General features: G+C 69.5%; 57 protein-coding genes (1 of these 57 only partly in view). 28 read left to right on the top strand and 29 right to left on the bottom strand.

What is annotated here, in order from left to right; genetic code table 11:
- The 5 genes from Pmi06nite_RS39495 to pstS form a co-directional block, all read right to left on the bottom strand.
- Positions 1-27, bottom strand: partial view of a response regulator transcription factor gene (locus Pmi06nite_RS39495; RefSeq protein WP_203958365.1) — the 5' end (the start) only. Its footprint begins 636 nt before the window's first position; 27 of the gene's 663 nt are visible here — the first part of the coding sequence; it begins with the start codon at positions 25-27; its stop codon lies off the left edge, out of view.
- A gap of 61 nt (positions 28-88) precedes the next feature.
- A complete protein-coding gene (pstB, locus tag Pmi06nite_RS39490; RefSeq protein WP_203958364.1) occupies positions 89-865 on the bottom strand; it encodes a phosphate ABC transporter ATP-binding protein PstB in 777 nt (258 codons plus the stop codon).
- A gap of 3 nt (positions 866-868) precedes the next feature.
- Positions 869-1,747 (bottom strand): phosphate ABC transporter permease PstA, encoded by an 879-nt coding sequence (gene pstA, locus Pmi06nite_RS39485; RefSeq protein WP_203958375.1) that lies wholly within the window; start codon positions 1,745-1,747, stop codon positions 869-871.
- Between the two features lie 2 nt (positions 1,748-1,749).
- A complete protein-coding gene (pstC, locus tag Pmi06nite_RS39480; protein ID WP_203958363.1) occupies positions 1,750-2,730 on the bottom strand; it encodes a phosphate ABC transporter permease subunit PstC in 981 nt (326 codons plus the stop codon).
- A 5-nt stretch (positions 2,731-2,735) separates the two neighbouring features.
- On the bottom strand, positions 2,736-3,839 hold the full coding sequence (gene pstS, locus Pmi06nite_RS39475) for a phosphate ABC transporter substrate-binding protein PstS (protein WP_203958362.1): 1,104 nt from the start codon (positions 3,837-3,839) through the stop codon (positions 2,736-2,738).
- A 209-nt stretch (positions 3,840-4,048) separates the two neighbouring features.
- Between pstS and Pmi06nite_RS39470 the strand changes: the two genes are divergently transcribed.
- Entirely contained in the window at positions 4,049-4,459 is a 411-nt protein-coding gene (locus Pmi06nite_RS39470; RefSeq protein ID WP_373317362.1) for a low molecular weight protein-tyrosine-phosphatase, read from the top strand.
- Entirely contained in the window at positions 4,446-5,267 is an 822-nt protein-coding gene (locus Pmi06nite_RS39465; RefSeq protein ID WP_203958360.1) for a fructosamine kinase family protein, read from the top strand. Before Pmi06nite_RS39470 ends, Pmi06nite_RS39465 begins: the two co-directional genes overlap by 14 nt.
- A gap of 3 nt (positions 5,268-5,270) precedes the next feature.
- Here the strand turns inward: Pmi06nite_RS39465 and hisN are convergent, their stop codons facing one another.
- Complete coding sequence (gene hisN, locus Pmi06nite_RS39460; RefSeq protein ID WP_373317363.1) at positions 5,271-6,053, bottom strand: histidinol-phosphatase; 783 nt, start codon at positions 6,051-6,053, stop codon at positions 5,271-5,273.
- Positions 6,054-6,136: 83 nt separating this feature from the next.
- Between hisN and Pmi06nite_RS39455 the strand changes: the two genes are divergently transcribed.
- Positions 6,137-6,574, top strand: a complete 438-nt coding sequence (locus Pmi06nite_RS39455; protein WP_203958358.1) for a DUF4442 domain-containing protein — start codon at positions 6,137-6,139, stop codon at positions 6,572-6,574.
- Here the strand turns inward: Pmi06nite_RS39455 and rsgA are convergent, their stop codons facing one another.
- Both rsgA and aroA read right to left on the bottom strand, forming a co-directional pair.
- On the bottom strand, positions 6,575-7,600 hold the full coding sequence (gene rsgA / locus Pmi06nite_RS39450) for a ribosome small subunit-dependent GTPase A (protein ID WP_239114516.1): 1,026 nt from the start codon (positions 7,598-7,600) through the stop codon (positions 6,575-6,577). It abuts the gene before it with no gap.
- A 106-nt stretch (positions 7,601-7,706) separates the two neighbouring features.
- Entirely contained in the window at positions 7,707-9,011 is a 1,305-nt protein-coding gene (aroA, locus tag Pmi06nite_RS39445) for a 3-phosphoshikimate 1-carboxyvinyltransferase (RefSeq protein ID WP_203958357.1), read from the bottom strand.
- Between the two features lie 74 nt (positions 9,012-9,085).
- Here aroA and Pmi06nite_RS39440 point away from each other — a divergent pair, with 74 nt between their 5' ends.
- Both Pmi06nite_RS39440 and Pmi06nite_RS39435 read left to right on the top strand, forming a co-directional pair.
- Positions 9,086-9,856 carry an SOS response-associated peptidase gene (locus tag Pmi06nite_RS39440; protein WP_203958356.1) on the top strand — a complete coding sequence of 257 codons (771 nt, stop codon included), beginning with the start codon at positions 9,086-9,088 and terminating at the stop codon, positions 9,854-9,856.
- A 137-nt stretch (positions 9,857-9,993) separates the two neighbouring features.
- Complete coding sequence (locus Pmi06nite_RS39435) at positions 9,994-10,326, top strand: TraR/DksA family transcriptional regulator (protein ID WP_203958355.1); 333 nt, start codon at positions 9,994-9,996, stop codon at positions 10,324-10,326.
- Between the two features lie 25 nt (positions 10,327-10,351).
- On the opposite strand, the gene Pmi06nite_RS39430 is transcribed toward Pmi06nite_RS39435, so the two are convergent.
- The gene (locus Pmi06nite_RS39430) at positions 10,352-11,128 is read right to left on the bottom strand and encodes a class I SAM-dependent methyltransferase (RefSeq protein ID WP_203958354.1); all 777 of its coding nucleotides are present in this window, start codon (positions 11,126-11,128) and stop codon (positions 10,352-10,354) included.
- Positions 11,129-11,254: 126 nt separating this feature from the next.
- Between Pmi06nite_RS39430 and Pmi06nite_RS39425 the strand changes: the two genes are divergently transcribed.
- From Pmi06nite_RS39425 to Pmi06nite_RS39395, 7 genes are all read left to right on the top strand, one after another.
- A complete protein-coding gene (locus tag Pmi06nite_RS39425) occupies positions 11,255-11,983 on the top strand; it encodes a sigma-70 family RNA polymerase sigma factor (RefSeq protein ID WP_373317361.1) in 729 nt (242 codons plus the stop codon).
- A complete protein-coding gene (gene rsrA, locus Pmi06nite_RS39420) occupies positions 11,980-12,246 on the top strand; it encodes a mycothiol system anti-sigma-R factor (protein ID WP_203958353.1) in 267 nt (88 codons plus the stop codon). Before Pmi06nite_RS39425 ends, rsrA begins: the two co-directional genes overlap by 4 nt.
- Before the next feature lie 33 nt (positions 12,247-12,279).
- Complete coding sequence (locus Pmi06nite_RS39415; RefSeq protein WP_203958352.1) at positions 12,280-13,191, top strand: NAD-dependent epimerase/dehydratase family protein; 912 nt, start codon at positions 12,280-12,282, stop codon at positions 13,189-13,191.
- Between the two features lie 331 nt (positions 13,192-13,522).
- Complete coding sequence (locus Pmi06nite_RS39410; protein ID WP_203958351.1) at positions 13,523-14,875, top strand: HD-GYP domain-containing protein; 1,353 nt, start codon at positions 13,523-13,525, stop codon at positions 14,873-14,875.
- An 11-nt stretch (positions 14,876-14,886) separates the two neighbouring features.
- Positions 14,887-16,146, top strand: a complete 1,260-nt coding sequence (locus Pmi06nite_RS39405; RefSeq protein ID WP_203958372.1) for an HD-GYP domain-containing protein — start codon at positions 14,887-14,889, stop codon at positions 16,144-16,146.
- A 134-nt stretch (positions 16,147-16,280) separates the two neighbouring features.
- Positions 16,281-17,633, top strand: a complete 1,353-nt coding sequence (locus Pmi06nite_RS39400) for an acetyl-CoA carboxylase biotin carboxylase subunit (RefSeq protein ID WP_203958350.1) — start codon at positions 16,281-16,283, stop codon at positions 17,631-17,633.
- A 25-nt stretch (positions 17,634-17,658) separates the two neighbouring features.
- Complete coding sequence (locus Pmi06nite_RS39395) at positions 17,659-17,871, top strand: biotin/lipoyl-binding carrier protein (protein WP_203958349.1); 213 nt, start codon at positions 17,659-17,661, stop codon at positions 17,869-17,871.
- Between the two features lie 8 nt (positions 17,872-17,879).
- On the opposite strand, the gene Pmi06nite_RS39390 is transcribed toward Pmi06nite_RS39395, so the two are convergent.
- Complete coding sequence (locus Pmi06nite_RS39390; RefSeq protein WP_239114515.1) at positions 17,880-18,257, bottom strand: thioesterase family protein; 378 nt, start codon at positions 18,255-18,257, stop codon at positions 17,880-17,882.
- A gap of 38 nt (positions 18,258-18,295) precedes the next feature.
- Here Pmi06nite_RS39390 and bsaP point away from each other — a divergent pair, with 38 nt between their 5' ends.
- Positions 18,296-18,478 (top strand): biotin synthase auxiliary protein BsaP, encoded by a 183-nt coding sequence (gene bsaP / locus Pmi06nite_RS39385; protein WP_373317360.1) that lies wholly within the window; start codon positions 18,296-18,298, stop codon positions 18,476-18,478.
- Between the two features lie 57 nt (positions 18,479-18,535).
- Here bsaP and Pmi06nite_RS39380 read toward each other — a convergent pair whose 3' ends face one another.
- From Pmi06nite_RS39380 to Pmi06nite_RS39360, 5 genes are all read right to left on the bottom strand, one after another.
- Positions 18,536-20,182: an acetolactate synthase gene (locus Pmi06nite_RS39380; RefSeq protein ID WP_203958347.1), complete on the bottom strand. Its 1,647-nt coding sequence runs from the start codon at positions 20,180-20,182 to the stop codon at positions 18,536-18,538.
- Between the two features lie 88 nt (positions 20,183-20,270).
- Positions 20,271-21,311 (bottom strand): biotin synthase BioB, encoded by a 1,041-nt coding sequence (bioB, locus tag Pmi06nite_RS39375; protein ID WP_239114514.1) that lies wholly within the window; start codon positions 21,309-21,311, stop codon positions 20,271-20,273.
- Complete coding sequence (gene bioD / locus Pmi06nite_RS39370) at positions 21,308-22,030, bottom strand: dethiobiotin synthase (RefSeq protein ID WP_203958346.1); 723 nt, start codon at positions 22,028-22,030, stop codon at positions 21,308-21,310. The genes bioB and bioD overlap by 4 nt, the downstream gene beginning before the upstream one ends.
- A gap of 16 nt (positions 22,031-22,046) precedes the next feature.
- A complete protein-coding gene (locus Pmi06nite_RS39365; protein WP_203958345.1) occupies positions 22,047-22,775 on the bottom strand; it encodes a GntR family transcriptional regulator in 729 nt (242 codons plus the stop codon).
- Positions 22,772-23,923, bottom strand: a complete 1,152-nt coding sequence (locus tag Pmi06nite_RS39360) for an 8-amino-7-oxononanoate synthase (protein ID WP_203958344.1) — start codon at positions 23,921-23,923, stop codon at positions 22,772-22,774. The genes Pmi06nite_RS39365 and Pmi06nite_RS39360 overlap by 4 nt, the downstream gene beginning before the upstream one ends.
- 68 nt (positions 23,924-23,991) lie before the next feature.
- Between Pmi06nite_RS39360 and Pmi06nite_RS39355 the strand changes: the two genes are divergently transcribed.
- Positions 23,992-25,482, top strand: coding sequence for a PAS domain-containing sensor histidine kinase (locus Pmi06nite_RS39355; RefSeq protein ID WP_203958343.1), 1,491 nt, complete (start codon positions 23,992-23,994; stop codon positions 25,480-25,482).
- 11 nt (positions 25,483-25,493) lie between these two features.
- Here Pmi06nite_RS39355 and Pmi06nite_RS39350 read toward each other — a convergent pair whose 3' ends face one another.
- Positions 25,494-25,748, bottom strand: a complete 255-nt coding sequence (locus Pmi06nite_RS39350; protein WP_203887961.1) for a WhiB family transcriptional regulator — start codon at positions 25,746-25,748, stop codon at positions 25,494-25,496.
- Between the two features lie 285 nt (positions 25,749-26,033).
- Entirely contained in the window at positions 26,034-27,026 is a 993-nt protein-coding gene (locus Pmi06nite_RS39345) for a diacylglycerol/lipid kinase family protein (RefSeq protein ID WP_203958342.1), read from the bottom strand.
- A 108-nt stretch (positions 27,027-27,134) separates the two neighbouring features.
- On the opposite strand from Pmi06nite_RS39345, the gene Pmi06nite_RS39340 reads away from it, so the two are divergent.
- Complete coding sequence (locus Pmi06nite_RS39340; RefSeq protein WP_239114513.1) at positions 27,135-27,560, top strand: hypothetical protein; 426 nt, start codon at positions 27,135-27,137, stop codon at positions 27,558-27,560.
- Positions 27,561-27,570: 10 nt separating this feature from the next.
- On the opposite strand, the gene Pmi06nite_RS39335 is transcribed toward Pmi06nite_RS39340, so the two are convergent.
- The 3 genes from Pmi06nite_RS39335 to sodN form a co-directional block, all read right to left on the bottom strand.
- Positions 27,571-28,350 carry an RNA polymerase sigma factor SigF gene (locus Pmi06nite_RS39335; protein ID WP_203949026.1) on the bottom strand — a complete coding sequence of 260 codons (780 nt, stop codon included), beginning with the start codon at positions 28,348-28,350 and terminating at the stop codon, positions 27,571-27,573.
- A gap of 17 nt (positions 28,351-28,367) precedes the next feature.
- Positions 28,368-28,793, bottom strand: coding sequence for an ATP-binding protein (locus tag Pmi06nite_RS39330; protein WP_203958341.1), 426 nt, complete (start codon positions 28,791-28,793; stop codon positions 28,368-28,370).
- A 225-nt stretch (positions 28,794-29,018) separates the two neighbouring features.
- Positions 29,019-29,423: a superoxide dismutase, Ni gene (gene sodN, locus Pmi06nite_RS39325; RefSeq protein WP_203958340.1), complete on the bottom strand. Its 405-nt coding sequence runs from the start codon at positions 29,421-29,423 to the stop codon at positions 29,019-29,021.
- Between the two features lie 80 nt (positions 29,424-29,503).
- Here sodN and Pmi06nite_RS39320 point away from each other — a divergent pair, with 80 nt between their 5' ends.
- Positions 29,504-29,815: a S24 family peptidase gene (locus Pmi06nite_RS39320; protein ID WP_203958339.1), complete on the top strand. Its 312-nt coding sequence runs from the start codon at positions 29,504-29,506 to the stop codon at positions 29,813-29,815.
- Here the strand turns inward: Pmi06nite_RS39320 and Pmi06nite_RS39315 are convergent.
- Positions 29,773-30,315 carry a CGNR zinc finger domain-containing protein gene (locus tag Pmi06nite_RS39315; RefSeq protein ID WP_203958338.1) on the bottom strand — a complete coding sequence of 181 codons (543 nt, stop codon included), beginning with the start codon at positions 30,313-30,315 and terminating at the stop codon, positions 29,773-29,775. The genes Pmi06nite_RS39320 and Pmi06nite_RS39315 overlap by 43 nt on opposite strands.
- A gap of 290 nt (positions 30,316-30,605) precedes the next feature.
- Between Pmi06nite_RS39315 and Pmi06nite_RS39310 the strand changes: the two genes are divergently transcribed.
- From Pmi06nite_RS39310 to Pmi06nite_RS39295, 4 genes are all read left to right on the top strand, one after another.
- Entirely contained in the window at positions 30,606-31,769 is a 1,164-nt protein-coding gene (locus Pmi06nite_RS39310) for an NAD(P)-dependent malic enzyme (protein WP_308442565.1), read from the top strand.
- A gap of 334 nt (positions 31,770-32,103) precedes the next feature.
- Positions 32,104-33,456: an NsdA family TPR-like regulatory protein gene (locus Pmi06nite_RS39305; protein WP_203958336.1), complete on the top strand. Its 1,353-nt coding sequence runs from the start codon at positions 32,104-32,106 to the stop codon at positions 33,454-33,456.
- 155 nt (positions 33,457-33,611) lie between these two features.
- Complete coding sequence (locus tag Pmi06nite_RS39300) at positions 33,612-34,319, top strand: SSI family serine proteinase inhibitor (protein WP_203958335.1); 708 nt, start codon at positions 33,612-33,614, stop codon at positions 34,317-34,319.
- A 56-nt stretch (positions 34,320-34,375) separates the two neighbouring features.
- Positions 34,376-35,338 (top strand): zinc-binding dehydrogenase, encoded by a 963-nt coding sequence (locus Pmi06nite_RS39295; protein WP_203958334.1) that lies wholly within the window; start codon positions 34,376-34,378, stop codon positions 35,336-35,338.
- A gap of 204 nt (positions 35,339-35,542) precedes the next feature.
- Here the strand turns inward: Pmi06nite_RS39295 and Pmi06nite_RS39290 are convergent, their stop codons facing one another.
- The 5 genes from Pmi06nite_RS39290 to Pmi06nite_RS39270 form a co-directional block, all read right to left on the bottom strand.
- Positions 35,543-36,334 carry a PadR family transcriptional regulator gene (locus tag Pmi06nite_RS39290; protein ID WP_203958333.1) on the bottom strand — a complete coding sequence of 264 codons (792 nt, stop codon included), beginning with the start codon at positions 36,332-36,334 and terminating at the stop codon, positions 35,543-35,545.
- Positions 36,331-37,152 (bottom strand): DUF4097 family beta strand repeat-containing protein, encoded by an 822-nt coding sequence (locus tag Pmi06nite_RS39285; RefSeq protein ID WP_203958332.1) that lies wholly within the window; start codon positions 37,150-37,152, stop codon positions 36,331-36,333. The genes Pmi06nite_RS39290 and Pmi06nite_RS39285 overlap by 4 nt, the downstream gene beginning before the upstream one ends.
- Before the next feature lie 128 nt (positions 37,153-37,280).
- Positions 37,281-37,454 (bottom strand): DUF6104 family protein, encoded by a 174-nt coding sequence (locus Pmi06nite_RS39280; protein WP_203887975.1) that lies wholly within the window; start codon positions 37,452-37,454, stop codon positions 37,281-37,283.
- A 73-nt stretch (positions 37,455-37,527) separates the two neighbouring features.
- Positions 37,528-41,229: a multifunctional oxoglutarate decarboxylase/oxoglutarate dehydrogenase thiamine pyrophosphate-binding subunit/dihydrolipoyllysine-residue succinyltransferase subunit gene (locus Pmi06nite_RS39275; RefSeq protein ID WP_203958331.1), complete on the bottom strand. Its 3,702-nt coding sequence runs from the start codon at positions 41,227-41,229 to the stop codon at positions 37,528-37,530.
- A 312-nt stretch (positions 41,230-41,541) separates the two neighbouring features.
- Positions 41,542-42,183 (bottom strand): B3/B4 domain-containing protein, encoded by a 642-nt coding sequence (locus tag Pmi06nite_RS39270; protein WP_239114512.1) that lies wholly within the window; start codon positions 42,181-42,183, stop codon positions 41,542-41,544.
- A gap of 87 nt (positions 42,184-42,270) precedes the next feature.
- Here Pmi06nite_RS39270 and Pmi06nite_RS39265 point away from each other — a divergent pair, with 87 nt between their 5' ends.
- The 6 genes from Pmi06nite_RS39265 to Pmi06nite_RS39240 all read left to right on the top strand — a co-directional run bounded on the left by Pmi06nite_RS39265 (position 42,271) and on the right by Pmi06nite_RS39240 (position 48,548).
- Complete coding sequence (locus tag Pmi06nite_RS39265; RefSeq protein ID WP_203958329.1) at positions 42,271-42,831, top strand: winged helix-turn-helix domain-containing protein; 561 nt, start codon at positions 42,271-42,273, stop codon at positions 42,829-42,831.
- 354 nt (positions 42,832-43,185) lie between these two features.
- Positions 43,186-44,472 (top strand): MFS transporter, encoded by a 1,287-nt coding sequence (locus Pmi06nite_RS39260; protein ID WP_203958328.1) that lies wholly within the window; start codon positions 43,186-43,188, stop codon positions 44,470-44,472.
- A gap of 53 nt (positions 44,473-44,525) precedes the next feature.
- A complete protein-coding gene (locus tag Pmi06nite_RS39255) occupies positions 44,526-45,602 on the top strand; it encodes an MBL fold metallo-hydrolase (RefSeq protein ID WP_203958327.1) in 1,077 nt (358 codons plus the stop codon).
- 187 nt (positions 45,603-45,789) lie between these two features.
- A complete protein-coding gene (locus Pmi06nite_RS39250) occupies positions 45,790-47,166 on the top strand; it encodes an LLM class flavin-dependent oxidoreductase (RefSeq protein ID WP_275409654.1) in 1,377 nt (458 codons plus the stop codon).
- Between the two features lie 52 nt (positions 47,167-47,218).
- Entirely contained in the window at positions 47,219-47,827 is a 609-nt protein-coding gene (locus Pmi06nite_RS39245; protein ID WP_203958326.1) for an NADPH-dependent FMN reductase, read from the top strand.
- A 73-nt stretch (positions 47,828-47,900) separates the two neighbouring features.
- Positions 47,901-48,548 carry a flavin reductase family protein gene (locus tag Pmi06nite_RS39240; RefSeq protein ID WP_308442564.1) on the top strand — a complete coding sequence of 216 codons (648 nt, stop codon included), beginning with the start codon at positions 47,901-47,903 and terminating at the stop codon, positions 48,546-48,548.
- 41 nt (positions 48,549-48,589) lie between these two features.
- Here the strand turns inward: Pmi06nite_RS39240 and Pmi06nite_RS39235 are convergent, their stop codons facing one another.
- On the bottom strand, positions 48,590-49,648 hold the full coding sequence (locus Pmi06nite_RS39235) for an NAD(P)H-dependent amine dehydrogenase family protein (protein ID WP_203958325.1): 1,059 nt from the start codon (positions 49,646-49,648) through the stop codon (positions 48,590-48,592).
- 211 nt (positions 49,649-49,859) lie between these two features.
- Here Pmi06nite_RS39235 and Pmi06nite_RS39230 point away from each other — a divergent pair, with 211 nt between their 5' ends.
- On the top strand, positions 49,860-50,756 hold the full coding sequence (locus tag Pmi06nite_RS39230) for an SDR family oxidoreductase (RefSeq protein WP_203958324.1): 897 nt from the start codon (positions 49,860-49,862) through the stop codon (positions 50,754-50,756).
- Positions 50,757-50,929: 173 nt separating this feature from the next.
- Here the strand turns inward: Pmi06nite_RS39230 and Pmi06nite_RS39225 are convergent, their stop codons facing one another.
- Positions 50,930-53,296 (bottom strand): glycoside hydrolase family 65 protein, encoded by a 2,367-nt coding sequence (locus tag Pmi06nite_RS39225; protein WP_203958323.1) that lies wholly within the window; start codon positions 53,294-53,296, stop codon positions 50,930-50,932.
- Positions 53,293-54,036: an HAD family hydrolase gene (locus Pmi06nite_RS39220; protein ID WP_203958322.1), complete on the bottom strand. Its 744-nt coding sequence runs from the start codon at positions 54,034-54,036 to the stop codon at positions 53,293-53,295. The genes Pmi06nite_RS39225 and Pmi06nite_RS39220 overlap by 4 nt, the downstream gene beginning before the upstream one ends.
- A 192-nt stretch (positions 54,037-54,228) precedes the next feature.
- Here Pmi06nite_RS39220 and Pmi06nite_RS39215 point away from each other — a divergent pair, with 192 nt between their 5' ends.
- Entirely contained in the window at positions 54,229-55,416 is a 1,188-nt protein-coding gene (locus Pmi06nite_RS39215; RefSeq protein ID WP_239095493.1) for an ROK family transcriptional regulator, read from the top strand.
- Positions 55,417-55,569: the final 153 nt, after the last annotated feature.

Genomic DNA, 55,569 nt, shown 5'->3' with positions numbered 1-55,569 from the left:
CGCGTCCGGATCGGCAACCAGAAGCATGGGTGCCGACCGAGTGTCCCCCTCCACTACGGGTGCCGCCACCCGAGTCCTCCAATGCGGTTCAGCCGAAACGTCCGGTGATGTAGTCCTCGGTCGCCTTCTGCGTCGGATTCGTGAAGATCCTGGAGGTCTCGTCCATCTCGACGAGCTTGCCTGGCTGCCCCTGGGCCGCAAGGTTGAAGAAGGCGGTCCGGTCGCTGACGCGAGCCGCCTGCTGCATGTTGTGCGTCACGATGACGATCGTGAACTCCTGCTTGAGCTCGGAGATCAGATCCTCGATCGCGAGGGTCGAGATGGGGTCCAGCGCCGAGCAGGGCTCGTCCATGAGCAGGACCTGCGGCTGTACGGCGATCGCCCGCGCGATGCACAGACGCTGCTGCTGTCCGCCCGACAGGCCCGCACCGGGCTTGTTCAGCCGGTTCTTGACCTCGTTCCACAGGTTGGCGCCCTTGAGAGAGTTCTCGACGATGCCGTCCAGCTGGGACTTGGAGAAGCGGCCGTTCAGCTTCAGGCCCGCGGCCACGTTGTCGAAGATCGACATCGTGGGGAACGGGTTGGGGCGCTGGAACACCATGCCGATGGTCCGACGCACCGAAACGGGGTCGACGCTCGCGCCGTAGAGGTCCTGGTCCTCAAGCCGGACCTTCCCCTCGACACGGGCGCCGGGGATGACCTCGTGCATGCGGTTCAGGGTCCGCAGGAACGTCGACTTGCCGCAACCGGAGGGGCCGATGAACGCCGTGACGGAACGCGGCTCGATGGTCATCGTGATGCCTTCGATCGCCTTATGCGACCCGTAGTAGGCATCGAGATCAGAGACCTCGATCTGCTTTGCCATCTCTTATCCCCTCTTAGCAGGCGAACGCCACCACGAGATGAGGCGCGCGACCAGGTTGAGCAGCATGACGATCAGGATCAGGGTGAGCGCCCCGGTCCAGGCGCGGTCGATCGCGATGTCCTGGGGGAGGCTCGACTGACCGAAGACGTACAGCGGAAGGCCCATCTGCGGCCCGTTGAACGGGTCTTCGTTGATGGAGTCGGTGAAGAACACCGTGAGCAGCAGCGGCGCGGTCTCGCCCGCGACACGGGCGACGGCCAGCATCACACCCGTGACGATTCCGGTGAAAGCCGTCGGCAGCACGACCTTGACGATCGTGCGCCACTTGGGCACACCGAGGGCGTAGGACGCCTCACGCAGCTCGTTCGGAACGAGCCGCAGCATCTCCTCCGTCGATCTGACCACCACAGGCATCATCAGGATCGACAACGACAGCGCGCCGGCGAAGCCCGAGAACGGCATGCCCAGCACGAGGATCCAGAACGCCAGGACGAACAGGCCGGCGACGATGGACGGGACACCGGTCATGATGTCCACGAAGAAGCTGATGAACCGCGAAAGCCTGCGGCCGTTGCCGTACTCCACCAGGTAGACCGCGGTGAGCAGGCCGATCGGCACCGCGATCAGCGAGGCGAGCAGGACCTGCTCGAGCGTTCCGATGATCGCGTGGTAGGCGCCGCCGCCGGCGTCCCGAGCACCGATGTTGCGCATCGAATGCGTGAGGAACTCCAGGTCGAAGCGCTTGAGGCCGTTCTTGACGACGAGCCACAGGACCGAAACGAGCGGCACGATGGCGATGGCGAAAGCCAGGTAGACCAGGGCGCGGACGGCCTGGTCCTTGGCCCGCCTCCCGAAGGAGAGGGGCTGGATTCCGGTTTGCACGGTCACGCGGCGGCCCTCGCGTATTCCTTACGGCGGGCGATGATGAGACGGGCGGCGGTGTTCACCACGAGGGTGATGACGAACAGCACCAGACCGGAGGCGATGAGCGCGCCGCGGCCGATCGGAGTGGCCTCGCCGAAGCCGTTGGCGATGTTGGCGGCGATGCTGTTGCCGTTCGGGCTGAGGATGCGGAACGAGATGGTGAAGGTCGCCGGGAAGATCAGGGCGACGGCGATCGTCTCGCCCATGGCCCGCCCGAGCCCGAGCAGCGCGGCCGTGATGACGCCGGGGCGTCCGAACGGCAGGACCGCCATCCGGATCATCTCCCAGCGGGTGGCGCCGAGAGCGAGGGCGGCCTCTTCCTGGAGCTTCGGCGCCTGCAGGAACACTTCACGCGAGATCGCGGCGATGATCGGAAGGATCATGATCGCGAGCACGAGCGACGCGGTCAGCATGCTCTTGCCCACCACCGAGTCTCCGCCGAACAGCGGGATCCACGCGAGGTAGTCGTTCAGGAACTTGGAGGGGCCGAGCATGAAGGGGACGAGGAAGGTGACGCCCCACAGGCCGTAGACGACGCTGGGGACGGCGGCCAGGAGGTCCACCACGTAGCCGAGGATCGAGGCCAGGCGACGGGGTGCGTAGTGGGAGATGAACAGGGCGACGCCCACGGCCACCGGAGTGGAGATGATGAGCGCGAGGAACGAGCTGACGACGGTGCCGAAGGCCAGTGCGCCGATTCCGAAGACGGGCTTGGTGGCGTTCGGGTTCCAGGTCAGTTCGGTCAGGAAGTGCGACGTGTTCGCCTGAAGGGCAGGGATCGCCTTCACGACGAGGAAGACCGCGATCGCCGCCATGATCGCCAGCAGGATGACACCTGAGCCGACCGAGAGGAAGCGGAACGGGCCGTCGCCGCGGCTGCGCCGGAAGGCGGACCGGCTAACAGCCGGCCCGCCTTCGGTCTTGGGAAGAGACGTGGCCATCAGGGCTAGGAGATCGCCTCGACGGCGGTCCGGACCTTGCTGATGAGGCTGGCCGGCAGCGGGGCGTAGCCCAGGCCGGTCAGGGACTGCTGGCCGGCGTCGCTGGCCGTGTAGGTCAGGAACGACTTGACCAGCGGGAGGTCGGTGGCCGACAGGCCCTTCTCGCAGGTGATCTCGTAGGTCACCAGGACGATCGGGTAGGCGCCCGCGGCGCTGGTGGCGTAGTCGATCTTGAGCTTGAGGTCGTTGCCGGTGCCCGCGACCTGGGCGGCCTCGACGGTCTTGCCCGCGCTCTCCGGGGTGAGCTCGACGAACTCGCCGGAGCCGTTGGCGACCTTGGCCTTCTGGAGGCTCGAGTTCTCAGCGAAGGAGAGCTCGACGTAGCTGATCGCGCCCTCGGTGCTCTTCACCGAAGCGGCGATCTGGTCCGAGCCCTTGGCGCCCTGGCCCTTGGCCTCGGCCGGCCATGCCTTGCCCGGCTCGTACGGCCAGTCGGCGGTCGCCTTGAGGAACTTGGTGAAGTTGTCGCTCGTGCCCGACTCGTCCGAGCGGTGGAACGCCTGGATGGCGGTCGAGGGCAGCGTGGCGGTGGGGTTGTCGGCCTTGATGGCCGGGTCGTCCCACTTGGTGATCTTGCTGTTGAAGATGCCGCCGATGGTCTTCGGCGACAGCTGCAGGCCGTCCACACCGGGGACGTTGTAGACGACGGCGACGGGGCCGATCACCATGGGCAGGTTGATCGCCTTGCCGGTCTTGCAACGGGCGTCGGCCTGCGCCGGCTCGCCCTTCTCGTCGTTGAGCGCCGAGTCGGAGCCGGCGAACGCGACGGTGCCCTGGATGAAGGACTGGACACCCGCGCCGGAGCCGGCCGGGTTGTAGTTGACACTCACACCGGTGTTGGCCGACTGGAAGCCCTTCTTCCACTCGTCCATCGCGTTGGCCTGAGCCGAGGAGCCTGCGGCGTTGATCGTGCCAGAGAGGCTGCTGCCAGCCGCCGACGTGGCGGTGGTGGGGGCGCCAGTGTCGCCGCTGTTGTCATCGGTGCCGCACGCGGCGAGCGAAAACACGCCGATAATGGCGGCCGCGGCAAGTCGGCCTGCATACTTCACGGTGATTCCTCCCGCTTGAATTCTCATCGTTGAGGACAGTAGGGAGCGAAGGTGACCGGATCCCTTGGTAAAGGTGAACGAGTAGTGAACGCGCCGGGTCTCTTGTGGTGATCGATGGAAATAACGAGCAGGTCACGACGGGTATGGGAGACCATTGGTTCATGAAGCGCATATGTCTGGTATGCATGGGAAACATCTGCCGGTCACCGATGGCCGAGATCGTTTTGAGACGCACGCTCGAGGACAGGGGCCTTGACGTGCTCGTGGACAGCGCGGGCACCGGTGGGTGGCACGCGGGTGAGCCCATGGACGAGCGCGCCCTCGCGACGCTCGCCGAGCACGGATACGACGGCGAGGCCCATCGTGCCCGTCAGTTCGACCGGGCCTGGTTCGCCGAACGCGACCTGGTCCTCGTGATGGACGCGGAGAACCTGCGGGCCGTGCGGCGGATCGCCCCGCCCGGAGCCGACGTGCGGCTGTTCCGCTCGTTCGACCCGACCGCGCCCGAGGGGGCCGAGGTGCCCGACCCCTACTACGGCGGGCAGCAGGGCTTCACCGACGTGCTCGTCATGGTCGAGGCCGCGTCCGAGGGGCTGGCGAAGTACCTTGAAGATCACTAGGGATCTCGGCACGAGTCACGCCTGGACCCTCCACGAAGGCGTCGCGGGCGAAGGGCGGCGGGTCTTCGTCAAGAGAGGCGCCGACTTCACCGCTGAGGCCGCCGGGCTGCGCTGGCTCGCCGAGCCGGAGGCCGTGGCCGTGCCGGAGGTGGTCGAGGCGGACCACGACACCCTCGTGCTGGAGTGGATCGAGACAACCCAGGCGACGGCGGACGCGGCCGAACGGTTCGGCCGCGAACTGGCCGCGCTCCACGCCGCGGGGGCCGAGGCCTTCGGCGCCCCGTGGCCCGGGTCCATCGCCGAGTTGCCCATGGACAACGGGCCGGCTGCCGACTGGCCCTCCTTCTACACCTCCCAGCGGGTCCTCCCGTTCGTACGGCGGGCCCGCGACGCCGGGCGGCTGTCGGCGGCGGACGTCGACCTGGTCGAGGAGGCGTGCGACCGGGTGGAAGAGGTGTCCGGCCCGGCTGAGACGCCCGCCCGCATCCACGGCGACCTCTGGAACGGGAACCTGCTGTGGTCCGCCCCGCCGGACGCGGAAGGAGCGGGCCCCGGGCGCGTCGCGCTGGTCGACCCGGCGGCCCACGGAGGTCACAGGGAGACCGACCTCGCCATGCTCGCGCTCTTCGGCGCTCCGCACCTCGCCGTGATTCTGGGCGCCTACCGGGAGGTCGCCCCGCCGGCGGACGGCTGGCGGGAGCGGGTGCCGCTGCACCAGCTTCACCCGCTCGCCGTCCACGTCTGCCTGTACGGCGACGCCTACCGGGGGAGCCTGCTCACGGCCGCCTCCGAGGTCCTCGCCATGTGATGCTCAGGGGCGCGAGAGGCGTTTGAGCACCTCGCCGTGCAGCAGTCCGTTCGTGCAGACCATGCTGCCGGTGTCGAGGGGCATGGTGCCGTCGAGGGCGGTGCAGGTGCCGCCCGCCTCCTCGACGATCACGGTGAGCGCCGCCATGTCCCAGGGGGAGAGCTCGGGCTCGGCGGAGATGTCCACGGAGCCTTCCGCGACCATCATGTGCGACCAGAAGTCGCCGTAGCCGCGGCTGCGCCAGACCTGCCGGGTGAGATCGAGGAACCCGTCGAGCCGGTCGTCCTTCTCCCATTCCTCCAGGTCGGAGAAGGCGAAGGAGGCGTCGCCGAGGCGGCCGACCTCCGACACCCGGCAACGGGTCGCCTTGGTCAGGCTGCGCCCGGACCACGAGCCGCCGTCCTTGGCGGCCCACCAGCGCCGGCCGAGAGCCGGGGCCGAGACGACGCCGACGACGACCTTGCCCTCCTCCATCAGCGCGATGAGGGTGGCCCACACGGGGACGCCGCGGACGTAGTTCTTCGTGCCGTCGATGGGGTCGATGACCCACGAGCGCATGCCGTATCCGGTCCGGCCGAACTCCTCGCCCACGACCGCGTCGCGTGGCCTGGCCCGCCGCAGCGTGCCGCGGATGGCCTCCTCGACGGCCCTGTCGGCGTCGCTGACCGGGGTGAGGTCGGGCTTGGTGTCGACCTTCAGATCCACGGCCTTGAAGCGGCGCATCGTGATGTCATCGGCGGCGTCCGCCATCACATGCGCGAGTCGCAGGTCGTCGCTGTATCCCATCACAGGCCCCAAGTTATCGTGCCGGAGGCCGCTTACATCAGGCCCGGATCGCTCCAAAACATACTCATCGGTAACATCCGATCATGGACATCGCCGCATTCCTCCTCGACAGCGTTCCGTTCGCGCGCCTGCTCGGCATCACCTTCGACTCGGTCGGAACCGGCACCGCCGTGGCGCGCCTGCCCGACCGTGAGGACCTGCACAACCACGTGGGCGGCCCGCACGCCGGCGCCCTGTTCTCGCTCGCTGAGTCGGCGTCGGGGGCCGCCATGTTGTCGGCGTTCGGCGACCAGCTCTCCCGTGCCGTGCCGCTGGCCACGGTGGCCGCGGTCCGCTATCTCAAGCTGGCCAAGGGCGAGGTGACGGCGTCGGCGGCCCTACGGGCCGACCGCGAAGAGGTCGTCGCCCTGCTCGACGCGGGAGAGCGTCCGGAGTTCGACGTGACGGTCGACATCCATGACGCGGCGGGGACCCTCGTATCCGAGGTGACCGTCTCCTGGACGCTGCGCCCCAACCGCTGATCAGTCGTCGTCGGACCCCTCGCGGCTGGTCAGCAGACGCCTGAGCGACTCCAGCCGCGCGGGGTCGCAGTGGCCCTCCGCGACGAACCGATCCAGCGCGCAGTCGTCCCCGAGGTGGTTGCACCCCTTCGGGCAGTCGACCGCGGCCTCGTTCAGGTCGGGGAAGGCGGCCAGCACGGTCTCCACGGAGACATGGGCGAGACCGAAGCTGCGGACCCCGGGCGTGTCGATGATCCAGCCGCCTTCGGGCAGCTCCAGCGCGACCGCCGACGTGGAGGTGTGCCGTCCCCTGCCGGTCACCGCGTTGACGTGGGACACCGCGCGCCGCGCCTGCGGCACCAACGCGTTGACCAGCGTCGACTTCCCCACCCCCGAGTGCCCGACGAGCACGCTGATCCGGTCGGTCACCCGCTCGCGCAGCTCGTCGAGCGGGCTGCCCTTCTCGACCACCACGTACGGCACGCCGAGCGGCTCGTAGTGGGAGACCAGCTGGTCGGGCGGGGCGAGGTCGGACTTGGTGAGGCACAACAGCGGATCGATGTCCGCGTCGAAGGCGGCGACGAGCATCCGGTCGATCATCCGGGGGCGCGGCGGCGGGTCGGCCAGGGCCGTGACGATGACGAGCTGGTCGGCGTTGGCGACGATCGGCCGCTCGATGTCGTCGGTGTCGTCGGCGCTGCGCCGCAACATCGAGTCGCGCTCCTCCACGCGCACGATCCGCGCCAGCGTGTCGGGCCGGCCCGTCACGTCGCCCACGATCGCGACGCGGTCACCGACGACGATGCCCTTGCGGCCGAGTTCCCTGGCCTTCATCGCGACGACGAGGGTCCTTTCCGCCTTGCCCGCCCGGCGGGCCGCCCCCTTCGCGGGACGCGTGGCCCGTGCGTCGCCGTTGATCCGGGGGATGCCGGGCCCGACGAGGCAGGTGTAACGGCCGCGGTCGACGGCCACGACGAAACCCTCGACGGCCTGGTCATGGGCAGGGCGGACCCGCGTCCGGGGCCGGGATCCCTTGCCCGGTCTCACCCTGACGTCGTCCTCGTCGTACTGCCGTTTTCTCAGTGCCCGCGCCCCGATCGTCTCGCGCAGACGTGAGCATCGCTCACGGCGCCGCTCATCGGACGAGGTCCTCTCATCGCGGGCCGTCCAGCATGGCGGCCCACATGTCCGGGAACTCCGGAAGGGTCTTCCCCGTGGTCGCGATGTTCTCCACCTGGACGCCGGGCACGGCCAGCCCGATCACGGCGCCGGCCGTCGCCATCCGGTGGTCGTCGTAGGAGTGGAAGACCCCGCCGGACAGCGGCCTGGGGTGGATCTCCAGCCCGTCGTCGGTCTCGCGGGCGTCGCCCCCGAGGCGGTTGATCTCCGTGGCGAGCGCGGTGATGCGGTCGGTCTCGTGCCCGCGGATGTGGGCCACGCCGCTGATGCGGGACGGTCCGCCGGCGAGGGCGGCCAGCGCGGCGATGGTCGGCGTCAGCTCGCTCACGTCGTGCAGGTCGGCCTCGATGCCCCGCACCTGCCCGGAACCCGTCACCTGGAGGCCCTCGGGGACCCTGGTCACCGTCGCGCCCATCCGCTCGAGCAGGTGGCGGAGCTGGTCGCCGCCCTGCGTGGTCTCCTCCGGCCAGCCGGGGACGACGACCGTGCCGCCGGTGACGAGCGCCCCGGCGAGGAACGGCGCCGCGTTGGACAGGTCGGGCTCGACGTCGACGTCCCGCGCCCTGATCGGGCCCGGCTCCACCCGCCACACGTCGGCTCGGGAGTCGTCCACCTCCACACCGGCCTGCCGGAGCATGTGGACGGTCATCTCGATGTGGGGCATCGACGGGACCGGGGGCCCGCTGTGCCGTACGGTCACGCCCTTGTCGAAGCGGGCGCCCGCCAGGAGCAGGCCCGACACCATCTGGGAGGAGACCGAGGCGTCGAGGACCACCTCCCCGCCGGAGATCGGCCCGCGGACGGTGAACGGCAGGGCGTCGTTGTCGACGGACGCGCCCAGCGCGCGGAGGGCCCCCAGGATCGGGCCCATGGGCCGCTTGCGCGCGGCCGGGTCGCCGTCGAAGAGCACCGGGCCGTCGGCGAGCGCGGCCACCGCGGGCACGAACCGCATGACCGTCCCGGCCAGGCCCACGTCGATCGACACGCCGCCTCTGACCGGCCTCGGGGTGATCGCCCAGTCCACGCTCGAGGCGCTCTCCTCGGAGGAGGTCATCTCCGCGCCCAGCGACCGCAGGGCGGCCACCATCAGATCGGCGTCGCGGCTGCGCAGGGCCAGCCGTACGAGACTGGGGGCGTCGGCCAGCGCGGCGAGCAGCAACGCACGGTTGGTCACCGACTTGGACCCGGGCAGGCGGACGGTCGCGCTGACCGGCCCGGTCGCGACCGGGGCCGCCCAGAGCGCCTCAGGGCCCTTGGATGCGGAGTGCGGTGTGGCCATGCCAGAAGCCTATCGTCGCGCCCCCCTGAGCCCGTACGGCGCGCGCGTGCGGGAGAAATGGCAATCTGGAGGGCATGTGCGGGAGATACGCGTCGGCGCGCAAGAAGCATGACCTTCTCGAGGAGTTCGAGGTCGAGCTGGACGGCGCGCCCGACCAGGAGCTTGGGCCCGACTACAACGTGGCCCCCACCAAGGAGGTCTACGCGGTCATGAGCCGCGTCCCCAGAGTCGAGGGCGAGACGCTGTCGGGCCGGCCGGTGCGGCAGTTGCGCGTCGTCCGCTGGGGGCTGGTCCCGAGCTGGGCGAAGGACCCGTCGATCGGCTCGAGGATGATCAACGCGCGGATCGAGACCGTGGGAGACAAGCCCGCATTCCGCAAGGCGTTCGCGTCGAGACGGTGCCTCCTGCCCGCGGACGGCTATTTCGAGTGGATGCCGACGGAGGACAAGAAGAAGCAGCCCTATTTCATCCATCCCGCGGACGGCGGCGTGCTCGCGATGGCGGGGCTGTACGAGTTCTGGAAGGACCCGGGGCGGGCGGACGACGATCCGCTGAAATGGCTGTGCACGTGCACGGTGATCACCACGTCGGCCGAGGACGAACTGGGCCGCATCCACGACCGCATGCCGATGATGGTCGAGCGTGACCGCTGGGCGGAATGGCTCGACCCCCGGCTGCCGGACCCGGCGAAACTGCTGGTTCCCGCCAGTCCCGACAGGCTCGAGGCGTATCCGGTCTCCACCGATGTGAACAACGTGCGCAACAACGGCCCGGCGTTGGTCCAGCGGGCGGAGCCGATCGGCAAGGAATCGGGAAACGACGACGATGCCGGGGCGCTTTTCTAGAAATCCATTGGTGTAAGTCGGACGCCGAATGGGCATCCGGTAACGAAAGCGGTTCACCACGCCGTAATAAATGCCGACCTGTCGGGAGACCGGGGCTCCTCGGCGGGTGTTCCCCACGCTCCCGGAGGTGCGGATTCGTGGATGTCGCGACCGCGCGTATGCGCTTGGAAGTCATGCTCGAAGAGCTCGATCGTTCGATCAGGGTGTTGAAGGGCGACCCCGTGGCCGTGCCGGAACGATCGGCCGCCGACGCGGGGGCCGATCTCACCGACGCCGACCATACGAGAGCCATGCTGGACGTCGCGTCGCGGCAGCGCAAGGAGGTCCAGGACGCCCTGGTCCGGCTCGACCAGGGCGGTTACGGGCGGTGCGTGGACTGTGCCTCTCCCGTCCCCGAGGGCAGGCTGGAGGCGCGGCCTGAGGCGGCCCGCTGCGTCCAGTGCCAGTCGAAGCGGGAGCGCCGCCGCTAGCTCAGGGGCTGTTAGGCCATCGCCATTAGCTCACGGCCGCCGGCTCAGGGGTCGCGCCTGCCGGGAGCGGCTTGCGCGCGCTGGCCACCAGGTGGATGCCGACGGTGTCGTCGTCGTCCGGCTGGCTCGCGAGCTCGGTGCGGACCAGCCACGCGAGCGACCGGCCGCCCGAGCCGAGCACGCGGTCGACCATGGAGGGGGACAGGACCGTCCTCGGGCGGATCCACTCCACCTCGAGGCCGGCCCCGGTGACCAGTTCGCGGACCTGCGCGCTCGTGAAGCATCGGGTGATGCTCCCGTCGGGCCAGGGGATGAGCATGACCTCGCCGGTCTGGCACAGATGGGCCCAGTAGTTCTGCTCGGCGAGGATCGCCATGCCGAGCACGAGCGAGTCGACGCACAGCAGGACGCGGCCGCCGGGCTTCAGCACACGGGCCATGTCGTCGATCACCGACTCGGCCATGAGGTCGACCGACAACATGCGCTCCTCGGCGATCACCGCGTCGACGCAGCCGTCGGGGAGGAACGAGAGATCGTCGGCGCGGACCTTCTGGGTGAGGTCGGAGGCGTCTCTCAGCCACGGCTCGACCGGCCTGCGGAAGTCCATCACCTCGATGACCCGGTGGCCGGCGCGGGCGGCCTGGGCCGGCCAGCGGCCCCGGCCTCCGGAGAGGTCGACCAGCAGGGACGGTCTGCCGGGTAGCCACTGACGCAACTGCTCGGCGACGACCGCGTGATAAAAGGTCCAATACGGCCCGAGCGTGCCCGAGCCATTGAGTTCGTTGGCCGGAATAGGCAGCACGAGCAGCTCCTGGACGTCGAATTTCCGGGCTACCAGCCGGTACGTATGTATTTCCCCTTGCGGAGGCGTTCATCACCTCAAACCGCACCGGGAACAGACTCTACGCCCGACCTGTTACAGGTGGGCATGAACACGTTGGTGCTGCCGGAAGCCCCCGGCAGGGGCGCCGCTACCAGGCCGGTATTCTCGGCTGGGTACGGTGTTCTGAAGGGGGTGGGTCCGGTCTCCAAGACAGTTGAGGAGACTCTGGGGCAGCGCAGTGAGCGGTTCGAGCGCGACGTCATGCCGTATCTCGACCAGCTCTACTCCGCCGCGCTCCGGATGACCCGTAACCCAGCGGATGCGGAAGACCTCCTGCAGGAGACCTTCGCCAAGGCTTTCGCTTCCTTCCACCAGTTCCAAGAGGGCACGAACCTCAAGGCCTGGCTCTACCGCATCCTGACCAACACCTTCATCAACAGCTATCGCAAGAAGCAGCGCGAGCCCAAGCAGTCCGGCACCGAGGAGATCGAGGACTGGCAGCTCGCCCGGGCCGAGTCGCACACCTCCAGCGGGCTCAAGTCCGCCGAGATCGAGGCGCTCGAGCACCTGCCCGACAGCGACGTGAAGGACGCACTGGCGGCTCTTCCCGAGGAGTTCCGCATCGCGGTCTATCTGGCCGACGTCGAGGGCTTCCCGTACAAGGAGATCGCCGACATCATGGGCACGCCGATCGGCACCGTGATGTCCCGCCTGCATCGCGGCCGCCGCCAGCTGCGGACGCTGCTGCAGGACTACGCACGTGACCGCGGGCTCGCGCGGTCGGACTCCCGCAGCGGGGGCGACGACGACTCTGTTGGCCAGGAGGGGCGATGAGCTGCGGGAACCACCACGAGACCCCGTGTACTGACGTTCTCGACCGGATCTACAGCTACCTCGACGGAGAGCTGGACGAGCACGGTTGCGCCGACATCAGGCAGCACCTCGACGAGTGCCACTCGTGCCTCGAAGAGTACGGCCTGGAGAAGGTCGTCAAGCAGCTCGTCGCCAAGCACTGCGGCTGCGATCCCGTGCCCGACGACCTGCGGGCCAAGGTGATGGGGCGGATCGAACAGGTGCGCGCCCAGCTTCCCGATTAGGATCTCCCCCCGGAGATTCGGGAGGGCGGCGGCATGCGGGTACTGGTCACGGGCGGAGCCGGGTTCATCGGGTCCAATCTGGTCGATCGGCTGGTGCGGGACGGGCACGAGGTGACGGTGCTGGACGATCTGTCGTCCGGCGGCAACCGGAACCCCGAGGCGCGCCTGCACGTGATGGACGTGCGCGACCCCGCCATAGGTCCGGTGATCGAGGGCCTGCGGCCGGAGGTCGTCTGCCATCTGGCCGCGCAGATCAGCGTCAGGAGGAGCGTCGCCGACCCCGCCCTCGACGCCCGGCTGAACGTCGAGGGCACGGTCAACGTGCTCGAGGCGGCGCGGCGCGCGGGCACGCGCAAGGTCGTCTACGCCTCCTCGGTGGCCGTGTACGGCAGGCCCCGGGTCATCCCCGTCCCGGCGGACGCCGCCACCGATCCGCGTTCGCCGTACGCCGCGTCGAAACTCAGCGGCGAGATCTACCTGTCCGCCTACCGCGGGCTGCACGGCCTGGAGTACACCACGTTGGTGCTGTCCAACGTGTACGGCCCCCGCCAGTCGCCGGAAGGCGAGGCGGGCGTCGTCTCGATCTTCACGGACGCCCTGTTGTCGGGCAGGCGCACGGTCGTGTACGGCGACGGCTCCCAGACGCGCGACTACGTCTTCGTCGACGACGTGGTGGACGGCTTCGCCCGTGCGTGCGGGCCTGAGGGGAACGGCCGCCGGTTCAATCTCGGGACGGGCGTGCAGACGACCGACCGGCGCCTGCACACGCTCGTCGCCGCCGCGGCCGGCGCCCCCGACGAGCCCGCGTTCGAGCCGCCCCGGCTGGGCGATCTGCCTGCCATGGCCGTCGACCCGGCCCCCGCCTTCGAAGGGCTCGGATGGCGGCCGGCGCACGATCTCGCCGCCGGGCTCAAGGCGACCGTCGCCTGGGCCACGAGCACGTGATCGATGTGGGTTGATTCCCACGCGATAAATCCGGATAATTCAACACAGCGTGATGGCTTGATTACGTTTTGGCCGCGAAGCCCCGACATCCCCGATCGCCGGTGTCGCGTTCTGTAGCCTGAGTGGCGAATCGATGTGGAGGCGGCACCATGCTTGGGAAGACCATCGTCCGGCTATTGGCGGCAATGACGCTGCTGACCCCAGTGGTCGTGCTCGTCGGCACTATCGGCACCGTTGCGGGGACCCCGGGGATCTCCTGGACGTAGCTCCTGCCTGTGGATCCACTTCCTGCTCGTCTGATCCATAGGCTTCTCTCACCCGAGGTGGCGTCATGCGGGAACTACCGTGGCCTGCCAGGATCTATTTCGTCGCGATCATCGGGGCCGCGGTCTACCTGCTCGCGCACTGCATTCTCGCGCCTGAGTGGACGGCGGACATCCACTGGCCGACCCTCCTCGTGCTCGGGCTGCTGTTCCTGGTCTGCGAGTCCGTTCCGACGTTGCTCAACGTGCCGCAGGCCGCCGTCTCCGTCAGTTACTCCGCCGCCCTGGCGGCCGTGGTCCTCGTCGGGGCTGAAGGCGCGGCGCTCGTCGGCCTGATGGCCGTGCTGAGCGTGCGCCCCGGCCTCGCCGTCGTCAAGCGTCTGTTCAACGGCGCGCAATTCGTGATCTGCGGATACGCGGCCGGCCGGGCGTTCGAGCTCGCGGGCGGCGTGCCGGGCCTGCCGGAGATCACCGACTTCCCCGGCATCCTCGTCCCGTACGGCGCGGCCACCGCGGCCTTCGTCGCGATCAACGTCGCGCTGACCGCGATGATCCTGCTGCTGGTGGGGGGACTGGGCAGGCACCAGGTCGCGTTGCGCGGCATGGTCCAGTTCCTCGGGTCCTACGTGGGATACGCCACCTTCGGCCTGCTGATCGCCGGGCTGTGGGCCACGGTGGAGTCGATCTCGACCGTGCTCGTCCTGCTGCCCCTGTTCGTCGCCCGCTGGGCGCTCGGCCACTACCACGCCGAACAGCGCTCCTATGACGCGACGATCGCGGCCCTGTGCCAGGCGGTGGAGACCAAGGACTACTACACCCGGGGCCACTGCACCCGTGTCTCGGCCGCCTCCGGCATGATCGCCGAGGAGATCGGGATGGGGGCCGAGCGCCTTCAGGCCATCCGCTACGCCGGGATGTTGCACGACGTGGGCAAGCTGGGCGTGCCGACGAAGGTCCTGCAGAAGGACGGAGACCTCACCGAGGAGGAGTACGCCGCCATCCAGCTTCATCCCATGCGCGGCCTGGAGATCGTGCGTGGGATCGACTTCCTGGACGAGGCGTTCGCCGGAATCATGCACCATCACGAGCGGGTCGACGGGAAGGGCTACCCGATGGGCCTGGCCGGGGCGGAGATCCCGGAGTTCGCCCGGATCATCGCGGTGGCGGACGCGTTCGACTCGATGACCTCCGACCGGGCCTACCGCAAGGCGAAGCCGATCGACGTCGCGGTGGGTGAGCTGCTCAAGAACGCGGGCACGCAGTTCGACCCGATCATGGTCAGCACGTTCATCAAGGCGCTGAGCAGGGACGGCTGGCATCCGCCGCAGACCACGCCGGCCCCCTCCGACGACGTGGTCGAGACGACCGCCAAGGACCACGACGACCCGACGATGCCCATCCAGGTGGTGTCGGAGCGGTGAGCGAGCGGCGGATGGCGGCCACCCGGTCGCCGGGGCTCGACTCCGGCCAGCTCCTGCTCATCTGCGCGGCCGGCATGCTGACCGTCGCGGGCATCTCCCACACGGCCGCGGTCGGCCTGGTCGACTCGCAGGTGGCGATCGGATTCGGCGTGCTGATCGCCGCGGGAGAGCTCGCCCGGCTGACCATGCCGGGGAACCGCGAGGTGGCGCCGGTCTCGACGGCCGCCTCCCTCGGATACGCGCTCCTGCTCGACGTCGGCGGCCGCGAGGCGACCCAGTCGGCGCTGCAGGTCGTCGCGGTGATGTCGGTCGGCATGATCGCCGGCGCCCTGCCGCACATAGCCGTCGGCCGTCCTCCGCGTCTGGACGCGATGGCCAGGCGGCTGCTCGCCGGTTCCCTGCTGGCCTTCGCCTACCGCCCGGTCGCGCATCCGCTCTACGAGGTGGCCGCGGCGGGTGACTGGTGGCCTGCCCTCGGGGTGATGGCGCTGCTCATCGCCGTGATGCTCACGGCCGACGTGGTGATCGCCGCGATGCTCCGCTCCGAGCAGGTCAGGACCGCGTTCGGCGTGGCCGTACGGGACGAGATCAGGATGGCGGCGCCGCTGGGCGCCGCGGTGGCCGCCTCCGGGATGCTCCTCGCGCTCGCCTCCCACAGCATGGACCTGACCGCGCTGCCGGCCTTCGCGGCGCCGCTGCTGGTCACGCAGGTGGCCTTCCGCAAGTACGCCGGGATCAGGGCCACCTATCTGCAGACCGTCCGGGCGCTGAGCCGGGTCACCGAGGTGGGCGGCTACGTCGAACCCGGCCACTCCCGCCGGGTCAGCCAGCTGTCCATCGCCATCGGCAGGGAGCTCGGCATGCCCGAGCCGCAGCTGCTCGAGTTGGAGTACGCCGCTCTCATGCACGACATCGGCCAGCTCTCGCTGCGCGATCCGATTCCGGGCGGGGCCACCGTGCTGACCGATCCCGCGCAGGCCAGGCGCATCGCGGAGCTGGGCGCCGAGGTGATCAGGAAGACCGGCGTGCTGCACGGCGTCGCCGAGATCGTCCGGAGGCAGTGCGACCCGGTCGCCGAGTCGCCGCCCGCGGCCAGCCGGATCATCAAGGCGGCCAACGCGTACGACGACCTGGTGGGTGCGTCGACGGACAGGGACCGCGCGGCCGCCGCGCTGGAGCGGCTCCGGCTCGACGGCGGGACGGAGTACGATCCGATGGTCGTGGAGGCGATGGCCCGGGTGGTCGACCGGCTCACGATGACGCGCTTGTAGCAGACATATCACCGAAACGGGTTCTACGGGGTGCGCAGGCAGCGCTTTTTGTGGCGACCCTACAGATTCGCCTGTCGGGTTCCGTTGGAAACGGTCGGGGAGTCGACCTCGGGAATCGCCATAGGGTGGGCTGCGTGTTCGACTCAGTCCTCGTCGCCAACCGTGGCGAAATCGCGCGGCGGATCATCCGTACGGTGCAGCGGATGGGGCTGCGCGCGATCGCGGTCCACTCTGAGGCGGATGCCGACCTGCCCTTCGTCACCGAGGCGGACGACGCCGTCCTGCTCGGACCGGCGGCTCCCGCCCAGAGCTATCTCGACGTGGACAAGGTCATCGCCGCCGCCCGCGCCACCGGCGCGCAGGCGGTTCATCCGGGCTACGGCTTCCTGGCCGAGAACGCGTCCTTCGCCCGCGCGGTGACCGAGGCGGGGCTCGTCTGGATCGGGCCGGCGCCCGAGGCCATCGAGCGGATGGGTGACAAGATCAACGCCCGGAACATGATGGAGTCGGCCGGAGTCCCGGTCGCCGCCGGAACCCGTGAGCCTGTGGGGGCGCTCACGGAGGCCGTGCGGGCGGCCGAGCGGATCGGCTACCCGGTCATGGTGAAGACCGCGGGCGGCGGCGGTGGGATCGGCATGGGCGTCGCGCACGACGAGGAGTCGCTCGGCAAGGCCTTCGAGCAGGCCTCACGTGCGGCCGCCAGGTTCGGCGGGGCCCAGGACGGCACGAGCCGGGCGATCCTGCTGGAGCGTTACATCGAGCGCGCACGGCACGTGGAGATCCAGATCCTCGGCCTCGCCGACGGCACCGTGGTCGCGCTCGGAGAGCGGGACTGCTCGGTCCAGCGCCGCCACCAGAAGGTGGTCGAGGAGAGCCCGTCACCCGGCATCACCGCCGATCTGCGCGAGCGCATGCTGGCCGCGGCGGTGCGTGCGGGTGAGGCGGTCGGCTATCGCGGCGCGGGCACCGTCGAGTGCCTGGTGGACGCCGACGCGCAGGACTTCGTGTTCCTGGAGATGAACACCCGCCTCCAGGTCGAGCACCCGGTCACCGAACTGGTCACCGGCCTCGATCTGGTCGAGCACCAGATCCGGATCGCCGCCGGCGAGGTCTACGCCCTGGAGGCGCGTCCGGGTGGCCACGCGATCGAGTTCCGTGTGTACGCGGAGGACCCCAAGCGCTTCTTCCCCGGGCCGGGGAAGATCGATGTGTGGGAGGAACCCTCGGGTGAGGGCGTGCGGGTCGACTCCGGATACGTGGCGGGCAACACCGTCACCCCGTTCTACGATCCGCTGATGGCCAAGCTCTGCGTCCATGGCGCGACCCGCGACGAGGCCGTGGCCCGGGCCCGTACGGCCGTCGCCGCCTTCAAGGTCGAGGGGCCCAAGAACAATCTGCCATTCTGTGCCGAACTGCTGGACGACCCCGAGTTCGTGAGCGGGGACTACGACACCGGGCTGGTTTCCCGGATGAGGAAAGCCCGATAGTTGATCACGATGGAGGGGAGTTCCAGTGGCCGAGGTACGCGCCGAGATGGTGGCGAACGTCTGGAAGATCGTCGTCGCCGAGGGTGACACGGTCGAGGAGGGCGACACGCTCGTCATCCTGGAGTCGATGAAGATGGAGATCCCGGTCCTCGCCGAGGACTCCGGGGTCGTGGCCCAACTGAAGGTCGCCGAGGGCGACGTCATCCAGGAGGGTCACCTGATCGCCGTCATCGAGTGACGGCGGGCTCACAGGCGCGAAAGGAACCTCTCGCGGTCCACGACCACACGCTCGATGGTGCCGGTGCCCACGAGGACGCCCCTCTTGTCGACGGCCATGATCGAGAAGACCAGCCTCCTGCCGTCCACCTCGGTCAACTCGGCCGCGATCTCCACGTGCATCCCGACCGGGCTCGGTGCGATGTGCTCCAGATGGACCTTGGTGCCGACCGAGGTCTGGCCGGGTGCGAGATAGTGCTGGACCGCCTTCACCGTGGCGCCCTCGGCGAACGAGAGCAGCCGCGGCGTGCCCAGGACCGGCACGTCACCGCTGCCCACCCGGATCGCGGTGTCTTCCCGCTCCACCATGATGAGGACCTCGGAGCGCAGGCCAGGAGCCAGTGTCATACGTGCCAGCCTATTAGGGGCCGATTAAGGTGATGACCGTGGACCCCTTCTGCGATCACTGCGGCCGGCCGGCCGCCGAGGGTGATCACGCCGCATGCCTGGCCGCCCGGGCGATGGAGCCGCCGCGCTACTGCCCCCGGTGCCGCCGTCGCATGGTGGTGCAGGTCACTCCCCGGAGCTGGTCGGCACGCTGCTCCGAGCACGGCAGTGCGGCGGAGTGAGCCGCCGCACCGCGTCGGCGAGCCCACGGCCCTGACAGGGGGCCGGGGCTCGCGTGGTCACACCCCGGTGGTGTTCCGGGGATAGGCGACCTCCGGGTCGGTGGCGATGTTCACCAGGTACGGCACGCCGGAGTCGAACGCACGCTGCAGCGCGGGCGCGATCTCCGCCGGGGACGTCACCAGTTCGCCGGCGCCGCCGAGGGCGGTGACCACCTGGTCGTACCGGGTCTGGGGCTGAAGCTCGGCCGCCACGTCATAGCCGTACAACATCTGCATGGGGTGCTTCTCCAGGCCCCACATGCCGTTGTTGCCGCAGATCATGACGACGGGCAGCTTGTGCCGTACCAGCGTGTCGACGTCCATGAGCGAGAACCCGGCCGCGCCGTCCCCGAGGAGCAGGACGACCTGTGAGGAGGGCCGCGCGACGCGGGCCGCGATGGAGTACCCGAGCCCGGTCCCGAGGCAGCCGTACGGACCCGGGTCGAGCCAGTTGCCGGGCTTGCGGGGCTCGACGTACTTGCCCGCGTAGGACACGAAGTCGCCGCCGTCGCCGATCACCACGGCATCGTCGGCCAGGAGTCGGCCGAGTTCGCCGTAGATGCGCATGGGGTGGATCGGGTCGGAGTCCGACTCCAGCAAGGGGAGGTCCGCCGCGATCGCGGCCGTGGCCGTCTCGGCCAGCTTGGCCAGCCAGGGGGCGTAGGCCCTGGGGTTCACACTCGCCGTCCCGCACGCCTTGGAGAGGCTCCAGAAGAGCACCGACAGGTCGCCCGCCGCCGACCCGGACAGGCCGGTGTGCGTGGCGATCTGGGAGGGCGCGTCGCCGATGTGGACGACCTTGGCGAGCGGAGCACCGTTCTTGCCGCCGAACCAGCCGTAGCCGAGGCGGAAGTCGAGCGGGGTGCCGACGGCGATCACGAGGTCCGCCTGCCCGAAGGCGGTTCCGCGTGCCCGCGTGACGAGCAACTCGTGGCCGGCCGGGAGGATGCCGCGGCCCTGGCCGTTCGGGATGACGGGGAGGCGGAACTCCTCGGCGAAGTCGCGCGCGGCCTCCTCCGCCCGTTCCATCCACACGTCCGAGCCCAGCACGAGCACCGGGCGCTCGGCCTCGGCGATCAGCCGTGCGATCTGGGCGAGGGCCTCCTCGTCCGGTTCGAGCGGCGACGGGCTCAGCGTCTCGGTGGCGTGCTCGGCCGAGGGGGAGAAAAGGTCGTCCATGTGGAAGTCCAGGAAGACCGGCCCGCGGTGGGGGGCGACGGCCGTGCGGAAGGCCATCTCGACGTCCTGCCCGATGGAGTCCGCACCCGACCCGGTGAAGGCGAGCTTGGTGATGGGTTCCAGCAGCGGCGGATGGTCCATCTCCTGCAGCGCTCCCGATCCCCACCGGGATCGCGGAGCCCGGCCCCCGAGCACGACCACGGGCGACCCGTTGAAGTGGGCCGTGGCTATCCCGGAGACGCCGTTGGTGATGCCCGGGCCGGCGGTGAGCACCGCCAGGCCCGGCTTTCTCGTCAGGCGCGCGGTCGCCTCGGCGGCGAAGACCGCACTCTGCTCATGGCGGACGTCGAGAATGCGCATGTCTTCGTGCACGGCCCCGTCGTAGAGGGGGAAGACATGGCCGCCGGACAGCGTGAACATGGTCTCGACGCCGTAGGCCTGTGAAACGGCGACCGCGATGTCGCCTGCGTGCTTGGGGGACTCCATGCGGTGAACCTACCAGTCAGTCACTTAGCCGGTCTGGGCTCTTGGTCTGGCAGAACTTCCCCGAATCGGCGCGTTGACACCCCGTCCTCTACAAGGTGTCGGACAGCGCCCTGATCGGCATCTTCAGGTCGGCCAGCAGCCCGAGGTCCTGCTCGGGTGAGCGCCCGAGCGTGGTCAGATAGTTCCCCACGATGATCGCGTTGATGCCACCGAGCATGCCGTCGCGCGTGCCGAGGTCGCCGAGCGTGAGCTCGCGTCCTCCCGCGTAGCGCAGGATCGTGCGCGGCAGCGCGAGGCGGAACGTGGCGATCGTCTTGAGCGCCTCGGCGCCCTCCACGAGCGGGTAGTCGGAGAACGGCGTGCCGGGGCGCGGGTTGAGGAAGTTGAGCGGCACCTCGTCGGGCGCCAGTTCGCCGAGCTGCGCGGCGAACTCGGCCCGCTGCTCCAGCGTCTCGCCCATGCCGACGATGCCGCCGCAGCACAGCTCCATGCCGGCCTCGCGGACCATCAGGCAGGTGTCCCAGCGCTCCTCCCAGGAGTGGGTCGTGACCACGTGGGAGAAGTGGGAGCGCGCGGTCTCCAGGTTGTGGTTGTAGCGGTGGACCCCCATCTCGGCGAGCTCGTCGACCTGGGCCTGGGTGAGCATGCCCAACGAGCAGGCGACGTTGATGTCCACGGCCTCGCGTATGGCCTTCACGCCTTCGCGTACCTGGTCCATGAGCCGCCGGTCCGGGCCGCGCACGGCCGCGACGATGCAGAACTCCGTCGCTCCGGTTTGCGCGGTCTCGACCGCCGCCTGGACCAGCGAGGGGATGTCCAGCCAGGCGGCTCTGACGGGGGAGGAGAACTGGCCCGACTGCGAGCAGAAGTGGCAGTCCTCCGGACAGCCGCCGGTCTTGAGGGAGATGATCCCCTCGACCTCGACCTCCGGGCCGCACCACTTCATCCGCACCTCATGGGCCAGGGCGAGCAACTCGGGCAGGCGCTCGTCGGGCAACGTCAGGCAGGCCAGGGCCTGTGCCGCGTCGAGTCCCTTGCCCTGCTCCAGCACCTGGACGCGGGCGATCTCCACGATGTCGGTTTCCAACAGGCTCCGTTCCGCTTCAGGCGACTGCGGGGTTTCGGTCACAACGAAAGCTTAAAGGTCGAGCGGAATCCGGAGGGATCGAACACACCCCCAAGGGTGGAGGCGAGGCCTGCGCGGGCCACACGGGCGAAGTCCGCCCTGGTCAGCGCGCCGGAGCCCTCCGGCAGGGCGCCGGCGAGCGGGCGTGCCGCGAGCATCTCCAGGTCGGCCACGTTGCACCTCTCGGCCAGGCCGGGCTCTACGGGCCACGAGCCGATCACCACTCCGGCCAGGTCGAGGCCGCGGCCCGCCATGGCCTCCAGCGTGAGCGCGGTGTGGTTGAGTGTGCCCAGCCCGGCCCGCGCCACCACCACGACCGGCGCGCGGAGCTCCCTGGCCAGGTCCGCCAGAGTCCCGCCGTCCTCGTCGAAGCGGACGAGCAGGCCCCCGGCGCCTTCCACGATCACGAGCCGGTGCGACTCGGCGAGCTCACGGACGCGTGAGGCGGCCGCGGACGGCGACATCGGCGGCAGGCCCGCCACCCGTGCCGCGGCCGCGGGGGAGAGCGGATCGGGGAACCGGGCGAACTCGAACGTCGTCGTGACCCCCGACAGCCGGATCACCTCGTCGAGGTCGCCCGGCTCACCCGCCACGACACCGGTCTGCGCGGGCTTCACGACCGCGACGGCTGCGCCTCTGTCCCGGGCCAGCGCGGCGATGGCGGCCGTCACGACCGTTTTGCCGACTCCTGTGTCCGTGCCGGTGACAACGAGAATGCTCATCACCGCAGCGTAGGACCTACGGCCTCCTGAGGCGCGTCACGAACTTGTAGCGGTCGCCGCGATAGAGCGACTGGGCGAACTCGACCGGGTTCCCGTCGGCGTCGAAGGCGTGCCGGGTCAGCATGAGCATGGGCAGGCCGACGTCCACGCCGAGGATCTGCGCGTCGTACGGCGTGGCCAGCACGGTCTCGATGACCTCCTCGGCGTCGGTGAGCCGCACGTTGTAGGCGGTGTGCAGCGTCTCGTAGAGCGAGGAGTGGCCTTCCAGCTCGCGCCTGAGGCGGGGGAAGCGCCGCGCCGACAAGTGGGTGGTGTCGATCGACATCGGCTCGCCGTTGGCCAGGCGCAGGCGGTGGACCCGCAACACGCGGCCGCCCGGGTTGATCGCGAGCCGCCGCCCGAGGGCCTCGTCGGCCGTGACGTAGCTGATGTCGAGGATCTTGGTGTCGGGCTCGAGGCCGACCGTCCGCAGATCGCCGGTGTACGACGTGAGCTGGAGGACCTGGGCGACCTTGGGCTGGGCCACGAACGTGCCCTTGCCCTGGATCCTCAGCAGCCGGCCCTCGACCACGAGCTCGGACAGAGCCTGGCGGACCGTCGTCCTCGACGTCTCGAAACGTACGGCGAGGGTCCGCTCCGGAGGCAGGGCGCTGCCCGGAGGCAGGCTCTTGGTGAGCTCCAGCAGGTTCCGCTTGACGTCGTAGTACTTGGGAACCCTGGGAGAGTCGTCGCTGTGCTCCGTCACGTGTCCACCTTCAGCTCGGCCACAGCGGTGAGCGCGCCCCTGACCGCCGCGAGATCATCGGACCTCAGATCGGCCCGGGCGGTCAACCTGAGGCTGGACCGGCCACGGGGCACTGATGGTGGACGGAAGCATCCCACGCGTATGCCGCGTTCCGCACACAGGTTCGCCGCCGCCAGCGCGAGTTGCGGCGGGCCGAGCACCACGGGCACCACGGCCGCGGCCGGTTCGCTGGTCTCCAGACCCGCCTCACGGGCCATGCCGGCAAGGGCGCGGGCTCTCGAAAGGGCCTGTCGGGGCAGGTCGGGCGACTCTTCCAGGATGTCGAGCGCGGCCAGCGCCGCACCCGCGCAGCCGGGAGCGAGGCCGGTGTCGAAGATGAACGAGCGGCCCGTGTCGATGAGCGTCTCGATCACCTCGGGGGCCCCCAGCACGGCGCCGCCCTGGGATCCCAGCGACTTGGAGAGGGTGACGGTTCTCACAATATGAGAATCCCCCGAAAGGCCCGCTTCGTGAACCGCCCCCCTGCCCCGATCGCCGACGACGCCCAGCGCGTGTGCCTCGTCCACGACGAGGAGTGCGCCGTGCCGTACGGCCACCGCGTGCAGTTGGTGGAGCGGCGCGAGGTCGCCGTCGACGGAGAACACGGCGTCGGTCACGACGATCGCGTGCTCCTCGGAGCGCTCGGCCAGGACCTTGGCGACGGCGTCGACGTCGCCGTGCGGGGTCACGGCCACCCGTGACCGGGACAGGCGGCAGGCGTCGACGATCGAGGCGTGGTTGCCGGAGTCGGAGACCACCAGGCCCCCGCGTGCCAGCGTGGTGACCGCTCCCAGGTTGGCGAGATATCCGGAGGAGAACACGAGGGCCCGGTCGGCTCCCGTGAACGCGGCCAGCCGCTCCTCCAGATCGGCGTGGAGCCGGGTGGTTCCCGTCACCAGCCGCGAGCCGGTCGAGCCCGTTCCCCACTCGCGGGTCGCCCGGACGGCCGCCTCCACCAGGCGCTCGTCCCTGGAAAGGCCCAGATAGTCGTTGGAGGCCAGGTCGAGCAGGCCGTCATGGTCGGGGGTCCGCGGGCGCAGGACCCGCCGCAGGCCCGCGGCCTCCCGCTCGGCGGCGGCTGTGCGCAATCTGTCGAGCGGTCGCGTCATGGAGTGCATACTGCCAGGTGGCAGAGGTCGATTCGCTTTCGGACGGCATCACGTCGCATCATGCACACGTGCCGACTCTCAGTGACCTGGTGTGCCGTCACACCGCGCTCGAACCAGCCGACCTCGACTGGATCCACTCGTTGGTCTCCGACTGGCAGCTGCTCGCCGACCTGTCCTTCGCCGACCTGATCCTGTGGATCCCGCACAAGGACGGCTCCGGCTGGGTGGCGGTGGCGCAGATGCGGCCGACCACGGGGCCCACCGTCTACCACGACGACGTCGTGGGGGCGATCTCCGGCAAGGGGGAGCGGCCGCTGATCGACATCGCGTGGTCCGAGCACCGGATCTGCCGTGAGGGCGATCCCGACTGGTCCAGCGGCGTACCGGTCCGGGAGGAGACCATCCCGGTACGGCGGGGCCGCGGCGGCCACTTCATCGGCGTCATCCAGCGCTCCACGAACCTGTCGTCGGCCCGCACGCCGTCCCGGCTGGAGCTGACGTACCTCCAGAGCGCCTCGGACCTCGCCCAGATGGTGGCGGAGGGCCGGTTCCCCTTCACGGAGGAGGAGCCCATCCTGGTCCGCTCGCCCCGCGTGGGTGACGGCCTGCTGCGCCTCGACCGGGCGGGGCGGGTGACCTACGCCTCCCCGAACGCGTTGTCGGCCTACCGCCGCCTCGGCCTGCACGCCGACCTCGTCGGCGCCGACCTCGGGAAGACGACCGCCGACCTGTGCTACTCGGATGAGCCGATCAACGAGGACCTGATGCTCGTCGCCAGCGGCAAGGAGCCCAGGGAGACCGAGGTGGAACACGGCGGAACGGTGGTCCAGTTGCGGGCGATCCCACTGATCGTCGGCGGGGGACGGATCGGCGCCCTCGTGCTCATCCGTGACGTGACCGAGTTGCGCCGCCGGGAGCGGGAGTTGCTGACCAAGGACGCCACGATCCGCGAGATCCATCACCGGGTCAAGAACAATCTGCAGACGGTCGCGGCGTTGTTGCGGCTCCAGGCGCGCCGGCTCAACAATCCCGAGGGTCAGGAGGCCCTCAATGAGGCGGTCAGGCGGGTCGGCTCGATCGCGATCGTCCACGAGATCCTCGCGCAGATGCCCGAGGAGATGGTGGAGTTCGACGACATCGCGGACCGCGTCATCACCATGACGGCGGAGGTGTCACTGGCCCACGTGCTGCCCCAGCGGACCGGGAGCTTCGGCGTGCTGCCCGCCGCTGTGGCCACCCCGATCGCGATGGTCCTCACGGAGTTGTTGCAGAATGCCGTTGAGCACGGTTTCTCGCACAAGTCGGGAAATGTGCAGGTGATCGTGCGTCGGGATCCCGACCGGCTGGAGGTGGTGGTGGCGGACGACGGTAAGGGCCTGCCGCCGGATTTCGACCTCGAGGCGACCGGCAGCCTGGGGCTGCAGATCGTGCGCACGCTGGTCGTCGGCGAGCTGTCGGGCCGCCTGGCCGTCGAGCGAAGGAAAGGCGGGGGAACCGAGGTCATCCTCAGCATCCCGGTGCAGCCCGAAATCAGGAGTGAGGCTGGAAATCCTCGGTGATCAGGTGGTCGTCAGACGCCGGCGCGGGCACGAGCGCGAGCGGTACGGCGCTTCAGGGCGCGTCGCTCGTCCTCGCTGAGCCCGCCCCAGACGCCCGCGTCCTGGCCGGACTCCAGAGCCCACTTGAGGCATGACTCGGTGACCGAGCACTGCCGGCACACCTGCTTGGCCTCTTCGATCTGCATCAGCGCGGGACCCGTGTTCCCGATGGGGAAGAACAGCTCCGGATCCACGTCACGGCAGGCAGCGCGGTGGCGCCAGTCCATGCGTCCCACTCCTTCGTCAAGTAGAGCCTCGTGCTCCACTGGCCGTCGAAACTTTGTGAACACTTTCACTAGCTAATGCGTGGACTTGCCCGGCGCTGCGGTTCGGGCCGGGCTTGTCCACGCGATCGTCGGAGTCCTTCAGGAAGCTGTGGCTTCCGTAAAGGTCCTACGTTCCGACGTCGTACTTCAGCTTTTCAGCCGCGACTAGACCACACAAGAGGTTTGGGACAAGGTTTTGCCCGGCATGGCTGTCGGATACGTCACACTATGACTACTTGTAACAAGCTAGGCCAGGACTTGTAATGCGTCCGGGATAGACCTGAATTCCACCCATTCGTGTTCTCCCAGGTAGTCGCCGTCGAGCTGGAAGGCGACGGGGCGGCCCGCCACCAATGTGAACTCCTGTTCGTCATGAACTTGAACAAGGTGTTTACCCTTCGGCAATCCCGAGTGCTCTCCGATGATCTGCCGGACGAAGGCGAGGAACGAGGGCAGGCCCAGCTTCCGCAGCCCGAGCACATCGAGCCCCGTCTCGAAGCCCGCCCACGGCGTCGGGGTGATCGGACGAGATCCGGCGTAGGTCCAGGGCGAGACGTTGGACACGATCGCCATGAAGAGCCCCGGCGTCTCAGGCCGGCGCGGCCGTACGAGCCGCAGGGCGGGGTGGCGGCGGTCGGTCACGAAGAAGTGCCGCACCGCGGTGTTCACGTAGAGGGTCGGCCGTGCCCGGTAGCCCGCACTGCGCAGGCCTTCCACCGCTCTGACGACCTCCGCGTCGTACCCGAGCCCGGCACAGAAGGTGAAATATCGTGAATTACGGTGATCGGCCGTCGCCGTAGGGCCGGGGTCCTGGCCCGCGGCCTCGTCGTGCCAGATCGCCTGGCCGAGCCCGATGGTCCTGCTGCGCCCGTCACGGAGCGCCTCGAGCACGGCGCCGGTCGCCTCGACCGGGTCGTTGGGCAGCCCGAGCGCCCGAGCGAAGACGTTGGCGCTGCCGCCGGGGATGACGATGAGGCTGGGCCGCCGGCTCGCGTCCTCGCCGGGCTGCCCCTCGAGCAGTCCGTTGACGGTCTCGTTGATCGTGCCGTCGCCCCCGAGGACGGCGACCGCGTCGAATCCCTTGGCGTACGCCGTCCCCGCGAGCCCCGCCGCGTGGCCCCGGTAGGCGGTCTCCTCGACGGAAAGGTCCACGGCTGCTCCGAGCGCCTGGATCAGCACGTCCCGGGTGCGCTGGTTCGTGGAGGTCGCCTTCGGGTTGATGACGAGAAGAGCCCGCATGCCTGAAGGTTAGACGACGCTTTGCCGCCGCCGCCGGGGACTTCCCGCACGCACGTGACGATGCCGCCCCGATCGGGCCGAAGGGCCGTACAGGTAGGGTTGGGCACTGTGATCAGCCAAACCGCCGGTCGTCCCTCGACCCTCGCCGTCGCGGCGGCCGTACTGGCCGCCGAGGGCGTGTTCGCCCTGGTCCTCGGAGGCTATGTCGCCGTCGAGACCCTGGTCGGCCGGCCCGCTGATCTGACCAGTGCCCTGGTCGTCGCGGCGTTCGGCGTGCTGCTCGGTCTCGCCCTGCTCTGGGTGGCCTGGGGCGTGTGGCAGGCGCTGCGCTGGAGCAGGGGACCGGGCGTGGTCACTCAGATCTTCATCGTGCCGGTGGCGATCTCCCTGATCGGCGCCGGCCAGTACGTCTACGGTGTGCCGCTCGTCGCCTTGGCGGCGGTCGCGTTGGTCGCCCTGCTGGCCCCGCCGTCCACGCACGCACTGATGGGCGAGGACGGCTCCCCGGAGGACTCCCCGGGGCCGCGGGGTTGATCCCGCGGCCCTAGTCTTCGGCGGTCAGGCCCTCGCGCAGCTGGGCCAGGGTCCTGGCCAGCAGGCGGGAGACGTGCATCTGCGAGATGCCCAGCTCGGTGGCGATCTGCGACTGGGTCATGTTCCCGAAGAAGCGCAGCAACAGGATGCGCTTCTCCCGCGGAGGGAGGCGCTCCAGCAGCGGCTTCAGCGACTCGCGATACTCGACGCCCTCAAGGGACTCGTCGACGATGCCCAGCGAGTCCGACACGGCGGGCGCATCGTCGTCACCCGAGTCGGGGGCGTCGAGGGAGACCGTCGAGTAGGCGTTCGCCGACTCCAGGCCCTCCAGCACCTCCTCCTCGGTCATCTGCAGGTGCGCGGCGAGCTCGGCGACCGTGGGCGCGCGGCTCTCCCGCTGCGACAGCTCGCTTATCGCCTTCGTCAGCGACAGCTTGAGCTCCTGCAGGCGGCGCGGCACCCGGACGGCCCAGCCCTTGTCCCGGAAGTGACGCTTGATCTCACCGACGATGGTCGGCGTCGCGTAGGTGGAGAACTCGACGCCACGGCCCAGGTCGAACCGGTCGATCGACTTGATGAGACCGATCGTGGCGACCTGTGTGAGGTCGTCGAGCCACTCACCGCGGTTGCGGAAGCGCCGAGCGAGGTACTCCACCAGCGGCAGGTGCAGCTCGACGAGCTCGTCGCGGATGCGCTGCCGCCGCGGGTCGTCTGCCGGCAACTCCGACAGCTCACCGAAGAGCGTGCGAGCCCGCACGCGGTCGGGAACCGCCGAGTCGCCAGAGGCCATGGCACGGGTCCTTTCGGTCACGCCGGCCTCGCCGCGCCTCGCCGCTTGCGCAGCACGATCGCCATGTGATCGGGATGATCGGAGATGGCGTCCACATCATCGGCCAGGGCGGTGAGCACCATCCAGGCGAAGTCGTCTCGCTTGGGGCTGCTGACGCCGACCGTGCTGACCTCCACGCGGACCGTCATCTCCTGTCCCGTGAGCTCGAACTCGGCCTGGAGATCGGTGCCGGGCACCGCATGCCGCAGGAGCATGGCGCATGCCTCATCGACCGCGATGCGCAGATCCTCGATCTGGTCCAGGGTGAAGTCGAGCCGCGCCGCGAGCCCGGCCGTGGCCGTGCGCAGCACAGACAGATAGGCGCTTACGGCGGGCAGTCGGACGCTCACAGCGTCCCGGATCCCGGTCACATCCACCGCAGGCGTCTCGGTTTCCTCGGTCACGTTCCTCCTCGCCCATTCGAGCCGGCGCAGTGCCGTTGTCTGCAACTTACCGCCACTCACTCCATGTTGCTCCGCTCGGACGCGCCGATTGTGGTGATCTTGGGGGTAACTCCTCGTAAATTCCCTGAGGTTTCTCTGCTCGTGACCGGCACCTCACCTGGGCCCGGAAAACGATCAGGCCCCGCGCGGTCCGGAGACCGTGCGGGGCCTGGTGATCGCCTTGACTCAGGCGGCCGCCTTCGTCTCCCAGAAGATCTTGGCGATTTCGTCGATCTTCGCGAGAAGCTCGTCGCCCTGGGCGGGGTCGACCGTGCCCTTGCCGCCGGCTGCGCCGGCGAGCTTGGTCGCGTCCCAGAACAACTGGTGGAGCTGCGGGTACTGCTCCAGGTGCGGGGGCTTGAAGTAGTCGGTCCACAGCACCCACAGGTGATGCTTCACCAGTTCGGCGCGCTGTTCCTTGATGATGAGGGCGCGGGTCCTGAAGACCGGGTCGTCGCTGTCGGCGTACTTCTTCATGATCGCCTTGACGGACTCGGCCTCAATGCGAGCCTGGGCCGGGTCGTAGACCCCGCACGGCAGGTCGCAGTGGGCGGACGCCTCGTGCTTGGGCCGCAGCAATCGTGCGAGCATCTGAATCCTTCCTTAGGAATGCAGCACTGTCCAAGCCCGACCTTACTCGTACCCGAAACCATTAGTCCGTGGAGGGGGATGTGATCACAGCTGTCCGTGTAACTGGGGACTCGATGCTCCCCGCGCTGCGGCCCGGAGACTGGCTGCTGGTACGGCGAGGCGCCGTGGTCAGGCCTGGAGACGTCGTGGTCGCCCGGCGGCCGCACGGCCTGATCGTCAAGCGCGCGTTCCGGCTCACGGAGGAAGGCTGGTGGGTGGAGAGCGACAACCAGCAGGCTCCGGGGAGGCAGGACAGCTGGAACTTCGGCGCCGTCCCCACCGGTGAGATCGTGGGCCGGGTCGTCGCGCGCTACTGGCCCTGGCCGTTCCGCTTGTTCTGGCGGGCGCGGTAGGCGGCGACGTTGGCCCGGCTCGCGCACCGCTCCGAGCAGTAGCGCCTGGACCGGTTCGAGGAGGTGTCGAGGTAGGCGTTGCGGCACGGCGTGGCCTGGCAGATGCCGAGCCGGTCGGCGCCGAGGCCGGTGACGACGCTCGCGAGGCCCATGACCGACCCGACGGCGAGGGCGTCGGCCACCCGGCCGCCCTCGGTCAGGTGCATGTGCCAGGCCTGCCCGTCGTGGCCGGAGATCTGGGGGTGCACGGGATGGCGGACGAGAAGGCCGTTGAGCCGCTCGACCACGTCGGCCTCGTCGCCCGTCGACGCGGACTCGAACACACCCGTGAGCTCTTCCCGCAGTTCGCGCAGGGCATCGAGGTCGCGCCGGTTGACGCGCGCGGCCGACTCGGTCCGGCCGGTCTCCTCCAGGAGGGCGCGCAGCGTGTCGAGGCTACTCAGATCCTCAGCTCTGTTGACCAGGAGGACGGCCAGTTCTGCATATGACGTCAGGTCCACTGGGACGACCTAGGGATGTAAGGGACGACTCCGTCCTTCGAGTATTACACGACAGAGGTTCGGGCGGAACTCCCCAGGTCACGGGTGATCCGTTCCATGTGTGGATCCGTCGGCTCCCACGCGTGTGGCACAATCGGAAAACGGGTGACCCCCGTACCCCCTCAAGAGACGACCGTCAACGACGACGGCCTCCGGCGGCTACCGAAGCCTGGGCTTTCGTTCTCTTGCGGCGTCTAGAAGGAACTCGTCCTTTCGACACTGGGGTCGCTGTGACCGTCTCACCTGATTCCTTGACATCGCTGGATCTGGATCCGGCCTTCGCGCTCCATCGCGGGGGCAAGCTGGAGGTCCGCTCCACCGTTCCGGTCCGTGACGCGGACGACCTGTCGCTCGCCTACACGCCGGGTGTCGCCCGCGTCTGCTCGGCCATCGCCGACAACCCCGAACTGGTCAACGACTACACCTGGGTCTCCAACGTCGTCGCCGTGGTCTCGGACGGCACCGCCGTCCTCGGCCTGGGCGACATCGGGCCCTCGGCCGCCATGCCCGTCATGGAGGGCAAGGCGCTGCTGTTCAAGCAGTTCGCGGGCGTCGACGCCGTCCCGATCTGCCTCGACTGCACCGACGTCGACGCCCTGGTCGAGACCGTGACCAGGCTCGCGCCGTCGTTCGGCGGCATCAACCTCGAGGACATCAGCGCACCGCGGTGCTTCGAGGTGGAGGACCGGCTTCGCGAGGCGCTCGACGTCCCCGTCTTCCACGACGACCAGCACGGCACCGCGATCGTCGTCCTGGCCGCCCTGCGGAACGCGGCCCGCCTCACCGGGCGGTCGCTCGGCGATCTCCGGGCCGTCGTGGCGGGCGCCGGCGCCTCGGGCGTCGCCGTGACCCGGATCCTGCTCAACGCCGGCATCGGCGACATCGCGGTCTCCGACTCCAAGGGCATCGTGCACTCCGGGCGCGAGAGCCTGCACTCCGTCAAGGAGGCGCTGGCCCGTGAGACCAACAGGCTGGGCCTGACCGGCTCGACCGAGCAGGCTCTCGCGGGAGCCGACGTGTTCATCGGCCTGTCCGGCTCGACGGTCTCCGAGGCCGCCGTGGCGGCGATGGCGCCGGACGCGATCGTCTTCGCGCTGTCCAACCCGACGCCCGAGATCGAGCCGTCGGTGGCGGCCCGTCACGCCAGGGTCGTGGCCACCGGCCGATCGGACTTCCCCAACCAGATCAACAACGTGCTCGCCTTCCCCGGCGTCTTCCGCGGCGCGCTCGACGTGCGGGCCAGGACGATCACGGAGAACATGAAGGTGGCGGCCGCGACCGCCCTCGCCGACGTGGTCGGGGACGCCGTCTCTGAGGAGTACGTCATCCCCTCCCCGTTCGACGCCCGGGTCGCTCCCGCCGTGACCGCCGCGGTCGCCGCCCAAGCCCGTCTGGACGGCGTAGCCCGCAAATAGAGCCCCCCAGCCTTTTCCCCGTGATCATGCACACCTTCGTGCATGTGCCGTACGACCTGCGCACCTTCTCGGCGTGATCATGCACACCTTCGGGTGTATGACATGTGACCTGCGGAGACCCCGTTCGTGATCATGCACGGATTCGTGTGCATGTGGCCTGACCTGCGAAGCCTCGAGTCGCGATCATGCATCTCCGTATGCGCGATCCCGACTCGGGGCTTTTCGTCTGGATGGCACGTGGAAACTTGGGAATCCCTTGGGGGTTTCACGCTACGTGCTATAAAGAGAGCTCTCCGTTACCTATCGGCTATGCCTGTCCTGGGTGAGGAGAGCGATGCGACGCGAACCCAACCGGCTGCTCCAGCAGCACCTGGCCGAAGCGGGCCTGTCCCGCAAGGGGCTGGCGAGCCGGCTGAACGATCTCGGCTCCGCCCGCGGGCTGACCGGGATGAGATATGACCATGGTTCGGTGCTGCGCTGGGCGGGTGGCCAGCGCCCACGCGATCCGGTTCCCGGCCTGCTGGCGGAGATCTTTTCGCTGCGGCTCGGGAGGCCGGTGTCCATGGAGGACATCGGCATGCCACGCGGAGCAGTCCCTCTCGATCTCGGACAGGAGTTCCCCCATTCGTGGGAGGAGGGCGTGGCAGGCGTGACAGCACTGTGGAAGGCCGATGTCGAGCGGCGCAGGTTCCTGCTCGATTCCACCTTCGCTCTGGGAGCGGGCTCCGCCGGGATCGCCCGCTGGCTGACGGTCCCGGCGCAGGACCGACTCTCCGCGAACGGCCCGCGCAGGGTGGGCGTCTCCGACGTGACCGCGATCCATGAGGTCACGCGTTCGTTCAGTGAGCTGGACAACCGGTTCGGCGGCGGCAGCATTCGCGGACCGGTCGTGAAATATCTCGATACGGCGGTCGCGCCTCTCCTGCAGAACGGCTCGTACGGCGAGGCCACCGGACGCGCGCTCGCCACCGCGGCGGCCGAGCTCACCCGGCTCGCCGGCTGGATGGCCTACGACCTCGAGCAGCACGGCCTGGCCCAGCGTTATCTGATCCAGGCGCTCGGGCTGGCCCGCGGCGCGGGCGACCACGGTCTCGGCGGGGAGATACTCGCGGGCATGAGCCACCAGGCCCTCTACATCGGGCAGCCCCGTCACGGCCTCGACCTCGCGCGGGCGGCCACGATGGCGGCCACCCGGTCGGGGATCTTCTCCCTGCTGGCCGAGGCCCACGTGCAGGAGGCGCACGCGTTCGCCCAACTCGGCGACGGCCCGTCGTGCGCCGCCTCGCTGCACGAGGCGGACAAGGCCTTCGACCGGCGCTCGCCGCAGGACGAGCCCCGATGGATCGCCTACTTCGACGAGGCCTATCTCGCGGCCAAGTCGGCCCACTGCCTGCGCGACCTCGGTGACGGGGCGGCGGCCGTACGGCATGCGCGGCGGTCGCTGCGGATGGACGGCCGGTTCGTGCGGGGCCGGATGTTCAACCTTTCGCTCCTGGCGTCCGCGCTGGTGCAGCAGGGCGACCTGGAGGAGGCGTGCATGGCGGCCGGCTCCGCGTTCGACCTCGCCAGGAGTCTCCAGTCCGTACGGACCAGGTCGTACGTCGACGACTTACGCAAGCGACTCGAGCCGTACGCCGGAGAGCCGCAAGTGGCGGACCTGCTCGGCCGCAACGGCGTCCCCGTGTGACGACCCGGGCTCCAGAGCAGGCATCCGGGAGGCCCGCTTTCGCCTGGTAGGGGAGTTAACGAGTTGCCAGATTTACCCAAGCAGGCGGAGTGGAGGCTTGAGCGGGAGCGGTCCGCCGGAGAGGCTGACGGCCATCCGACACTCGGGGGATCGACATGAAGCCACTTCTTGTTCTGCTGGCCGGTACGGCCATCGCCGCGGGCCCCACGGCCGCCTTCGCCGGAACGTTGCCGCCACCGCCGCAACCGGCCGGCGTGACGGCGACCACTCCGGTCGCCAAGGTCAATCCGGCCGATCAGGCTGCTCCGGGCGTGGCTGCTGCGGCTCCGGTCGCGCCGGCTGCTCAGGGGGTTTCAGCGGCATCGGGTGCTCACACCGCGCACGCTGCTCCGGGCGTGGCTGCCGCGGCTCCGGGCGCTTCGGGCGCTCAGGCGGTCCCGGGGGTTGCTCCGGCGCCTCCGGGCACTCCCGCGACTCAGGCGGTTCCGGGCGTAGCGGCGGCCGCTCCGTCGGCTGTGACCAATCGGGTCACGAAGATCCGTCCCATCGCGACCCGCACGCGGGCGCTGATCCTTACCTACGCCGCCGGGGAGACGTCCAGGCCGGAGCGCTACGCGGTCCTGAACTGCCCGGCGACGTCCGGGGGCCTGCGCGAGCGGGATGAGGCGTGCGTCGTCGTGAACGGGGTGAAGGGCGACCTGACCCAGCTCAAGCCGAGCCAGAACACCTTCTGCCCCATGATGTTCAGCCCGGTCACGGTGACCGCCAACGGGATCTGGGACGGTCGCTACGTCGACTTCAAGCACACCTTCGGCAACGCCTGTGAGATGCACTCGGCCACCGGCACCATCTTCGACATCTGATCGCGCCGGCCGCGGTGGGCCGTGATCCGGCCGGGCGGGCAGAGTAATGTTCGGGCATGTTCGCCGTGACCGCTACACAGACAGACCCGGACAACCCTCTCAAGGGACTGACGCTAGGTGACCGGCCCGAGCCGACGGTCCCCGAGGGCTGGACGACGATCACCGTCAAGGCCACCGCGCTGAACCACCACGACCTGTGGACGCTCAAGGGGGTGGGCGTCAGCCAGGATCGCCTGCCCATCATCCTCGGGTGCGACGCCGCGGGCGTGGACGAGAACGGCGACGAGGTCATCGTTCATTCGGTGATCGGCACCCCGGTCAACGGGGACGAGACCCTCGACCCGCGGCGCTCGCTCCTGTCGGAGACCTACGACGGAACGTTCGCGGAGAAGGTGACCGTTCCCGCGGGCAACGTGGTGCCCAAGCCCGCCGCGATCACGTTCGAGGAGGCGGCCTGCCTGCCCACCGCATGGCTGACGGCCTACCGCATGCTCTTCGACAAGGCGGCGCTCCAGCCCGGCTCGACGGTCCTCGTCCAGGGAGCGGGAGGCGGTGTGGCCACCGCTCTCATCGCGCTAGGGCGGGCCGGAGGGTTCCGGATGTGGGCGACGAGCCGTTCGGAGGAGAAGCGGGCCAGGGCCCTCGAACTCGGCGCCGACCGGGTCTTCGAGACCGGAGCCCGCCTGCCCGAGCGGGTCGACGCCGTCATGGAGACCGTGGGCGAGGCGACCTGGGCGCACTCGATGAGCTCGCTTCGTCCCGGCGGCAAGATCGTCATCAGCGGAGCCACGAGCGGGATGGTGGCCCCCACGCAGTTGGCTCAGGTGTTCTTCCTGCAGAAGTCGATCATCGGTTCCACGATGGGGACCCGGGATCAGCTCGCGAGGCTCGCCGTCTTCCTGGAGCAGACCGGAGTGCGGCCGGTGATCGACCGCGTGCTCCCGCTGGCCCAGGCCGAGGACGGGTTCGCCGCGATGCACCGGGGCGACATCTTCGGAAAGATCGTCTTCACCGTGTGATCCTCGCCCGGCGTGCTCGCCACTCGCGTGCGTTCGCTACTCGCGTCCGCCGGTGGCGAGCGCGTCCGGGCACCGGCCGCCTGGTTCGCAGGGATCAGGGTGGTCCTCCGGCGGAGCCTCACGCCGTGGCGGAGGTGGTTGCCGGAGGAACGGGTCGCGCCAGCCGTACGGACTCATCGTCGCCCCCTTCCACGTGCAGAGTGATTAGGGGCGAAGGACGTCGCGGATGCGGGCCGCCGCCTCGTCGAGGATGACCTGGCACTCCGCCACGGTCTCGTCGGTGAGCATGCCCTCGCCGGCCTCCTGGCGGACCCGCCCGATGAAGTCGGCCAGCGCCCGTCCCAGCTCGGCGTCGTGGGCGAGCCCGCCCTGCCTGGCGAAGGACCGGCCGGTGATCGACCAGGCCTCCTCCCAGGTGCGGCGCCACTCACGCTGCCAGCGATCGGCCTCGTTCCGCCACTGCTGGCGCTGGTGGCGCCACTCGTCCTTGTGCTGACGCCATTCGTCCCTCGCCTGCTGACGCTGGCGCTTCCACTCTTCCTTCTGCTCGCGCCAGGCGTCGCGGGACTCGTGCGAGTGTGAGCGCCGGGATTCGCCGGCGGAGTCGTGGTTGATGTCCCTGGCCATCTGGGTGAGCTCCTGGCGGAGGGAGCGCACGGTCTGCCGTACGTCCTCCTTGACCTCACGCGCGATGTCCTGGACGGATGCGGTGATCTCCCGCTCCAGCTCGGCGAGCTCGTCCATCCGCTCGTTGAGCTCGTTTCTGCCTCGATCGGTCAGGGTGAAGACCTTCTTGCCCTCCACGACCTCGTGGGTGACCAGGCCTTCCTCCTCCAGCCTCGCCAGGCGCGGATAGATCGTGCCGGGTGAGGGGGAGTAGACGCCGAGGAAGCGGTCCTGCAGAAGCCGGATCACCTCATAGCCGTGCCGCGGACTCTCCTCAAGGAGCTTCAGCAGGTACAGCCGGAGCCGTCCGTGGCCGAACACCGGGCTCATGCTCTCTCCTCGTTCGTTGTGCCGCCGGACTGCCTGCTCAGCAGGGTGACGTCGCCGGACACCGTGTTGGCCGACATGCGGGCCATGCCGCCGCCGAGCCGTCCCGTGAGCGACCTCACTCCCGGGCGCTTCTGATTGTCGAGTTCGGGGAAGGCCGACTCGACCCTGCCGGAACTCGAGCGCATGGACACGTCGCTGTCCACCGTCTGCTGGAGCCGTACGACCATGGAGCCGGACACGCTGTTCAGCGTGACGTCGCCGGTGGGGGTGAGCTCCAGATCGGTGGTGATCCGGCCGGAGACGGTGTTGGCGCGCAGGCGGTGCGGCACCCCCGCGGCGACGGTCAGGTCGCCGGAGATGCTGCTGAAGGACAGATCGCCCGCGAGCCCGCGGCTCTCCACCGATCCGGAGACCGTCTCGGCGTGGACGTCGCCGCTCACGCCGTCGAGGACGATGTCGCCGGAGACGCTCTTGACGTTCGTCCGCCCCTCGAAGCCGGCCACCACGGCGGACGCGGAGATCACGCCGACCTGCACCGGGCAGTCCTTCGGCACGGTGAGCGTGAGCGTCGTGTTCCGCGAGCCGGGACGGAGCCAGCCGAGGATTCCGTCCCAGGTCAGGTCTTTGTAGGTGACGACGAGCCGGCCGTCGTCCTCGTGGGTGACCAGCAGGGGTGGCGTGCCGATGTCTGTCACCTCGAGACTGGGCGGCCCGTCACTGGCGAGCACTGCCAGCCGTCCGGCCACGATGCGGACGCTCAATTGACTGACAGGGGCGAACGTGAGCTGTTCGGGCTTCTCGATCGTCCAATGGGGCATTGCACGGCCCTTCCAACGCGAGGTCGCCGATCTCAGGGGGACGTCATGAGGCCGGCAGTAGTGCTGTCTCTAAACACGATATGTCGCGTTGTGGGAAAGTCAAGATGTATCGCGTTTCTGTCGCCTGTTCAGTCGTCCTCGTCGAGCCGGGCCAGCCAGGTGGCCAGCCGTTCGACGGGGATCTCGAACTCCGGGTTGAGGTCGACGAACTCGCGCAGCCGCTCGGCCAGCCAGCTCACGCTGACCTCCTCGTCGCCGCGCCGGTCGACGAGCTCCTCGATGCCCCTGTCCGTGAAGTACATGGTGTTGCTCCAATTACGGGGAAGTCCCCCACAGTGAAACCGTGGGGGACTTCCGTGTGCGTACGCCTTCGGACTAGCCGAAGATGCCGTCGATCAGGTCGGCCAGCTCGCTGTCGTGCTTGGAGTGCGAGCCGGTGGCCGGTGAGGAGTTGGGTGTACGGGAGACCCGGCGCAGGGTGTGCCCCCCGAGCAGGTCGGGCCGCTCGGTCGTCTTGAGCGCGAGGTACGGCCACGGGCCCATGTTGACCGGCTCGTCCTGAGCCCAGATGACCTCGATGTCGCTGCCGTAGCGAGCCAGTTCGGCCTTGAGCGGGTTCTCCGGGAACGGGTAGATCCGCTCCAGGCGAACCAGCGCCACGTCGTTCCGGCCGGCCTTGGTCCGGGCGGACAGCAGGTCGTAGTAGATCCTGCCCGAGGAGATCACGACCTTGCGGACGGCCGAAGGGTCGACCGCGCTGTCGCCGAAGACCGGCTGGAAGGAGCCGGACGTGAAGTCCGCCGCCGCCGACGCGGCGGCCTTGAGGCGCAGCAGCGACTTGGGCGTGAACACGATCAGCGGCTTGCGCCGGTTGGACAGGACCTGCCAGCGCAGCAGGTGGAAGTAGTTCGCCGGCGTGGTCGGCTGGGCCACCGTCATGTTGTCCAGCGCGCACAGCTGCAGGAACCGCTCGATGCGGGCCGAGGAGTGGTCCGGGCCCTGGCCCTCGTAGCCGTGCGGCAGCAGCAGCACGACCGACGAACGCTGGCCCCACTTCTGCTCACCCGACGAGATGAACTCGTCGATGATCGACTGGGCGCCGTTGGCGAAGTCGCCGAACTGGGCCTCCCAGGCCACCAGGGCGTCCGGCCTGACCACGCTGTAGCCGTACTCGAAGCCCATCGCCGCGAACTCGCTGAGCAGCGAGTCGTAGACGTAGAACTTCGTGGTGCCGTGGTTGAAGGCCTTGAGCGGAGTGTGCTCCTCGCCGGTCACCCGGTCGACGATCACGGCGTGCCGCTGGCCGAACGTGCCACGACGGGAGTCCTGGCCGACCAGCCGCACCGGGTGCCCGTCGATGAGCAGCGCGCCGAAGGCCAGAGCCTCGCCCGTCGCCCAGTCGATGGTGTTGTCGGCCACCATGGCGCCGCGACGCTGCAGCACCGGCGCGAGGCGCGGGTGGACGGTGAAGCCCTCGGGCAGGCTGAGCTGGGTCTCGATGACCCGCTTGACCGTCTCCTCCGAGATCGCCGTCGGGGTGTCCTCGTGCGACCACGGGATCAGCTCGTCGGGCTGCGGCGCGACGACCGAGCCCGGCTCGAGCGGCCGCTTGGTGGCCTCACGGGTCTCGGTGAAGGCCCGCTCCAGCTGCTCCTGGTAGTCGCGGAGGGCCTGCTCGGCCTCCTCGACCGTGATGTCGCCCCGGCCGATGAGCGCCTCGGTGTAGAGCTTGCGCGTGGACCTCTTCGCGTCGATGAGGTCGTACATCAGCGGCTGGGTGAACGCCGGGTTGTCGGTCTCGTTGTGCCCGCGGCGGCGGTAGCAGACGAGGTCGATGACGACGTCCTTGAGGAACGACTTGCGGTATTCGTAGGCGAGCCTGCCGACGCGGACGACGGCCTCGGGGTCGTCGCCGTTCACGTGGAAGATCGGCGCCTGGATCATCCGGGCGACGTCGGTGGCGTAGACCGAGGAGCGGGAGCTCGCCGGGCTCGTCGTGAAGCCGACCTGGTTGTTGACCACGATGTGGATGGTGCCGCCGGTGCGGTAGCCGCGCAGCTGGGACAGGTGCAGGGTCTCGGCGACCACGCCCTGGCCCGCGAAGGCGGCGTCACCATGGACGAGCACGGGGAGGACGGTGAAGCCCTCCTCGCCGCGCTCGAGCAGGTCCTGCTTGGCCCGGACCACGCCCTCGGTGACGGGGTCGACGGCCTCCAGGTGCGACGGGTTCGCCACGACGGATGTGCTGATCTTGGAGCCGTCGGGGGCCACGAAGTCGCCGCCCGCGCCCAGGTGGTACTTCACGTCGCCCGAGCCGTGCGCGCTGCGCGGGTCGATGTTGCCCTCGAACTCGCCGAACACCTGGCCGTAGGACTTGCCCACGATGTTGGCCAGCACGTTGAGCCGGCCGCGGTGGGACATCCCGATGACGACCTCGTCGAGCTGCTCGCGGGCGGCCTCGCTGATCACCGAGTCGAGCAGCGGGATCAGGGACTCGCCGCCCTCCAGGGAGAAGCGCTTCTGGCCGACGTACTTGGTCTGCAGGAAGGTCTCGAAGGCCTCGGCCGTGTTGAGCCGGCGCAGGATGTTGAGCTGCTCCTCGCGGTCGGACTTGGCGTGCGGCTTCTCCACCCGCGCCTGGATCCAGGCCCGCTCCTCGGGGTTCTGGATGTGCATGTACTCGATGCCGACCGTCCGGCAGTACGTGTCACGCAGGACGCCGAGGATGTCGCGCAGCTTCATCAGCGGGCGGCCGCCGAAACCACCGGTCGCGAACTCGCGCTCGAGGTCCCACAAGGTCAGGCCGTGGGACTTGATGTCGAGGTCGGGGTGCTTGCGCTGGTGGTAGTCCAGCGGGTCGGTGTCGGCCATGAGGTGGCCGCGGACCCGGTAGGCGTGGATGAGCTCCAGCACGCGGGCGGACTTGGCCACGTCGTCGTCGTGGGTGGCCGAGATGTCGGGGACCCAGCGGACCGGCTCGTAGGGGATGCGCAGCGACTCGAAGATCTCGTCGTAGAAACCGTCGGCGCCGAGCAGGAGCTGGTGGATCCGTCGCAGGAAGTCACCCGACTGGGCGCCCTGGATGATCCGGTGGTCGTAGGTGGAGGTCAGCGTCATGACCTTGCTGATGGCCAGGCGCGAGAGCGTCTCCGCGGAGGCGCCCTGGTACTCCGCCGGGTATTCCATCGCCCCGACGCCGATGATCGTGCCCTGGCCCGGCATCAGACGCGGCACCGAATGCACCGTTCCGATGGTGCCGGGGTTGGTCAGCGAGATCGTGGTGCCCTGGAAGTCGTCGACTCCGAGCTTCCCGGCACGGGCCTTGCGGACGATGTCCTCGTAGGCCACCCAGAACTGGCGGAAGTCCAGCGTCTCCGCCGCCTTGATCGACGGCACGAGGAGCTGGCGGGTGCCGTCGCTCTTCTGCACGTCGATGGCGAGGCCCAGGCCGACGTGCTCCGGCTTGACCAGGATCGGCTTGCCGTCCACCTCCGTGTAGGAGTGGTTCATCTCGGGCATCGCGTGCAGCGCCCGGACGATCGCGTAGCCGATCAGGTGGGTGAAGGAGATCTTGCCGCCGCGGCCGCGGGACAGGTGGTTGTTGATGACGATCCGGTTGTCGACCAGCAGCTTCGCGGGAACCGCGCGCACGCTCGTCGCCGTCGGCACCGCCAGCGAGGCCTCCATGTTGAGGGCCGTGCGGGCCGCCGCGCCTCGGATCTTCTCCTCGGTCGCGCCCGCCGGAACGGGTGCGGCGGTCTTCGGCTTCTCGGCCGGAGCGGCCTTGGCCTGCGCCGGCGCGGCCGGTGCTGCCTGGGGCGCCGGGGTCGGGGTCGCCGCTGGTGGGGCCGGGGCGGTCGCGGCGGCCGCCGCCCCGTTCGCGGCGGGAGCCGGGGAAGGCGCGGCGGTAGCCGTTGGAGAGGCCTTTCCCGTCCCGTTGTAGTCAGCGAAGAAGTGCCACCAGGCCTTGTCCACAGACTCGGGATCCTCGAGGTACTTCTGGTATAGCTCGTCGACAAGCCATTCGTTTTGTCCGAAGCTTGCCAGTGGGTTTGTCCGCGACGACTCAGACGACACGGCGGAAACCGCCTTCTTCCGCAGATGGGCGTTGTTGTTTTAGAACCTGTCCAAGGCTACTCGCCCCGGACAGTGTGGTGCGCCTGTCGGGGCCCAGGTCCTGGCCCATCGTCCCAGGATCGATCAAAGAGGTCAGGCGCGAGTAGTCCGTCTGGGTGGTGAGGCCGTGCTTACTGAATGGCCATGTCTCGGCCGGGACGGGTGTTTTCAGCCGAAATGATTACATTCTGATGATCCGGCCCGCCCGATCGTGATGTTTCGTGCAGGCCGGTTCTGCCGGGGCCTCGGTGGGAGGATTCGGGTCGCGGAGGTTCAGCTGATCAGCCGGCTCTCGATCCGGACGTCCGGAGTGATCGCGGAGAGCAGTCCGGAAAGCTCGTCTCCGGCGGCGGCCAGTTCGTCCGATGAGAGCGGCTCGAGCCGTTCGAGGAGGAACAGGGCGTCCACGGTCTCCTCGGTGATCCGGGTGCGGACGCACTGCCGCCAGTTCCACCTCCGGCAGGTGACGCCCGTGTCGTCACGCCAGACGACCTCGCCGATCTCCGGGTCGCCGAGTGCCTCCTCGGACGGCTCGTCGCCTGCGGCGCGGATGAGGCGGGCGGCCCCGTCGTAGCGGCGCAGATCCTCCCCGCCGATCGGCAGGCCGTGCCGTACGGACACGGCGTTGTAGGCGTCGACGACCAGGTTGATCTCCGGGAGCGGCATCCGGCGGACGAGGGCGTCGACCGACGGCCGGGTCCGCTGGGGCTTGGCGCCGAAGGCGCGATAGGCCGCGCGCCACGCCTCGACCTTCTCGTGGTCGGTCGGCACGGCCTCGGCGGCCGCGGTCGCCAGCCACTCGCGCGATCTGTCGTCCGTCGGGCCGTTGCTCAGGCCGTAGGCGCAGATGGCGAGCACGGTGAAGTCGGGACGCAGGCGTCGGACCGCCTCGTCTATCTGGATTTCCTCGATCACGTGGTTCAGCCTACGGCCGGGTGTCGGATCGTCATCATTGCAAATAAAAGTTTGCAATGATGTCTTTGCGAAGTTAGGCTCACGGGCATGAGCGATGAGATCTTCCATGTGAGTGATCCGCGGACGCTCAAGGCGGTGGCTCATCCCCTCCGGACGCGCCTGCTGGGAGCGCTGCGGTTCTACGGGCCCGCGACGGCCACCGAGTTGGGGGCCCGGTTCGGGGAGAGCTCGGGATCGACGAGCTATCACTTGAGGCAACTCGCCCGGTACGGCTTCGTCGAGGAGGACACGGAGCAGCGAGATCGCCGCGAGCGGCGATGGCGGGCCGTCCACCGGATGACGTCGTGGAGCAACGCCGAGATGGCGGCGACCCCCGAGGGCAGTGAGGCGTCGGCCTTCTTGCGCCGCCGCCAGGTCGAAGTGCTGACGGACGCCGCGGAGGCGTTCGAGCGGGATCGGGACTCCTGGGGCAAGGAGTGGATCGAGGTCGCCGGGATGTCCGACGACGTCGTACGGCTGTCGCCGGCGTCGGTGGCCTCGCTGTCCGAGCGGATGTGGGCCATGCTCCGGGAGGCGGCGGATCGGGACAAGGACGCTCCTGACGCCCGTCCCGTGGCGGTCTTCCTCGCCGCCCACCCCCGCCCCTGACCGGCCTCCTTTCCCCGTGATCATGCACAGGTTCGTGAATGGGGGCGCTGAGCTGGCCCTCGACCGCGCGCGATCATGCACAGGCTCGGCGGGACGTGCTGTGAGCTGGGCGAAAGCCGTACGTGATCATGCGCACATTCGGCCAAACCACGCGTGACCTGCGCCGACATCTTTCGTGATCATGCAATCCGGTCCGGCGCCCGGCCTAAGTGCATGATCACAAACTAAGAAACCGCAGACCAGGGGTCGTGCCGCCGAAGGTGTGCATGATCACGAAACATGAAGCCGCTGCTCAGCCGGGACATCGCCGAATGTGTGCATGATCACGGCGGGAGTCGTGGCAGGTGAGAGGCCATGATCAAGAAGGTGAGCATGATCACGCCCGAGGGGATGCGGGGGCGGTATGCGCTGGTGGAGTTCCTCACCTGGCTGCCGACGGGGCTGATGATCGCGCCGATGGTCCTGCTGATGTCGGTGCGTGGGCTCGACGTCGCACAGATCGGCCTGGTAACCGCCGCCTACTCGGTCACCGTCGTCGTCCTGGAACTCCCCACGGGCGGGCTGGCGGACGTCATCGGCCGGCGGAACGTCCTCGCCGCCTCGGCCGTCTTCAGCGTGGCGGGGTTCACCATGACGGCGCTGGCGGGTTCGGTCTGGATGTTCCTGATCGCCTCGCTGCTCAAGGGCGTCGCGCGGGCGTTGTCCAGTGGCCCGGCCCAGGCCTGGTACGTCGACAGGCTCCACGCGATGGAAGGCCCGGCGGCCGACCTCAAGCCCGGTCTCGCGGCGGGCGGAGCCGCCGGTTCCGTCGCCCTCGCCATCGGGACACTGACCGGCGGCGTGCTTCCGCTGCTGGTCAGCGGCGAGTCGCTCGCCGTGCCCGCATGGGCGGGCGGAGGCGCCGCCCTGATCCTGCTGTTCACGGCCCTCCTCGTGATGCGGGAGCCGGCCAGGCCGGTACGGCCGCGCCTGGCCGACGTCTTACGCGACGTGCCGGTGACCGTCGGGGGAGGTTTCCGGCTCGCCGTACGCGACCGGGGCCTCGGGCGGCTGCTGCTCGTCGCCGTGGCCGCGGGCGTGATGCTCAACTCCATCGAACTGCTGACGCCCGGGCGCCTGGCCGCGCTCACCGGCCGCCCCGAGACGGCCGGCACGATCTACGCCATCGTGGCCGCCGCCGGGTTCGCGGCGAACGCCGTCGGCAGTGCCATCGCTCCGGCGGTCGCCAGGGCCGTCGGGGGATCGATGCGGGCCGTCATGCTGGCCACCGTCTTCACGGCGGCGTCCGTGGGCGCTCTCGCGGCGTCCGTGGCGCTGGACGGCGCGGCGGGGATGGTCGCCGCCGGAGCCGCATATGTCGTGCTGTTCACCGGTCTGGCCGTCAGCTCGCTGTTCAGGAACGAGCTCATCCATCAGCGGATCGTCTCGACCCAACGGGCGACCGTGATGTCGGTCGACTCGCTCCAGTTGCAGTTCGGCGGGATGCTCTCGTCGCTCGTGCTGATTCCGTTCTCGGCGCAGGTGGGGGCGGGTGGGGTCTGGGCCGTGACCGCGGTGATCGCACTGTCCGCGACCCTCCTCTATGTACGGCTCCCCGCAGCGCGGGCCGAAGTCCCGGTGCCCGTACGGGAACCCCAGTAGAACGTTGTTCGGGTAACAGGGCAGAATCGGGGGGTGCGAAAGGGGTGCGGCCGATGAGCAAGCCGACCGTGACGGCGGCCAACGAGGAACAACGCGCGGCATGGCTCGCCCGGGTCCTCCCGGAGGTCGAGTGCGTGCGGCCGGGATTATGGTCGATCCCGGTCCCGATTCCGATCAATCCGCTGCGGTACGTCCTGGTGTACGCGCTGGAGATCCCGGACGGCGTCGTGATCATCGATGCCGGGTGGAACACCGACGAGGCCTACGACGCCCTCGCGGCCGGGCTGCGGACCGCCGGCTATGAGATCACCGATGTCAAGGCGGTGCTGGTCACTCACATCCATCCAGATCATTACGGCCTGGCCGGGCGCATCCGGGAGGTCTCCGGGGCCTGGATCGGCCTGCATCCGGAAGACGCCCGGCTGGTCCGCGAGCGCTACGACGACTCGGCGATCCAGGAGTTGGTCGTCCGAGAGCGCAGCCTGCTGCTGCGATGCGGCGTGCCGGAGATGACGGCCCAGGAGTTGGCCGGGGCCTCCATGATGCTGCGCAGTTTCGTGACGATGGCCGTGCCGGATCGCCTGATCGAGGACGGCGACCGGCTGGACCTGCCCGGGTGGGACCTCCGTGCCATCTGGACCCCGGGGCACTCGCCCGGCCATCTCTGTTTCGTGGAGCCCGATCGCCGGGTGCTGTTCTCCGGCGACCACGTGCTGGCCAAGATCACTCCGATGGTGGCGGTGCATCCCCAGTCGACGGCGAACCCGCTCGCGGACTATCTCGACGCTCTCAGGAACGTCGGGAAGCTCGACGTGGACGAGGTGCTGCCGGCCCATGAGTTCCGGTTCCTCGAGCTGGGCGAGCGGGTGGACTACGTGATCAGCCACCACGAGGAGCGGCTGGCGGAGGTCGAGCGCGTCGTCGCCGAGACGGGCGGCAGCACGTGCTGGGATCTCGCGACCCGGCTGACCTGGTCGAGGCCGTGGGAGACCATCCCGCCCCACATGCGGCGCGGAGCCAACAACGAGACGCTGGCCCATCTCGTCTGGCTGGAGGCGCGCGGCCAGGTCTCGAGGGTCCCGGGTGAGCCGGACCTGTGGCTGCCTGCAGATTCCATGCAAACCAAGTAGGAAATGTTGACTATGTGCGCCGATGCGTTTAGCGTCAGCGGCATGAGTCAGGACACGTTCTTGGCCCGGCCCGTTCGCGGGGACGCCGGCCGCGCAGTCGGCGGCCGGTGTCGATCTCGGTGAGAAACCCGCGATCGGACCGGCTCCGGGTCCCACTGGAGCGACGCTCTTCCACGTGGAGGACCACTTGTCCAGGAAACTGCACCTCAACGCCTTCCTGATGGGTGTGGGGCACCATGAGGCGGCTTGGCGTCATCCCCGCACCGACCCCCTGCGGCTCACCGACGTCCGGCACTTCCAGAACCTCGCCCAGATCGCCGAGCGAGGCCGGCTCGACTCGGTGTTCTTCGCCGACGGCCTCGCGTTGCAGGGCGACGTCCGGCACAACGCCCTCGGCGGGCTGGAGCCGCTGACGCTGTTGTCGGCGCTCGCCGCCGTGACCGACCACGTCGGCCTGATCGCGACGGTCTCGACGACGTACAACGAGCCCTTCCACGTCGCCCGGAGGTTCGCCTCGCTGGACCACATCAGCGGTGGCAGGGCGGGCTGGAACATCGTGACCTCGGCGGGCGAGGCCGAGGCGCACAACTTCGGCGTCGAACGGCCAGCCCACCGGGACCGCTACGAGCGGGCCGCCGAGTTCCTCGAGGTCGCCACCAGGCTCTGGGACAGCTGGGAGGACGACGCGGTGGTCGGCGACCGGGACGCGGGCGTCTACGCCGACATCGCCAAGATCCATCAGGTCGACCACGCGGGCGCGCACTTCCGGGTGAAGGGCCCGCTCAACATCCAGCGCCCGCCGCAGGGCCGTCCGCTGCTGGTCCAGGCGGGCTCGTCCGACGACGGCAGGGACTTCGCCGCCCGTCACGCCGAGGCCGTCTTCACCGCGCAGCAGACGCTGGAGGAGGGGCAGGAGTTCTACGCCGACATCAAGGCCCGGGCGGCCCGGTACGGCAGGCCGCCGGAGAACGTGGTCATCCTCCCCGGCATCTCGCCCATCCTCGGCGCGACCGAGCGGGAGGCGCTCCGGCTGGAGAAGGAACTGGAGGACCTCATCATCCCGGCATACGGCGTGGCCCAGCTGTCCAACATCCTCGGCGTCGACCTGTCGGGGCATCCGCTGGACGAGCCGCTGCCACAGGTGCCGGTCGAGACCGAAGGCCAGCAGAGCCGCCTCAAGCTCGTGATCGACCTGGCGCGGCGGGAGGGCCTCAGCCTCCGCGAGCTGATCGGCAGGCTCGCGGGCGGCCGCGGGCACCGGGTGGTCGCCGGAACCCCCGAGCAGATCGCCGACCAGATCCAGGAGTGGTTCGAGAACGGCGCGGCGGACGGTTTCAACATCATGCCCCCTGTCCTCCCGTCCGGCCTCGAGGACTTCGTCGACCACGTGGTGCCGGAACTCCAGGCCCGAGGCCTGTTCCGGCACGAGTACGAAGGCCGGACGCTGAGGGAGAACTACGGCCTGCCCCGGCCCGCGAGCAGGTACGCCCTGGGCCCCGCCGGTGAGATCGCAGGTGGGAACGCCCCTGAGAACGCGGACGGCACTGTGGCGGTCACCTCGTGACCGCGAACCAGTGGGGCCTCACGAGGGCCCTCGCACGACTGAGGAGGACGCGATGAGCATCGTGACGCTGGTGGGGAACCCACGGGAAGGATCCCGGACACTCGCCATCGCGGTACGCGCCGCCGAGGCGGTGGCGAAACGACTGCGACAGGTCCATGGCGACGAAGACGCCGGAGGCGCATCGGCGGGGACGCGCCCCGGTCCTGACGGCTCCGCAGACGTGGTGGACCTGGCCGCTCTCGCGCCGCACCTGCTGGCCCGCGAGCCCGGGCCGGGCGTGGAGTCGGCGCTGAAGCTGGTCCTGGACGCCGAGGTCCTCGTGGTCGCCAGCCCCACCTACAAGGGGACCTACACGGGACTGCTCAAGGTGTTCCTCGACAGGCTTCCCCACCAGGCGCTGGCGGGGAAGGCGGCGTTGCCGCTGCTGGTCATGGGCGATCCCAAGCACTCGCTCGCGGTGGAGGTTCACCTGAGGCCCGTGCTGGTCGAACTGGGCGCCTTCGTGCCGACGCCCGGGCTGGTGGTGCTGGAGTCGGTGGTCCCGCGTGATTTCGGGCCGGATTCCGGGGCCGTGGCCGTACCGGAACTCGACGATCTGCTGGACGGCTGGGCCGGTCAGGTGGCCCCGCGACTGTCGTTCCGCCAGGAGGTTTCAGCATGACGGACGCAATCAGCACGACGGACGGACTCGTCGGGACGGATGAGGGCGCGCGACCGGCTCGGAGGTCCCGGCGATGACCGCCATGCACGATTCGGCCCCGGACGCTCCCGTCCCGGTGCCGCTCCGGCTCGTTTCGTCCGAGAAGCTCGTGCCCTCCCAGAACCTCGTTGCTTCCGAGAACCCCGTGTCGTCCGGCGATGTCGACCATTCAGGGAACGGATCGTCCGCGGAGCAGGCCGTACCGGTCGGCGGCGACGAGTTCCGCCGGGCGCTCGCCGTCCACGCCGCCGGAGTGGTGGTGGTCACGGCGCGACCGGAGGACGTGCCGGTGGGATTGACGGCCACCTCGTTCTCGTCGGTCAGCCTTGAGCCGCCGCTGGTGTCGTTCTACGTCGCGCAGTCGTCGGCGACCTGGCCGTCGTTGCGGCTGGCCGATCACTTCGCGGTGAACGTCCTCGCCGGCGACCAGGCGGACATCGCGGCCAGGTTCGCGAAGAAGAACATCGACCGCTTCGCCCATCCGACCAGGTGGGGCGACGGCCCGCAGGGCGTGCCGTTGCTGCACGACGTGTCGGCGCACCTGATCTGCCGTCCCCACCACACGGTCGAGGTCGGCGACCACGTCCTCGTGGTCGGCCTGGTGACCGCGACCAGTGTGAGCTCGGCGGGGCGTCCCCTGATCTACCACAAGGGCAGGTTCGGGCGGTTCCTGCCGTACTGATCCGGAGGGTGGGCCGCCTGAGGGGGCGGCCCACCCGATCGTCAGGCCAGGCGGACGGTGCCGCGTCCCGTCGCGAGCGGCAGGTCGAGGATCGTCCGGATGCCGGCCGGCGCAGCGCACACGGCCGCGATCGAGTTGACCGCGTGGGCGGCGGCTCCCGCCAGGCCGTGCGCCACCTCGTCGATGGTGATGGCCATGGTGGGCCGGCCCTCGATGTGGATGGCGAATCCGGGGGCGGCCCACCGCGGCACCTTCTCCGCGTCGGCCTTGTAGACGCATTCGACGGTCATGAACGGCATGTTCTTCACCAGGCCGGTGAAGACCCACCGGGACGCGCAGACCGTGCCGGGCCGCACCACGCCCGCCGCGATCTCGAACTCCTCCGTGGCCAGTTCGAACTCGTCGCTCTCCTCGATCTCGTCGAGCACGACGCCGAGTGCGGACGCCACAAGCTGGACGCTCTCGGCGAACAGCGACCGCTGGTAGGCGCGGAAGGGGCGCACCGCTTCCGCGTAGTCCTTGGGCGCGCGGGAGAAGCCGATCAGGTCGGTGACGATCTGCCGGGACGGATGGCCGCGGTAGTCCGAGGACTCGCGTACGTAGATGTGGTCGAGCCGGTCGGACAGCCCGGTCAGCGCGAGCGGCAGCAGGTCGCTCATGAAGCCGGGGTTGATGCCCGTCCCGTGCAGGGAGGTCCCGCCGCGGGCGCACGCGGCCTCCAGTCGCTCGACCACGCCGGGGCCGTACGCCTGGGGATAGACGAATCCGGTGGTGGTGATGACGTTCTTGCCCGACGACAACAGCGCGCAGATCGTCTCGAGGTCGGTCGCGGGGTCACCGCCGAAGTACGACGCGGGAAGCGGCATGTGGAGGACGCAGTCGGCCTCCGTGGCCAGCACCTGGTCGACGTCGTCGGTGCAGACGACACCCGCCGCGCCGAGGCCCACCAACTCTCCCGCGTCGAGCCCGACCTTGTCGGGGTCGTAGACGAGAGCTCCCGCCAGCTCGAACTCCGGACGATTGATCACATTTCGCAGCGCGTATCCCCCGACTGCGCCGGTGGCCCACTGGACCACGCGCAGGGGTGGAGTTAAGGGCATGCGTGGCCTCCAGCCAGGTCAGCTCTGGGCGGGGGCCGTGCTGGGAGGGGTGTCGTCGTTGACCCACGCCCGTCCGGGGGCCAGAACTATAGCAGAAATTCACAGGATTGATCACGATGCGCGGTGATCTGTCGCCGGCTGCTATCGCTTTCAGGCCGGAGAGCTATTGTTCAGACAACTAGAACCTTGTTCTCCTCCGAAAGGTGGCGTCATGCCGGATCTCAGGTTCGACGGACAGGTGGCGGTCGTGACGGGGGCAGGGCACGGGCTCGGCCGTTCGCACGCGCTCCTGCTCGCGGAGCGGGGGGCCAAGGTCGTCGTCAACGACCTCGGCGGCGCGCTCGACGGCACCGGCCCGTCCTCCGGTCCTGCCGCCGACGTGGCCGAGTTGATCGTCAAGAACGGCGGCGAGGCCATCGCCAGCGGGGACAACGTCGCCACCCCCGAGGGTGCCCAGGCGATCGTCCAGGCCGCGATCGACACCTTCGGCCGGGTGGACATCGTGGTCAACAACGCCGGGATCCTGCGGGACAAGTCGCTGGGCAAGATGAGCGTCGAGGAGTTCGACGCGGTGCTGGCCGTCCATGTGCGCGGCTCGTTCCTGGTCACCCGCGCGGCGTTCCCGCACATGAAGGAGCAGGCGTACGGGAGGGTCGTCAACACCTCCTCGCCCGCCGGTCTGTTCGGCAACTTCGGCCAGGTCAACTACTCGACGGCGAAGATGGGCCTGGTCGGCCTCACCAAGTCGGTCGCCATCGAGGGCGCGCGCGCCAACATCAGGGCGAACGCGATCGCGCCGATCGCCTGGACCCGGATGACCGAGGCGCTGTTCCCGGCCGAACTCGAGGACAAGCTCACCCCGGAGCGGATCAGCCCGCTCGTCGCCTTCCTCGCGCACGAGAGTTGCGAGACGACCGGTGAGGTGTTCTCGGTGGGCGGCGGCCGGGTCGCGCGCGTGTTCGTCGCCGAGGGCCCGGGTTGGCGTACGGACGACCTCACGATCGAGGCGATCCGCGACAACTGGGACGCCGTGATGACGGAGGAGCCCCACCTTCAGCCCACCACGCTGGGACGGCAGGCCACCGCGTCCATGCAGGCCATGCTGTAGGACATGTCCTCGATGCCGGGGCCGGCGCCGGGCGGGTCCAGGCGCCGGTCGCGGCCCCCGCGCATGATCACGCTCGGTCTTCTCGCAGGTCGTACGGCGTGGCGCCGAACCTGTGCATGATCACGGCCAGGGTCTGTGCAGGTCGTACGGCGTGATCACGAACTTGTGCATGATCACGCGGAAGTGGGGCCGGGGTGGCGGGGGGGTGGTTCGCGGCCGGGCGGCTGGCGGAGCCTCTGCTCCGGGACCGGGGTGATGGGCGTCGTGCGCGTGACCGGCTCACGGCCGAGGGAGAACTCCTCACCGTGGTGCGACAGCGTGAGCGAGTGCCCGTGCACCAACGTGTAGGTCGTCGTGGTCGCGGTGACGTCGATCCGCAGCAGACGGCCCCGGTAACGCATCCGGAAGGCGAGCCGGGTGATGCCGTCGGGCAGCCTCGGGGAGAAGTGCATCCGGCCCGAGCCCGCGCGCATGCCGCCGAAGCCCGCCACGAGTGCCGTCCACGCCCCGGCGAGTGAGGCCATGTGGACGCCGTCCCTGGTGTTCTTCTCCAGGTCGTGGAGGTCCATGAGCGCGGCCTCCCCGAGGTAGTCGTAGGCGAGCTCAAGTTGCCCGACCTCGGCGGCGAGCACGGCCTGTGTGCACGCGGACAACGACGAGTCCCGGACCGTCAGGCGCTCGTAGAACGCGAAGTCGCGGGCCTTCTCCTCGGGTGTGAACGCGTCGCCCCGCAAATGGAGCGCGAGCACGAGGTCGGCCTGCTTGACCACCTGTTTCCGGTAGAGGTCGAAGTACGGGAAGTTCAGCAACAACGGGTACTGCTCGGGTTTGGTCGCCTCGAAGTCCCAGACCGCGTGCCGGGTGAACCCCTCGCTCTGGGGATGGACGCCGAGCCGCGTGTCGTACGGGATGAACATCGCGGACGCGGCGTCCCGCCAGATCGCGATCTCCTCCAGGCCGACCCCGAGTTCCTGGGCGCGGTCGCCGTGGCGGACGGCCGCGTCGGCGGCGGCGCGCAGGTTCATCTGCGCCATGAGGTTCGTGTAGACGTTGTTGTCGGCCACCGCGCTGTACTCGTCGGGGCCGGTGACGCCGTCGATGCGGTAGTGGCCCTCGATGTCGTGGTGGCCGAGGCTGCACCACAGCCGGGCGGTGGCGACGAGCAGCGGCATGCCGGTCTCGCGCTCGAACTCCATGTCCTCGGTGGCGTCGACGTACCGGACGGCCGCGTCGGCGATGTCGGCGTTGACGTGGAACGCCGCGGTGCCGGCCGGCCAGTATCCCGAGCATTCCTCGCCGTTGATGGTCCGCCAGGGGAACGCGGCTCCGTGCAGTCCCAGTTGGTCGGCGCGCTCCTCGGCCTGCGGCAGGATCGACTCCCGCCACTGCAACGCGTCCGCGGCCGACCGGGGGTGCGTGTAGGTGAGCACCGGCAGAACGAAACTCTCGGTGTCCCAGAACGCGTGCCCGTCGTAGCCGGACCCCGTGAGGCCCTTCCCCGGTATCGGCCGCCGCTCCAGCCGCGCCCCCGCCTGGAGCAGGTGGAAGAGCCCGAAGCGGACGGCCTGCTGTATCTCCGCGTCGCCCTCGACCTCCACGTCGGCACCGGCCCAGAACTCGTCGAGATACTTCCGCTGCTTGGCGAGCAGGCCGTCCCACCCGGTGAGGCGGGCGGCGGCCAGGGCGGCGACCACCTGGTCGTGCAGGGCGGGGCGGGAACGCTGAGCCGACCAGCCATAGGCGAACAGCTTGATCAGGCGCAGCCGCTCTCCAGGCTTGAGCTGGGTCGCCACCGTCAGGCGGCTCACGTCGTCGGCGCCGTCGGCCTCGGCCCGCGTCCCGGTGGGGCCGTCGATCTGGTGCCGCATCGCGGCGGCCACGCGCAGATTGCTGGCCCGGGTGCAGTGGACCATGACCGCCACACCGGACGTACCGGAGGCGTTCTCCTCCAGGACCAGCGGCGCCTCGAGCGCGGCGGCGGCACGCGGGTCGCGGCCCATCCCGGGCAGGGTCTCGTTGGCCACCAGTTCGGACTGGACGACCACGCCCAGCGGTTGCCCGACGGCCTCGACCTCGTAGTGGACGGCGGCGACCGCCCGGTGGGTGAACGACACCAGCCGGATGGACCTGATGCGGACCTCGGCCCCCGCCGGAGAGGTCCAGTGGACCGTGCGGGTGAGGGTGCCCGCCCGGAGGTCGAGCACCCGCTCGTGCTCGTGCAGCGTGCCGTACCGGACGTCGAAGGGCTCGTCGTCGACGAGCAGCCGGATGAGCTTGCCGTTGGTGACGTTGACCACGGTCTGCCCGGACTCGGGGTAGCCGTAGCCGGCCTCGGCGTACGGCAGGGGCCGCAACTCGTAGACGGAGTTGAGGTAGGTGCCCGGCAGGCCGTGCGGCTCGCCCTCGTCGAGGTTGCCGCGCAGGCCGATGTGCCCGTTGGACAGCGCGAACACCGACTCGGTCTGCGGCAGCACGTCGAGGTGCAGACGGCACTCGCGGATCCACCACGGCTCCACGGTGAAGGCGGGATGCTGGATCATCGACCCTCCAGGAGGTCGGCGAGGTCGGTGACGACGGTGTCCGCACCGTGTTCGCGCAACGCGCCGGCCTGTCCGGCCCGGTCGACGCCGACGACCAGGGCGAACCGGCCGGCCCTGCCCGCCTCCACTCCGGCGAGGGCGTCCTCGAAGACGGCCGCCTCCGAGGGCTTCAAGCCGAGAGCCTGTGCTCCCGCGACGTACATGTCCGGTGCGGGTTTGCCGGCGAGATCTCGTGTCTGGGCGACGGCGCCGTCGATCCGCGCCTCGAACAGGTCGGCGATGCCGGCGGCGGCCAGGACTCGGGCGGTGTTGGCGCTCGACGAGACGACCGCCGTCTTCAGCCCGGCCTCGCGGACCGCGCGGACGTAGCGCACCGATCCCTCGAAGACCTCGACGCCCTTCTCATCGAGGACGCTCTGCACGAGTGCGTTCTTGTGGTTGCTGACGCCGTTGACCGTCAGGGCGTCCGGCGGGTCGCCGGGGTCGCCCTCGGGGAGGTCGATCCCTCTGGAGGCCAGGAACGACCTGGTGCCGTCGAGTCGCTTCTTGCCGTCGACGTAGCTGTCGTAATCGGCCACCTCGTCGAACGGCGTGAAGGGCGTCCCCGTCCGGTCGGCCCACGTCCGGAGGAATTCGTCGAACGCCCGCTTCCAGGCGGCCGCGTGGACGGTGGCCGTCCGGGTCAGCACTCCGTCCATGTCGAACAGGCAGCCGCGGACTCCGTCAGGCAACCCCAGCATCAGACCTCCTGAGCACGACATTCCGGAAATAGAAGGCCTTTCTCCTCGGATCTCTACCCAACCCGGAAGCGCACGCGCATCCGAACTTTTGCCGATTTAAGCGAAAGATTGCATCAGATCGATAAAAGACCTTCCCCTCAGGAGGGGGCGGGAGGTACCTTCGCCGCAATCACCTTGACGCGGAGGCGCGTTGTGAAGCGGAGCACCATGCGGCCGGAGAACGTGCACCAAGCGACCCTTCTGAGGCTTCTCCGAGAGGGCGGCCGTTCGCGCGCCGAACTCGCGGACGTGGTCGACCTGTCACGCTCCAAGCTCAACGTGGAGCTGGACAGGCTGATCGAGCTCGGCCTGGTCGAGTCCGCCGGTCTCGCCGCCTCCCGAGGGGGCAGGCGGTCGGGCAAGGTACGGCTCTCGCCTCACACGCGCTTCGCCGGGATCGACATCGGGGCGACGTCGATCGACGTCGCGATCACCAACGGTGAGCTCGAGGTGCTCGGGCACGTCAGCGAGCCGTGCGACATCCGCGAGGGGCCCGCCGTCGTGCTCGACCGGGCGGTCGAGCTGCTGGGCAAGTTCCGTGAGAACGGGCTGTTCGGCCAGCTCCACGGAGCGGGGATCGGAGTCCCCGGTCCGGTGAGCTTCCCCGAGGGCGTCCCGGTGGTGCCGCCGATCATGCCGGGCTGGGACCGCTACCCGGTGCGTGAGGCGATCGGGCAGGAGCTCGGCTGTCCCGCGATGGTCGACAACGACGTGAACATCATGGCTCTCGGCGAGTTGCACGCCGGCCTGGCGCGCAACGTCGACGACTTCCTCCTGGTGAAGATCGGCACCGGTGTCGGCTGCGGCATCGTGGTCGACGGCAAGATCTACCGGGGCGTCTCCGGAAGCGCGGGCGACATCGGGCACATCCGGGTGGACGATCTCGGACCGGTCTGCGCGTGCGGCAACTCCGGCTGCCTTGAGGCCTACTTCGGCGGCGCGGCCTTGGCGAGGGAGGCCACCGCCGTCGCCCGCGGAGGCGGGTCGCCGTACCTCGCGGAACGGCTGGCCGCGACCGGCGAGCTCCGTGCCGAGGACGTGGCCGCCGCGGCGGCGCAGGGCGACGCGGAGGCGATCAGGCTCATCCGCGACGGCGGCCATCGGGTCGGGCAGGTGCTGGCCAGCCTGGTCAGCTTCTTCAACCCCGGTCTGGTGATCATCGGGGGCGGGGTCGCCCGCCTCGGCCACGTCCTGCTCGCGGAGATCAGAAGCGTGGTCTACCGCCGGTCGCTGCCGCTGGCGACGGGCAACATGCCCATCGTGCTGTCCGAACTCGGGGAGATCGCGGGCGTCGTCGGGGCCGCCCGTCTCATCAGCGACCACGTCTACTCGGCCAAATAACCCGTCGAGCCACCCCCCAGGAGAGCCGCATGGCCGACGAACCCCCCGTCTTCCCCCAGGAGCGCGCGATGACCGAGGTCGACCCGATCGCCACGCCCGGCGCCGGCGAACGTCCCCCCGAAGCGGCCCGTTCCGCTTCCCCGTCCGTCCTCG

Source organism: Planotetraspora mira (assembly GCF_016863275.1).
In the GTDB taxonomy this organism is placed as follows: domain Bacteria; phylum Actinomycetota; class Actinomycetes; order Streptosporangiales; family Streptosporangiaceae; genus Planotetraspora; species Planotetraspora mira.
Note: the sequence above shows the minus strand (reverse complement) of the source record. Positions and strands in the feature narration are given on the sequence as shown.

Coding starts and splice junctions, on each gene's coding strand:
- Pmi06nite_RS39225 (WP_203958323.1), bottom strand. CDS start 53,296: ATGATCCAGCATCCCGCCTTCACCGTGGAGCCGTGGTGGATCCGCGAG.
- Pmi06nite_RS39470 (WP_373317362.1), top strand. CDS start 4,049: ATGGCCGAGATCGTTTTGAGACGCACGCTCGAGGACAGGGGCCTTGAC.
- Pmi06nite_RS39305 (WP_203958336.1), top strand. CDS start 32,104: ATGCGACGCGAACCCAACCGGCTGCTCCAGCAGCACCTGGCCGAAGCG.
- Pmi06nite_RS39300 (WP_203958335.1), top strand. CDS start 33,612: ATGAAGCCACTTCTTGTTCTGCTGGCCGGTACGGCCATCGCCGCGGGC.
- aroA (WP_203958357.1), bottom strand. CDS start 9,011: ATGGCCACACCGCACTCCGCATCCAAGGGCCCTGAGGCGCTCTGGGCG.
- Pmi06nite_RS39425 (WP_373317361.1), top strand. CDS start 11,255: ATGAACACGTTGGTGCTGCCGGAAGCCCCCGGCAGGGGCGCCGCTACC.
- hisN (WP_373317363.1), bottom strand. CDS start 6,053: ATGGGATACAGCGACGACCTGCGACTCGCGCATGTGATGGCGGACGCC.
- rsrA (WP_203958353.1), top strand. CDS start 11,980: ATGAGCTGCGGGAACCACCACGAGACCCCGTGTACTGACGTTCTCGAC.
- Pmi06nite_RS39230 (WP_203958324.1), top strand. CDS start 49,860: ATGCCGGATCTCAGGTTCGACGGACAGGTGGCGGTCGTGACGGGGGCA.
- Pmi06nite_RS39415 (WP_203958352.1), top strand. CDS start 12,280: ATGCGGGTACTGGTCACGGGCGGAGCCGGGTTCATCGGGTCCAATCTG.
- Pmi06nite_RS39280 (WP_203887975.1), bottom strand. CDS start 37,454: ATGTACTTCACGGACAGGGGCATCGAGGAGCTCGTCGACCGGCGCGGC.
- Pmi06nite_RS39360 (WP_203958344.1), bottom strand. CDS start 23,923: ATGACGCGACCGCTCGACAGATTGCGCACAGCCGCCGCCGAGCGGGAG.
- Pmi06nite_RS39290 (WP_203958333.1), bottom strand. CDS start 36,334: ATGAGCCCGGTGTTCGGCCACGGACGGCTCCGGCTGTACCTGCTGAAG.
- Pmi06nite_RS39390 (WP_239114515.1), bottom strand. CDS start 18,257: ATGACACTGGCTCCTGGCCTGCGCTCCGAGGTCCTCATCATGGTGGAG.
- Pmi06nite_RS39285 (WP_203958332.1), bottom strand. CDS start 37,152: ATGCCCCATTGGACGATCGAGAAGCCCGAACAGCTCACGTTCGCCCCT.
- Pmi06nite_RS39265 (WP_203958329.1), top strand. CDS start 42,271: ATGAGCGATGAGATCTTCCATGTGAGTGATCCGCGGACGCTCAAGGCG.
- Pmi06nite_RS39255 (WP_203958327.1), top strand. CDS start 44,526: ATGAGCAAGCCGACCGTGACGGCGGCCAACGAGGAACAACGCGCGGCA.
- Pmi06nite_RS39410 (WP_203958351.1), top strand. CDS start 13,523: ATGCGGGAACTACCGTGGCCTGCCAGGATCTATTTCGTCGCGATCATC.
- pstC (WP_203958363.1), bottom strand. CDS start 2,730: ATGGCCACGTCTCTTCCCAAGACCGAAGGCGGGCCGGCTGTTAGCCGG.
- Pmi06nite_RS39235 (WP_203958325.1), bottom strand. CDS start 49,648: ATGCCCTTAACTCCACCCCTGCGCGTGGTCCAGTGGGCCACCGGCGCA.
- Pmi06nite_RS39245 (WP_203958326.1), top strand. CDS start 47,219: ATGAGCATCGTGACGCTGGTGGGGAACCCACGGGAAGGATCCCGGACA.
- sodN (WP_203958340.1), bottom strand. CDS start 29,423: ATGCTCGCACGATTGCTGCGGCCCAAGCACGAGGCGTCCGCCCACTGC.
- Pmi06nite_RS39345 (WP_203958342.1), bottom strand. CDS start 27,026: ATGCGGGCTCTTCTCGTCATCAACCCGAAGGCGACCTCCACGAACCAG.
- Pmi06nite_RS39455 (WP_203958358.1), top strand. CDS start 6,137: ATGGACATCGCCGCATTCCTCCTCGACAGCGTTCCGTTCGCGCGCCTG.
- Pmi06nite_RS39350 (WP_203887961.1), bottom strand. CDS start 25,748: ATGGACTGGCGCCACCGCGCTGCCTGCCGTGACGTGGATCCGGAGCTG.
- Pmi06nite_RS39440 (WP_203958356.1), top strand. CDS start 9,086: ATGTGCGGGAGATACGCGTCGGCGCGCAAGAAGCATGACCTTCTCGAG.
- Pmi06nite_RS39240 (WP_308442564.1), top strand. CDS start 47,901: ATGACCGCCATGCACGATTCGGCCCCGGACGCTCCCGTCCCGGTGCCG.
- Pmi06nite_RS39295 (WP_203958334.1), top strand. CDS start 34,376: ATGTTCGCCGTGACCGCTACACAGACAGACCCGGACAACCCTCTCAAG.
- pstB (WP_203958364.1), bottom strand. CDS start 865: ATGGCAAAGCAGATCGAGGTCTCTGATCTCGATGCCTACTACGGGTCG.
- Pmi06nite_RS39260 (WP_203958328.1), top strand. CDS start 43,186: ATGATCAAGAAGGTGAGCATGATCACGCCCGAGGGGATGCGGGGGCGG.
- Pmi06nite_RS39380 (WP_203958347.1), bottom strand. CDS start 20,182: ATGGAGTCCCCCAAGCACGCAGGCGACATCGCGGTCGCCGTTTCACAG.
- bioD (WP_203958346.1), bottom strand. CDS start 22,030: ATGAGCATTCTCGTTGTCACCGGCACGGACACAGGAGTCGGCAAAACG.
- Pmi06nite_RS39220 (WP_203958322.1), bottom strand. CDS start 54,036: ATGCTGGGGTTGCCTGACGGAGTCCGCGGCTGCCTGTTCGACATGGAC.
- Pmi06nite_RS39335 (WP_203949026.1), bottom strand. CDS start 28,350: ATGGCCTCTGGCGACTCGGCGGTTCCCGACCGCGTGCGGGCTCGCACG.
- Pmi06nite_RS39405 (WP_203958372.1), top strand. CDS start 14,887: ATGGCGGCCACCCGGTCGCCGGGGCTCGACTCCGGCCAGCTCCTGCTC.